Origin of the sequence: Pseudoroseomonas ludipueritiae, from assembly GCF_014490445.1 — a bacterium.
Classification (GTDB): Bacteria; Pseudomonadota; Alphaproteobacteria; order Acetobacterales; family Acetobacteraceae; genus Pseudoroseomonas; species Pseudoroseomonas ludipueritiae.
The window spans coordinates 1-56617 of the sequence record NZ_JACTUZ010000014.1 but is presented as its reverse complement, the minus strand read 5'-3'; the positions used below and the strand labels follow the sequence as shown (position 1 = coordinate 56617).

Genomic DNA, 56617 nt, shown 5'->3' with positions numbered 1-56617 from the left:
AGCTCTACCAGGGCCATGACTGCGTATCGTCCGCGTGTGGACAGCCGCATGGCTAAAATCTTCCTTGTGCCATCCGCCAACGATCCCATGAGACGAAACAATGGTTTCGAGCCCATTCACGCGGGCAGTGCGGTAATTCTGTTATGAAATCGGCCGCGCTTTGCCTATATTGGTTCTGTGTCCGGGCGGAGGAAGCCTGCCGCGGGCACCAAGACCGTCTCAAGAGTCTGACATCAGCGACCTCGGTCGTGTTGTTGGACGCTATTAATCCTGTGCCATGCCGTCAACCGCCCGGCCCAGCGCCGCCGTGTCGTTGAAGGGGCAGGATTGCGCTGAGTACTGGTCTGGTTGGCTAGGCCTCGCATGACGCGAGGTCGGGGCTCATGGCTTCCCAACCGGGCGCTGCCGCGCCCACCGTACTGGACGTAAGGGGACGATGCCTGAAGTCATGTTTGCCGGGCCAGATGGCCGGCTAGAGGGTCGTTACCACCACTCTAAGCAACCCAATGCGCCTGTCGCCTTGGTGCTTCATCCTCACCCGCTGCATGGCGGGACCATGAACAACCGGGTGGTCCACGCGCTCTACGGGCGCTTCCAGGACATGGGCTTTTCCGTCCTGCGCTTCAACTTCCGTGGGGTGGGCCGCAGCCAGGGCCGCTACGACGGCGGCATTGGCGAGATTTCGGATGCCGCCGCGGCGCTCGACTTCATCCAAGCGGTTAATCCGAATGCCTCCATGCTTTGGGTCGCCGGCTATTCCTTCGGCGCCTATGTTGGCATGCAGTTGCTGATGCGGCGGCCAGAAATGGGTGGCTTCGTCTCCATCTCCGCCCCGGCCAGCCACTATGACTTCGGCTTCCTGGCGCCTTGCCCCTGCTCCGGCCTAATCCTGCATGGGCAGGACGACGAGCTGGTGCCGGAGCCTTCCGTGCGCAAGCTGGTGGACAAGCTGAACACGCAGCGCGGCATCGCCATCGACTACCGCGTCATGGAAAGCGCCGGCCATGTCTTCACGCCGCAGCAGACCGAGAAGGTGGCCGATGCGACGGAAGAGCATGTTAAGACTATGCTGAACCGCACCCGGATGGCTATGGCGGCCGACTGACAGGCCGCCGCTTCTCCAGTTGAGGGGCCGGGCAGCATCGTGCCGCCCGGCTTTTTCTATGCCTCGATGGATACCAGCGGCTGGTTCACGCCAGTAAGCTGCCCGCCAGCCAGCGGTGCCGGCACCCCGGTGGTGCCAGGGAAGGTCAGCGGCAGGCCGTGCCAGACGCGCGCGGCGAGCACGCCGAAGGCCTGGGCTTCCAGCGCATCGCCATCCCAGCCGACCACCTCGGCTGGCCGCACCGGTTCCGGCAGCGCACCGGCCAAGGCGCGCATCAGTGCCGGATTACGCCGGCCACCGCCAGCGACCAGCCATTGCTTAGGCGGGACGGGAAAATGCCGCGCCGCCGCGGCGACAGCACAGGCGCAGAAGGTGACAAGGGTCGCGGCGCCATCGGTTGGCGGCAGATCGCAGGCGCCGGCTTCCCGCAGGGCGCGGTCGAAATCCAGGCGATCCAGCGACTTGGGGGGCGGCGCCGCCAGATAGGGATGCGCCAGCATCCGGCCCAGCACGGCACCATCCGGCAGGCCGGCCAACGCCAGTCGGCCGTCCCTGTCGTAATCCTCGCCCGTGGCGCGGCGGGCCCAGTCGTCCAGCGGGCCATTGGCGGGGCCGGTATCGAAGGCGATCAACTGGCCGTCCTCGCCGATCCAGGTGACATTGCCGACACCGCCCAGGTTCAGCACGGCCAGTGGGCGCGGCAGGTCCTGCACCAGCGCCGCGTGGAAAACCGGCACCAGGGGCGCCCCCTGCCCGCCCGCCGCGACGTCGGCGCTGCGGAAGTCATGCGCCACTGGCACGCGGAGGCGCCGCGCCAGGGCAGCGGCATCGCCGATCTGCCAGGTGCGGCCCTCGCCCGGCTTGCCGGCTACCGGTCGGTGCAGGATGGTCTGGCCATGGAAGCCGATCAGGTCAGCCTCCAGCGCCAGCTTCTCCACCGCCTCCGCGTGGCGCTCCGTCAGGCGCTGCTCGCAGTCCAGCAGGAAGGGATCATCGGCCGGCAGTTCCCCGGCCATGTCCAGCAGCCGCCGCAGGTCGCGTCTTAACGCCGGGTCATAGGGTAGCGTCAGGCTCGGGCCGAAGCGCCCAATCCTCTCCCCATCCGTCTCTACCCACGCGGCATCCACGCCATCCAGCGAGGTACCACTCATCAGCCCGATAGTTCGCAGCATGGCCACACTGTGCTAGGGCGGCGGCTCCGGTGGAAGTCCCCCGGGTATAAAGAATAGGTCAGGCCGTGATGAACGACTTCCTGCAAACCGTGCGCGAGCGCGGCTTCATCCACCAGGTGACGGACGAGGCGGCCTTGTACGCCCGCATGCAGCAAGGTCCTCTTCCCGGCTATATTGGCTTCGACGCCACGGCGGACAGCCTGCATGTCGGCAGCCTGATGCAGATCATGCTGCTGCGCTGGATGCAGAAATGCGGCCACAAGCCCGTCGTGCTGATGGGCGGCGGCACCACCCGCATTGGCGATCCCTCCTTCCGCGACGATGCCCGCCCGCTGCTGACGGACGAGAAGATCGAGGAAAACAAGGCCGGCATCCGCAAGGTTTTCACGCCCTTCCTGACGTTCGGCGACGGCCCCACAGACGCGGTGATGCTGGACAACGCCGCCTGGCTGGACGAGCTGAAATACATCCCCTTCCTGCGCGACTTCGGCCGCCACTTCAGCGTCAACCGCATGCTGACGCTGGACAGCGTGCGCATCCGGCTGGAGCGCGAGCAGTCGCTCAGCTTCCTGGAATTCAACTACATGCTGCTGCAGTCCTACGATTTCGTGGAGCTGCGGCGCCGCCATGGCGTAGGGCTGCAGATGGGCGGCTCCGACCAATGGGGCAACATCATCATGGGCGTGGAGCTGAACCGCCGCGTCGATAGCGCCGAGGTCTTCGGCATCACCACGCCGCTGCTGACCACGGCCTCCGGCGCCAAGATGGGCAAGACGGCCTCGGGCGCCGTCTGGCTGAACGCGGAGCGGCTTTCGCCCTACGACTACTGGCAGTTCTGGCGCAACACCGAGGACGCGGATGTCGGCCGCTTCCTGGCGCTCTTCACCGAATTGCCGATGGACGAGGTGAAGCGCCTCGCCGCCCTGGGCGGTGCCGAGATCAACGAGGCGAAGAAGGTGCTGGCCACCGAGGCCACCGCCCTGCTGCACGGCGCCGAGGCCGCCGCGCAATCGGCCGAGACCGCCCGCCGCGCCTTCGAGGAAGGCCAGGCGGCGGAGAGCCTGCCCTCGATCGAGGCGGCACTGCCGGCGGCGGTGATCGACCTGGCGGTGCAGGCTGGTTTCGCCGCCAGCAAGGGCGAGGCCCGGCGGCTGATCCGGCAGAACGGGCTGCGGCTGAACGACGAGCCGATCACCGATGAGGCGCTTTCCGTGACGCAGGCGGATCTGCGGGATGGTGCCGCGAAACTCTCGGCTGGCCGGAAGCGCCACGTGCTGGTGCGGCCGCTGGCCTGACCGGCCAACCAGCCAGCGGTACCCGCCTCAGGGTGTCGCTGACTGCCCGCCGCCGAAGAGGCCGCGGAGAAAGCCCGGCGTCAGCATGGACAAAGGGTTCACCGAGACATTCGGGTTCTCCACCGGCCCGGTGACCTTGAAGGCGGCGGCGAACAGCCCGCCGCCTTTTTCGGGGCTGAAGAGCCGCCCCACCAGCGGCAGGCGCCCCAACGCGGTGTTCAGCGCATAAGCCGGCACGATGGTGCCATCGAAGGCCAGGCTACGCGCCGCCCGATTCATCTCGCCCTTCACCGTCACGCCCAGCGACGGCGAGAAGGCATGCGCATCCCGCACCGTCAGGCGTTGGGGAGAGAGCGAGAAAGGCGCATTGAGGTGGGAGAAGGCCAGCCCCGGCCCCTGCACCGCATCGAACACGCCATACACCGTGAGGGCCTGGAGCAGCTTGCCCACCGCCGGTGCATCCAGCACCGAGAAATCCTGCAACTCCGCGGTGCCGGAGAGCACCGCGTCCGGCCGGTTATTGGCCCAATGGGCGTTTACTGACAGCTTGCCGCCGCGCACCTGCTGCAACACGTCGAAGGCCGCCAGCAGTGCCCCGCCGTCCTCCGAGGTCAGGCGAAGGTCACGCCCGGCGCCGCGCGGCGTCACCGCCACGTCGAAAGGCGCGTTGTTCTGCACCCGTCCGGAGACGCGGCCTTGCCGCAATGTGCCGGCCCCATCGGCGCGGATTTGCCCCTGCACGCCTGTCAGGAAGCGATTCTGGTCCAACAGCACGCGGTCGAAGCGTCCTTCCACCACAATATCGGCGGGGGGATCGGAGTCCTGGCCTGCCGGCGCCGCGGGCTCAGGCGGTTTCTCAGCGGTCAAGGCGGGCATCAGGTCCAGCACCGGGCCGCGCAGGCTGATCATCCAGGCCCCGCCCTGGCGCGCCGGTGGGCGTAGGACGCCGCCGAAGCGGCTGCGGCCCAGGGCCACGTCCTCAAGGTCCAGTTGCTGCAGCCGGTTATCCTGGGTGAAGCTGCCGCCGCCCCGGAGGCTGAGCTGCGGCGCCTCGACCCGCAGGTTCCGCAGGGAGCGCAGGTTCTCCCCTGCCGCGCGGAGCTCGGCCCGGGCGGTCGCCGGTTGTCCCGGCGCCTTCCGCCAGGCCAGGGGCGTCAGCGTCATGGTGGCATCCTGCAGGTCACCCCGCAGGTCCACGCGCGTCTCGCCGCTGCGCGGCTTCTCCATCACCGCTTCCACGGAGACAGGGCCTGCGGCGAGCCCATCCAGGTCCAGGCCGAACCGCTCCAGGGAGGCGATGTCCGTGCGCCCGCTGGCCTGCACGCGCTCGACCACCTGGCTCGGCGGGCCGGGGCGGAAATCCATCTCCACGCTCAACTTGGCCGGGATGCCGCCCACCTGCGCGTCGCCTGTGGCGCGCAGCCGGCCATTATCCACCGTCAGGTCGGCGGTGCCACGTTGCAGGTCCTGCCCCGCCACCACATCCGCCAGCCGCAGCGCCGTCAGATGCGCCTGGACACTGACACGAATGGCATCGGCCGGCAGATCCACCAGCAACGGCGTCGCGAGCCGCAGCGTGGCATCCAGCTGGCCGCCAGGCTGCTTCAGGTCCAGCGGCCGCTTTTCGAAGAGCTTCAGGCGCGGATGGCGGATCAGGTTCACGGCGTCCGGCACCGGCCCGCGCAGCCGGCCCGTGATCTCCATCTGCTCAGCGTCCGTGTCGAGGGCGAAGAGCCGCACGGTGACGCCGGAAGCGTTGAGGGCCGTGCCCGCCTGCCGGCCGCTATTGGCCTGGACCACAACTTCCTTGAGGCCCAGTTGCACCGTGCCGGTGACATTCTCAACCGGTGGCACGGGCCGCAGCCAATGCACCGTCGCCTGCTCCACCTGCAGGGTACCGGAAGCCTCCGTCAGCCGGAGGCCGGAAAGGTCCTCCGCCGATTCCGCGGCCAGCTTGAAGCTGCCGCCCGTGGCCACGCCGGCGGTGACATTCTCCACCAGCCAGCGCCGTGCATTTGTGGCAAGATCCTCAGGCCAGTAGGCGCCCAGGGCACTCACTTCCATCCGGTTCAGCGCCAGCGTCAGACCGCCACGCCAGCGCCCCTGGCGCAGCGCGGCCTGCCCGGTGGCATTGATCACCGGCGGCACGGCATCCGGTCGGCTCGCGGTGGGCGGCAGGGTCAGGGCCAGGCGCTCCAGCCGCAGATCCTCGGGTGAGCCACTGGCGCGGAGTTCCATGCCCTTGAAAGGCATTCTGAGACCCGGGCGCAAGGCAAGGCTGCCCTCGCCCACTCGTAGTCCCAGGCTGAGCTGCGGCGAGCCACGGTTGGCGCCATCCAGCAGGCCATGGACATCCATCGAGACCGAGGCATTGACCAGCCCAAGCGGGGCCAGCGCCGGCATCAACCCGGCCAGCCGCGCCGGTTCCAAGGCTGGCACTTCCAGCGTGCCTTCCACGCGCGGGCCCTTGCTGCTGGCCTTGGCCGTCAGGCGCACCGGCACCGTGCCGCCACCACCGGGCAGCACCAGTTGCGCGACGCCCTCGCCTTCCGCGCCGTCGCGGCCGACGCGGCGCAGCGCCAGGCCAACCCCCTGCAGCTTCCAGGTCAGATGGAGCTGCCGGTCCAGGATGGTCAGGCTGCCATTGGTGATGAGGATATTGCGCAGGGCGCTGAAGAGGCCGGAGCCATTCTCCGAGCCCAGCAGTTCCGCCAGCAGGTCGGTGCTGTCCGGGCTCGCATCGGCCCCGCCAGCCAGATGACCCATGGCAAGGGATACGCCGCCTTCCTCGTCACGCTCCAGGACGATGGCGGGGTCCCGCAGCGTCACCTCGGTCAGGGAAACATTGCCGAGCAGCAGCCGCGCCAGGGAAAAGGAAACGGCGATATCCGGCAGTTCCTGCCGCAGCGCCCCGGCTTCGTCCAGCACCCGCACACCGGAGACACGCACAGCCAAGGGCGATGCCTGTCCACCGCGGAACCCGCCCCAGGCCAGCACGATGTCGGAAACCTCGACATTCCGTTGCAGGCCCGCGCGGGCGATCATCTGTTCCACCACACGCGTCAGGATCGGAACATGCATCGGCCCTTCGGCCAGCCGCCAGGAGAGCGCGGCCAGGCCGAGCCCCGCCAGCAGCAGCAGGCCCATGGCGGCGCGGAGCAGCGCACTGCAAATGCGCCCGCCCGCACGAAAGGCTTGACCGGTCAGCCCCGGCATGGATTGGCTCCACCATCATGCCGGACGACGCATCCGAATTTTCCCGCCTGCCGCCGCCTTTCGACCGCGAGGCCGCCGCGCGCTGCATCGAAAGCTTCGCCGCGCGAGGGCCGGCGGAACGGCACTTCGCGGAAACAGCCCGGGGGGTGGCGCTGCTGGGTGCCCTGGCCGGTCACAGCCCGTACCTCGCCGGGCTGGCGGAGCGCGAAAGCGCCACGTTGCTGCGCTTCGCCGAACGCGGCGCCGACGCGGCGCTGGAACTGGCGCTGGACCCGCTGAGCCGCGCCGACCCCGATGCCGCGCGGCCAGCCGTGGCTGCCCTCTTGCGGCAGGCCAAGCGGCAGGCCGCCCTGATCATCGCACTGGCTGATCTGAGCGGCCAATGGCCGCTGGACCGCGTCACCGGCGCGCTCTCCACTCTGGCAGAAGCCACGATCGACTATGCCTGCGCCCATTTGCTGCGCGAAGCCGCCAACCGGGGCGAGTTGCGCCTGCCCCGCGCCGCGACACGAGACCCCCGCCTTGTCAGCAAGGGCTCGGGCTTGATCGTGCTTGGCATGGGCAAACTGGGGGCACGCGAACTCAACTATTCCTCCGACATCGACCTAATGGTCCTCTACGACCCGGAGGCCGCAGCCTACCACACTGAACGCGCGGGCGCTGTCTACGTTCGCATCGCGCGGGACCTGGTGCGGTTGATGGAGGAACGGACGGCGGATGGCTATGTCTTCCGCACCGATTTGCGCCTGCGGCCGGACCCGGCCGCGACGCCGCTGGCCGTCTCGATCCACACAGCCATCCTCTACTACGAATCCATGGGGCAGAACTGGGAACGGGCGGCCATGATCAAGGCGCGGCCCGTGGGCGGGGACCGGGCCGCCGGGGATAGCTTCCTGGCCGAGATCCGTCCCTTTGTCTGGCGCCGCCACCTGGATTTCGCGATGATGGCAGATATCCACGCCATCAAGCGGCAGATCCATGCCGCGCATGGCGGACGCGGCGCGCATAGCGAAGTGCGCGTGGCCGGGCACAACGTGAAGCTCGGCCGCGGTGGCATCCGTGAGGTCGAGTTCACTGTCCAGGCCCTGCAACTCATCTGGGCCGGCCGCGACCCGGCGCTGCGCGACCCGACAACCCTGGGTGCCCTGGCGGCCCTCGCCGCCGCCGGGCGGATCGAGCGCCGCGCGGCGGCGGATCTGGCCGATGCCTATGTCTTCCTGCGCGACGTCGAACACCGCCTGCAGATGGTCGATGACCGGCAGACCCAGCAGTTGCCGGAGGATGAGGAAGCGCTGGCCCGCATCGCCAGCTTCATGGGCTTCGCCGATACCGCCGGCTTCTCCGCCGCCCTGACACGCCATCTTTCCCGCGTCGAGAGGCATTACTCGGATCTGTTCGAACGCAGGGCCCAGATGCCGGACATGCCGCCGCAAGAGGCATCCGATCACCGCCTGCATTTCGACGAGGAGCACGATGACCCCGAGACCCTGAGCGCCCTTGGCGCCATGGGCTTCGCCAATCCCGCCAAGGTATCCGCCCGCTTCAGAAGCTGGCTGCACGGCCAGACCCGCGCCACCCGCAGCGAGCGGGCGCGGGCACTGCTGCGCGGACTGACGCCACCGATCCTCGCCGCCTTCGCCACCCAGCGGGAGCCCGATGTGGCGCTGGCCCGCTTCGACACCGTGCTCAGCCGGCTACAAGCTGGCGTGCAGATGCTGTCCCTGTTTCAGCGCAACCCGGCGCTTCTGTCGCGCGTGGCGGGCATCCTGGGAGCGGCACCGGCTCTGGCGGACCACCTGGCGCTTAACCCCGCCTCGCTGGAAGGGCTGCTGGCGGGCCAGATGCTGGATGGCGCCAGCACCAGCCTCCCCGCGCTGGTCAAGGACGCCCGCCATGTCGAGGAAGCGCTGGAGGACGCGCGCCGGCTGGTGACCGAGGGAAAGTTCGAGATCGATGCCGCGGCGCTGGAAGGACGGATCGACGCCGACGATGCTGGCATCGCGCGCAGCGACCTGGCAGACGCCGCCATTGGTGCCCTGCTGCCGCATGTGGCCGGGGACTTCGCCCGCCGCTTCGGCAAGCTGCGTGGCGGCGCGCTGACGGTGATGGCGCTCGGGAAGCTGGGTGGGCGGGAGATGCTGCCGGGCTCCGACCTCGACCTCGTCCTGGTCTATGACCACCCGGAGGACGTCCCGGAAAGCACCGGCGGGCCGCGCTCCCTGCCCGCCAGCACCTATTTCGCCCGGCTGGCGCAGCAGATGGTGGCGGCCATCACCGCGCCGGGGGCGGAAGGTAAGCTCTACGAGGTGGATATGCGGCTGCGGCCCAGCGGCAGCAAAGGGCCGGTGGCGACTTCCCTTTCCGCCTTCGAGCGCTACCACGCCGAGAGTGCCTGGACCTGGGAGCGGATGGCGCTAACGCGGGCGCGCTGCGTCGCGGGCCCCCCCGGGCTGCGCCGGCGCATCGGCGCGGCGGTGAAGGCCACGTTGATCGAGCATGCCGGGCCGGATGCCGTGGCGGATGCTGTGGCCATGCGTGCCCGCATGCTGCGCGAGCTGCCGCCGGAGGGGCCGCTGGACATCAAGGCCATGCCAGGCGGGCTGGTGGAGGTGGAGTTCATCGCCCAGGCGCTGCAACTGGCGCATGCCCGCCGGAAGCCCACCATCCTGGCGCCCACCACGCGGGTGGCCCTGCAGAACCTCGGGCGGGCCAAGATCCTGCCGCCCGAGGATGCCGAAACCCTGATCGCCGCCGACCGGCTCTGGCGCACGACCCTGGGCCTGCTGCGGCTGACGGTGGGCCGCTGGAAGGGCGACACCCTCCCCGCCGCCACCGCCGTCGCGCTGCAACGCGCCACCGCCCCCTTGCTGGATCGCCCGGCGGTTGACCTCGCGGATTTCCAGGCACAGATGCAGGCGCGAGCGCAGCAGGTGCGCGCCTTGTTCGAGCGGCATCTCGGCCGCCTCGATTCCGGAGGAACAGTATGAGCATCGAGGAAGGTCTGCCGGCGCCGGCATTCGAGTTGCCGGCGAGCGGCGGCCGCACCGTGTCGCTGGCCGCCATGAAGGGTCGGCCCTTCGTGCTGTATTTCTACCCGAAGGCGGATACCTCCGGCTGCACCAAGGAAGCTTGCGACTTCCAGGAAGCGCTGCCCGCGCTGGGAGGGCTGGGGCTGGATGTCATCGGCATTTCCCCCGACCCGATGAAGCCGATCGAGAAGTTCGCCGAGAAGTACAACCTCACCTTCCCGCTCGCTTCCGATTCGGAGAAGACAACCGCCGAGGCCTATGGCACCTGGGTCGAGAAGTCGATGTACGGCCGCAAGTACATGGGCATGGAGCGTGCCACCTTCCTGATCGACGCGGAAGGCAAGGTGGCGCGGGTCTGGCGCAAGGTGAAGGTGCCGGGCCATGCCGGCGAGGTGCTGAAGGCCGCGAAGGCGCTGGGCTAGAGAAAGCGCAGCGCCGCGAAGCCACCCACGATCGCCACCGCCACGACGGTGGTGATCAGGGTCAGGCGCTCCTCGATGAAGCCGCGCACCGGCTCCCCGAAGCGGCGGAGCATGGCCGCCACCAGGAAGAAGCGCGCACCGCGCGTGATGATGCTGGTGAGCAGGAAGATCCAGGGGTCAAAGGCCGCCGCACCGGCGCCGATGGTGACGATCTTGAAGGGGATCGGCGTCAGGCCCTTGATCAGGATGACCGCCGCGCCCCAGCGGGCGAACCAGCCACGGAAGCTCTCCAGCGCCTCGGCGTGGCCATAGGCGGCCAGAATCGGCTGGGCGATGGCCTCGAACAAGAAGTAGCCGATCAGGTAGCCTAGGAGACCACCAAGAACGGAGGCGATGGTGCAGAGCGCCGCATAGCGCCAGGCGCGCTCCGGCCGTGCCAGGCACATTGGCACCAGCATGGCGTCCGGCGGAATTGGAAAGAAGCTGCTTTCGGCGAAGGAAACGGCCGAAAGCCAGGCTCCCGCATGGCGGTGCCCGGCCAGCCGGAGCACGAAGTCGTAAAGGGCGCGCAACATCCAGCCGGCATCTCACGCACGGGGTAGCCCTGCAAGAGCCACCCCGGGGCGATTCGGTATAGGTGGCGGATTATTCAGGATCGCCGGTATCCGCCACGAGCCCGGCGGCCTCGATCCCGGCCACGGCACAGACCTCATCCTTGTCCGAGGCATCGCCGGAGACGCCGACGGCACCCAGGATGGTGCCATTGGCATCGCGCACCAGCACGCCCCCCGGCACCGGCACGGCACGCCCGCCGCAGAGGTCGGAGAAGGCATTCATGAAGCCCGGCATCTTGGCCGAGCGCCGCGCCAGCTCCCGTCCGCCGAAGCCCAGGGCCATGGCGCCGAAGGCCTTGCCCATCGCGATTTCGGGCCGCAGCAGGCTGGCGCCGTCCTCCCGCAGCAGGGCCTTGGGCTGGGCAGCCTGGTCCAGCACCACCACGGTCAGGGGCGCCAGCCCCAGCTCGCGCCCCTTAGCCAGGGTCACCTCCGCGATGCGGCTGGCGGCGGAAAGCGTCAGGCCATGGGCGAAGCCGATGGGCGGGTTGGGCATAAGCGTATTCTCCTTCAGGCAGCCTGCTGGTGGATGGCGCGCCAGATCACCTCTGGCGTCGCCGGCATGTCGAGATGCGTCACGCCATAGTCGCGCAGCGCATCCACCAGCGCGTTCATCACGGCTGGCAGGGAACCGGCGCAGCCGGCCTCGCCACAGCCCTTGACGCCTAGCGGATTGGTCTTGGCCGGCACGGCGTGGGAGATGAACTCGAAGCTCGGCACGTCCACCGCGCGGGGCACCGCGTAGTCGGAATAAGAGCCGGAGAGGAACTGGCCGTCCTCACTGTAGTTGGTGCGCTCCATCAAGGCCTGGCCGATGCCCTGCACGATGCCGCCATGCGCCTGGCCCTCGACCAGCAGCGGATTCACGATCACGCCGAAGTCGTTGACGCTGACATAGCGGTCGATGTGCACGACCCCGGTCTCGGGGTCGACTTCCAGCTCGACCACGTGGCAGCCATTGGGGAAGGCCGAGGGCGCCTGGTCGAAGACATGGTCGACGTCCAGCGTATCCGGCACCTCCGGCGGCAGGTCCTTCGCTTCCCGCAGGCGGGCTGCGATGGTCATGATGTCCAGGCCGCGGTCGGTGCCGGCGATGGAGAAGCGGCCGCCGCCCTCGGCATGCGGGTCGAACTCGATATCCGCCTCAGCCGCTTCCAGCATATGGGCGGCGGCGATGCGAGCCTTATCCACCACCTTGGCAGAAGCCTCGACGATCGCGGCACCTGAGGCCATCAGGGACTTGGAGCCGCCGGTGCCGCCGCCCGCGATCAGCTTGTCCGAGTCACCCTGGATCAGCTTGATGCGGTCGAAGGGAATGCCGAGCGTCTGGTGCAGCACCTGGGCGAAGGGCGTCCAATGCCCCTGCCCGTAATCCAGCGTGCCGGTGATGATGGTGACGCTGCCGTCCTCACCGAAGCGCAGCCCACCCATCTCCTTGGAAGGCGGCGCGGTGGCTTCCAGGAAGTTGCCGATGCCGCGTCCGCGCAGCTTGCCGCGCGCCTTGCTCTCGGCCTTGCGGGCCTCGAAGCCATCCCAGTCGGCGGCGGCCAGTGCCTTATCCAGCACGGCGTTGAACTCGCCGCCGTCATACTTGCTGCCAGAAGCGGCGGCATAGGGGAACTGGTCCGGCTTGATGTGGTTCCGCCGGCGCATCTCGATGGCGCTGATGCCCATCTCCAGGGCGGCGGCCTCGATCAGCCGCTCCATGAAGTAGTTGCCCTCAGGCCGGCCGGCACCACGATAGGCCGTCACCGGCGGCGTATTGGTGACGAGGCTCTTGGTGGAGATCTCGATCAGCGGTGTCGTGTAGTTGCTCTGCACGTTGCGGCCGAAGCCGGCCGTGCCCATCAGCGGGCCGACGCTGCTGAGATAGGCGCCCATATTGGCGAAAGAGCTCAGCCTCACCGCCAGGAACTTGCCCTCGGCATCCAGGGCCAGTTCCGCCGTCACTTCATGGTCGCGGCCGTGATAGTCCGAGAGGAAGGAGCCGGTGCGCTCATCCGTCCATTTCACCGGGCGGCCAAGCACCTTCGCCGCGTGTAGCAGGCAGATGTATTCCGGATAGGCGCCGGCCTTCATGCCGAAGGAGCCGCCGACATTGCCCGTCAGGACGCGCAGCTTGTCGTTCGGGACCTTCAGCAGTTCCTTCGCGATGGCATTGCGCATGCCAAAGACGCCCTGGCTGCCGACGTGCAGCGTGTAGCGCCCGCTGGCCGCATCGTATTCACCCACCGCGCTGCGCGGCTCCATGGCGCTGACGACGATGCGGTTGTTGCGCAGGTTCAGCCGGGTGACATGCGCGGCGCCCGCGAAGGCTTCCGCCACCTTGGCGGCATCGCCGGAATGGAAGTCCTGCACCAGGTTGCCGGGGATGTCGTCATAGAGCTGCGGCGCATCCGGGGCGGAGGCGGCCGAGGCCTCGGTCACGGCGGGCAGCGGATCGATATCGGGGAAGACAGCCTCGGCGCCGTCCTTGGCCGCTTCCTTGGTCTCCGCCACCACGAAGGCGATCGGGTCGCCGACGAAGCGCACCTTGTCGGAAGCCAGCACCGGACGCTGGATGTCGTGCAGGCCCGGCGAGGGCATCATGCAGTGCAGGGTGCCGTATTCGCCCATGTCGGCGGCGGTGAAGACGCCCACGACGCCGGGCACCTCCTTCGCCGCGGCCGTGTCGATGCCCCGCAGGATGCCATGGGCGTAGGGGCTGCGAACGATCACGCACCAGAGCTGGCCGGGGAACTGCAGGTCATCGGTGTAGCGGCCCCGGCCCTGCAGCAGGACAGGGTCCTCGCTGCGCGGGACCGGCTGGCCGATGCCAAACTTGAGGCGGCTCGGGTCGGGAAGCAGAGAATCCGGCATGAAGGGGCCTCTCCGTTGGCAGGCGGGAAACAGGGGTCGCGTGAATCTAGGCGCAACGGGACGGGGTGGCGACCCCCCTCCTGCTGCAACCTGGCGAGGACCGGCCCCTTCGACGGCCACGATCACGGCACCTGATACGCCCCTGGAAAGGTGCCGCCCCTTCCGGCGCCTTTGCGCCAAATCAAAGACGCGCAGGCACCGGGGCGGCAGAAGGGACGCGGCGCCGGCAAGGCGCCAAACCCGCGCAGAGCTGAACAAGACCCCTCCGGCCCCGTGACATGACCGCGACTGCCCCAAGGCTGGAAGCCCGCTTCCCCAGAGAGATGTCCCGCATCCGCCGCGCCGGCCTGCTCCAGGCGGGCTCCGGCCTGCTCTGGATCGCCCAGGCAGCACTGCTGGCGCGGGTGGTTGGCGGCATCGCCTCCGGTGCCCCGGCTTCGGATGCGGTCTGGCCCGCCGCCGCCATCGGTGCCCTGGCGCTGCTCCGGGCAGCACTGGACGCCCTGGCCGCGCGTGGCGCCTTCCGGGCGGCGCGGGCGATCCTGACCGGGCTGCGACGGGCGGCGGCGGAAGCCCTGCCCGGCCTTTCGCCATTCGACCTCTCTCGCCCCACGTCCGGCAGCATCGCCAGCGGCATGGCCGAACAGGCCGAAGCCCTGCTGCCCTGGCTGACCCGCTGGCACCCGGCGCGGCTGCGCATGTCCATCGTGCCGCCGGTCATCCTTCTGGTGATCGGCTGGACGAGTTGGGTAGCGGCCCTGGCGCTGCTGCTGGCGGCGCCGCTGATTCCGATTTTCATGGCCTTGATCGGGATCAAGGCGCGCGATGCCGCCGACCGGCAGATGTCGGCCATGAGCGGCATGAACGGCTTCCTGCTGGACCGGCTGCGTGGCCTGACCACGCTGCGGGCCTTTGACGCGGTCGATGGCACGGCAGTGCGCCTGCGCGGCGTCGCGGCACAGTTGCGCCGCCGCACCATGGCCGTACTGCGCATCGCTTTCCTGTCCTCTGCCGTGCTGGAACTCTTCGCCGCCCTGGGCGTGGCGATGGTAGCTACCTTCATCGGCTTCCATCTGCTTGGCCAACTGCCCTTCGGCGCCTGGGGCGTGAGGCTGGATCTGGCGGCCGGCCTTTTCCTGCTGCTGCTGGCGCCGGAGTTCTTCCAGCCACTGCGCGACTTCGCAGCCGCTTATCATGACCGCGCCTCGGGCGAAGCCGCCCTGGCCGGGCTGGCCCCCCTGCTCTCCGCGCCCTCCGGCGCCGTGCTGCTGCCTGCCGAGGCCGCTGCCCCGGCCCTTCACACCGGTGCCGCGGCCCTGGCCTTCCGCGGCGTCAGCTTCCGGCATGCGGGCGCCACTACCCCGGTCGTGGAGAACTTCAGCCTGGAGATCGCGCCGGGCGAGAAGGTGGCGCTGCTCGGCCCCAGCGGCTCCGGCAAGTCCACGCTGCTGGCCCTGGCTGCTGGCCTGCTGCGGCCAGAGCAGGGCGATGTCTTCTTCGACAATGCCTTCCTGGACGAGCAGAGCATTGCCGCTGCCCGCAGGCGCACGGCCTGGCTTGGCGCCGCGCCGTATTTCTTCGCGGGCTCCCTGGAGGCCAACCTGCTGCTGGGGCGTGAACGCCCGGCTGCCGAAGCCATGGAAGCCGCGCTGCGGCTGGCGTCGGTCGAGGAGGTCGTTGCCCGCCGCCCCGGTGGGTTGCGCGACCTGATGGCGGAAGGCGGCCTCGGCCTTTCCGGTGGCGAGGCCCGGCGGGTCGCCCTGGCACGCGCCGCGCTGAACCCCGCCGCCGGCCTGGTGCTGGCGGATGAGCCCACGGCGCATCTGGACCAGAACAGCGCCGCCGCCGTGGCCGAAGGCCTGCTGCGGCTGGCACAGGGCCGCACCCTGCTGGTGGCCACCCATGACCCTGCCCTGGCGGCCCGCATGGACCGGGTGGTGACGCTGTGATGAAGCCCCTCTCCCCGATCATGGCGCTCTTCTGGCAGGAGCGGCGTTCCGCCCTGCTCGGCGGCGCGGCCATGATGGCAATGACGCTGCTGGCGGGTATCGCCCTGCTTGGCCTCTCTGGCTGGTTCATCACCGCCACCGCCTTGGCTGGCCTGACCAGCGCCGCCCTGGCCTTCGATGTCTTCATCCCCGGTGCGAGCATCCGTTTGCTGGCGCTGGTTCGCACCGGCGCCCGCTACAGCGAGCGGCTGGTGACGCATGACGCCACACTGCGCGTGCTGGCCGGCCTGCGGGAACGCCTGTTCCGCGGCCACGCCACCGCCGAAGGTGCCGAGGCGCTGCAACGCCGCCCTGCCCGCCTGCTGTTCCGCCTCACCTCCGAGGTCGATGCGCTGGACAGCCTGTATCTTCGTGTCCTGGCGCCGCTGGCCGCTGCTCTGCTGGTCTCGCTGGCGGTTCTGGTCGGGCTGTGGCTGGCCGCGCCCGCGTTGACCTGGCCGCTGCTGGTGCTGCTGCCGCTGGCCGGGGGCCTGCTGCCCTGGTGGATCGCCCGCGCCGCGCTGCGCCCCGGCCGCCGCCGCGCCGCCGCCATTGAGGCCCTGCGTTCGCGCGCCATCGATGCCGCCCAGGGACAGGTAGACCTGCTGATGGCCGGTCGCGCCGAGGCCCAGAGCGCATCCATCATGGCCGCCGATGCCCGCCTCGCCTCCGCCGAGGATACGCTGAACCGGCTGGAGACGCGCGGGGCGGCGCTGCTCTTCCTGGCCGGGCAGGCGGCGCTGGTGGGAACCCTTCTGGTCACCGCGATCCTCGCGGAGCAGGGCACCGTCTCGGCCCCGATTGCCGCCCTGGCCGTGCTGGCAGCCATGGCGGTGCTGGAAGCCTTCGCCCCGCTGCGGCGTGGAGCACTGGAACTCGGCCGCGCTCTGCTGGCTGCCCGGCGTTTGGCGCCTCGCCTGAAGGAAGAAGCGGCGCCCGCCGCGCCGCTCCCGGTGGCACCCGCCGGCCTGGCACTGCACCTGCGCGACCTGCGGCTGCGCTATCCCGGCGCCCGTCGTGCGGTGCTGGATGGCTGCAGCCTTGATGTCGGCGCCAATGAATGTGTCGCCCTCGTGGGCGAGAGCGGCGCGGGCAAGTCCACCCTGCTGTCCCTGCTCTCCGGCGAGATCGAAGCCGGTGGCGGCCATGTGTCCCTGGCCGCCGGGCAGCCCCGCACGGTCTGGATGAGCCAGCGCACCGAGCTCTTCCAGGACAGCCTGCGCGGCAACCTCCTGCTGGCCGCCCCGCGCGCCAGGGATGCCGAACTGATGGAGGCTTTGGACGCCGCGGGCCTCGGCCCCGTGCTGGCCTCGCTGCCTGACGGGCTGGACACGCGGCTCGGCGAGGGCGGCTTCGGCCTCTCCTCCGGCCAGGCGCGGCGCCTGATGCTGGCCCGGGCCCTGCTCCGCCCCGCGCCGCTCTGGCTGCTGGACGAGCCCACCGAGGGCCTGGACCGTGAAACCGCCCTCGCCTTGCTGGACCGGCTGCGGCCGCGCCTCGCCGGTCACGGCACCCTGATCGTCACGCATCTGCGGCGGGAAGCGGAGCTGGCCGACCGGCTGGTGCTGCTGCGCGATGGGCGCGTGGTGGCCGAGGCCCGCCGCGGCACCCCCGATCACCTCGCCCTGCTGGACCAGCTCCGGCCGGATTGAGGCTCTACCCCCGGCGCCGTCTTCCGGCGGCGCCACAACACCGAAAGGACGCCGTAGCACGGCGCGGATCGGATGGAACTCGACGTCGTCTCACTCTCGCGATTCCAATTCGCGATGACAGCCCTCTACCACTTCCTCTTCGTGCCACTGACGCTGGGGCTTTCCATTGTCCTGGCCATCATGGAGACAGTCTACGTCGCCACCGGCCGCGCCATCTGGCGGCAGATGACGCAGTTCTGGGGCACGCTCTTCGGCATCAACTTCGTGCTCGGCGTCGCCACCGGCCTGACCATGGAATTCCAGTTCGGCATGAACTGGAGCTACTACAGCCACTATGTCGGCGACATCTTCGGCGCCCCGCTGGCGCTTGAAGGGCTGATGGCCTTCTTCCTGGAAGCCACCTTCGTCGGCCTGTTCTTCTTCGGCTGGGACAAGCTCTCGAAGCTGGGGCATCTGGCGGCGACCTGGGCGGTCGCGGCGGGGTCCAACTTTTCCGCGCTCTGGATCCTGATCGCCAATGGCTGGATGCAGAACCCGGTGGGCGCCGCTTTCAACCCGCAGACCATGCGGATGGAGATGACGGACTTCTGGGAAGTCATCTTCAACCCCGTGGCGCAGGCGAAGTTCGTCCATACCGTCTCCGCCGGCTATGTCTGCGCCGCCTTCTTCGTGCTCGGCGTTTCCGCCTGGTACCTGCTGAAGGGCCGCCACGTCGCGCTGGCCAAGCGCTCCATGACCGTGGCCGCCGCCTTCGGCCTCGCCGCCTCGCTCTCCGCCGTCGTGCTGGGCGACGAGAGCGGCTACCTGGCCACCGAGCACCAGCAGATGAAGCTGGCCGCCATCGAGGGCATGTGGGAGACCGAGCCCGCGCCGGCGCCCTTCACCGCCTTCGGCTTCCCGGACCAGGAAGCGCGCGAGACGCACTACGCCATCCACATCCCCTTCGTGACCGGCCTGATCGCGACCCGTTCGCTGAACACCGAGGTCCCGGGCATCGTGGATCTCGTGAAGCTGGCGGAAGAGCGCATCCGCGAAGGCGTCGTTGCCTTCGACGCGCTGCAGACCATCCGTGCCGCCGGCGGCGGCGAGGTGCCGCAGCAGGTGCGCGAGAACTTCGAGGCCAATGCCCGCCAGCTCGGCTATGCCTATCTGCTGCGCCGCTATGTGGATGACCCGCGCCAGGCGACTCCGGAGCAGATCAGCCAGGCCGCCTGGGATACCGTGCCGCAGGTCGGGCCGCTGTTCTGGACCTTCCGCATCATGGTCGGTCTCGGCGTCTTCTTTATCCTGCTCACCGGCGCCTTCTTCTATCTCTCTGCCCGGCGCCGGCTGGATGCCCATCCCTGGCTGCTGTGGGTGGCCGTCTTCGCCATCCCGCTGCCCTGGGTCGCCAGCGAATGCGGCTGGTTCGTCGCCGAATTCGGCCGTCAGCCCTGGATCATCGAGGGCGTTCTGCCCACCGCCGCCGCCGTCTCCGACCTCGGCATCACCCAGGTGCTGCTGACCATCATGGGCTTCGTGGTGATCTACACCGCGCTGGCCATCATCGAGACGGGCTTGATGCTCAAGGCCATCCGCAAGGGGCCGGCCTTCGACCCCGCGCATCCCCGCCCCAGCAGCAACGTGCCGCATCCGGGCGCCGGCATCCCCGAGCCCCTTCCGGCGGAGTGACCTGTCATGATCCTGCACGAACTCCTCGACTACACCACGCTGCGCATCCTCTGGTGGGGGCTGCTGGGCGTGCTGCTGATCGGCTTCGCCGTGACCGATGGCTTCGACCTCGGCGTCGGCGCCCTGCTGCCCTTCGCCGCGCGCAACGACATGGAGCGGCGCGTGGCCATCAACACCATCGGCCCGGTCTGGGAAGGCAACCAGGTCTGGCTGATCCTCGGCGGCGGCGCCATCTTCGCCGCCTGGCCGCCGCTGTACGCCGTGTCCTTCTCCGGCTTCTACCTGGCGATGTTCGTGGTGCTGGCGGCGCTGATCCTGCGGCCCGTGGGCTTCAAGTACCGCAGCAAGCGGCCTGAGGCGCGCTGGCGCAATGGCTGGGACTGGGCGCTCTTCATCGGCGGCTTCGTGCCGGCGCTGATCTTCGGCGTCGCGGTCGGCAATGCCCTGCAGGGCGTTCCCTTCCGCTTCGAGGACACGATGTTCGCCCGTTATGAAGGTTCCTTCTTCGGGCTGCTGAACCCCTTCGCCCTGCTCTGCGGCCTGCTGTCGCTCAGCATGATGGTGATGCACGGCGGCGCCTGGCTCTCACTGAAGAGCAGCGGCCCGGTGGCGGCACGTGGCCGCGCCTATGGCAGCATCGCGGCGCTGGCGGTGGTGGCGCTCTTCGCCCTGGGCGGCGTGGCGCTGTGGCTCTTCGTGGACGGCTACCGCATCACCAGCCCGGTGGTCACCGATGGCCCCTCCAACCCGCTGCTGAAGACCGTGGTGCGTGAAGGTGGCGCCTGGTTCGCCAATTACGCGGCGCATCCCTGGATGCTGGTGGCGCCGGTCTGCGGTTTCCTGGGCGCGCTGGGTGCCTTCCTGGGCATGCGCGGCCAGCGCGAGGTGCTGACCCTGCTGAGCAGCAAGCTCTCGGTCTTCGGGATCATCTCGACCGTCGGCCTGTCGATGTTTCCCTTCATCCTGCCGTCCTCGATCGACCCGCGCTCCAGCCTCACGGTCTGGGACAGCTCCTCCTCCCATCTGACGCTGTTCATCATGCTGGTGGGCGCCGTTGTCTTCATGCCGATCATCCTGGCCTACACCACCTGGGTCTACCGGGTGCTCTGGGGCAAGGTCGATGAAGCGATGGTCCACAGCAACAGCGAAACCGTCTACTGAGAAAGGATCAAAGCGATGTGGTACTTTGCCTGGCTACTGGGCCTTCCCCTCGCCTGCGCCTTCGCTGTCCTGAACGCGATGTGGTTCGAGTTGATGGAGAACGGCGAGCTGCGCCCCGAGGAATGAGGCCATGGTCCCGGCTCTGCGGGGCAGCAGAAACAAAGACGGCTCCGGAATACCGGAGCCGTTTTTGGCACAAAGGCTGGCCAGCAGCACAGCCGGAAGTTGTAGAAGTGAATCCCGCCGGATCAGACGGCGCGGCGCGTCGCCGTCTCGGTGTTGGCGGGCACGGAGGGCGCCACGGTGCGGGCAGTGGCATCGGCCTCCACCATCACGGTGCGGATGTCCCGCAGGAAGGCAGAACCCTTGGTGGTACGCTGCACCAGCACGCTGCGGCGGTCCTGAGGGTCCGTCTTGCGCTTGGCCAGGTCGAGTTCGCCCAGGCGGTCCAGGGCACGGGTAATGGCTGGCTTCGACACATTCAGCGCTGCCGCGAGGCCGCGCACGGTGTGCGGCCCTTCACCCAGGTAGACGGTCAGGAACACCCCGAGCTGGCGGGCCGAAAGGTCATGCCCGTCCCTGCGCACCAGCGCCACCACTGTGTCACGCAGGATCCCGACCAGCTGGTCCGGGCTGTTTTGAACGGCCATTGCATATCATCCTTGTTGAAGGAGGTCGGCAGCGACTGCCGGCATAGAAATGAAAAAAATGAACTGCCGGAACATCCGGCAGAACGTGGCATCTTTTTTTTGAACCAAAGCGCAGTCTTAGAGCAAAATTCCGCCCAGCGACGCACTTGAAGCGGCTCTAGATGACGTTGACTTGACGGGTCTTACCAACGAAATCGGCCTTCCTCAGCACGTTAGGCGCAGAATGTCCTGCGCTATGTAAGCCGTTGCGTAGCTATTGCAACGCCACACGAACCGGCTTGTTCCGGGCAGATTGCATGGACTTCCTGCGGATTTTGTCCAGCCTCAAATCGTAACAAACACAAATCATGACACCAACTGTCGCAGAGCGGCGTTTCCATTTCGATGACGCACTTTAAATAAAATGCCACAGAAACAGTCGCTTGCTGCTGACATTTAACGATAATCGGCTGAACCGGCCGGTGTATTTCCAGCAGTGACTTGCGTAACACCGAGGCTTGTTTGCGCCCTTGTATAGAGTGTCAGGAAAACATCCCGAAGCCCTCCGAATCGCAGATTTGACGGCTTAAACGCGGCAATTCGGCGTTTGGATGCGCGTCGCGAACATATCAATCATGCCTGCTTTGCCGATATCGCGGCGGCAGTTCGTGCCGCCGTCATCCAAGGCATGGCAGCATCCGGTCAGTGGAACAAAGCTGGCCTATTTTGCGCGTGGGCGTGGCCCCGCCGCCGCGCTAAAAGCCCTCTGCATGAGTGAATACGGCGAACCGCTCGACGTTCTGCATCGTGTCTTTGGCTATACCGGCTTCCGGGGGCTGCAGGAGGAGGTGGTTCGCCATGCCGTGGCCGGTGGCTCCGGCCTTGTGCTGATGCCAACCGGCGGCGGCAAGAGCCTCTGCTTCCAGATCCCCGCCCTCTGCCGGCCCGGCCTTGGTGTCGTGGTCTCGCCGTTGATCGCGCTGATGGAAGATCAGGTGGCGGCGCTGCGGCAGCAGGACATCAAGGCCGCCGCCCTGCATTCCGAATTGCCACCGGACGAGGCGCGCGCTGTGTGGCGGGACCTCGATAGCGGCGACCTGAAGCTGCTCTATGTCTCGCCCGAGCGCCTGACGCTCGACGGCACCCTGGCGCGGCTCGACGAGATGCGCATCGCCCTCTTCGCCATCGATGAGGCACATTGCGTCAGCCAGTGGGGGCACCACTTCCGGCCGGAATACCGTGCGCTGCCGGTCCTGGCGCAGCGCTTCCCGCGCGTGCCGCGCCTGGCGCTGACCGCCACCGCCGACCCGCGCACCGTGACGGATATCCAGCGGCAGCTCGGGCTGGAGGACAGCCCGCTGTTCCGCGCCAGCTTCGACCGGCCGAATATCGCCATCTCCGCCCAGCCCCGGGATCATGAGCGGGGGCAGCTGCGCCGCTTCATCAAGACGGCCTCGGACGGCACGGGCGCCGGCCTGATCTATTGCGGCACGCGGCGCAAGGCAGAACAGACCGCCGACTGGCTGAAGCAGGATGGCTATGACAGCCTCGTCTTCCACGCCGGCCTGGACCCCTCCTCCAAGCGGGAAGCCCACCGGCGCTTCGCGCGTGGCGATGCCGTAGTGATGGCCGCGACCATCGCCTTCGGCATGGGCATCGACCGCCCCGACGTTCGCTACGTCGCCCATACCGATCTGCCCCGCAGTCCGGAGAGCTGGTACCAGGAGATTGGCCGCGCCGGGCGCGACGGCCTGCCGGCGCAGGCACAGCTCCTCTACGGCGCCGGGGACATTGCCCTCGCCCGCCACCGCATCATGGAAAGCGGTGCCAGCGACGAACAGAAGCGCGTGGAGCGGCAGCGCCTGGAAGCCATGGTTGGCATCGCCGAGGCTTCCACCTGCCGGCGCCAGATCCTGCTGCGCTGCTTTGGGGAGGATGCGCCTGAGCCCTGTGGGGCCTGCGATATCTGCCTGACACCGCCCAGGCTTTTCGACGGCACGGTCGCGGCCCAGAAGCTGCTCTCGGCCGTGTTGCGGACCGGACGGCGCTTCGGGCTCGGGCATGTGGTGGATGTGCTGCAGGGCAAGCTGACCCAGAAGGTCACGCAGTTCGGCCATGACCAGCTACCCACCTTCGGCGTCGGGCGCGACCTGACCGAAGCCGCCTGGCGCGGCGTGGCACGGCAACTGGTGGCCCAGGGGGCGCTGGACGTGGCGGTGGAGAACCATGGCGAGCTGGTGCCGACCGATGCGGCCCGCCCTATCCTGAAGGGCGAGCAACCGGTCATGCTGCGGGAGGAACTGGTGACACAGCCAGCCCGCGGCAGCCTGCGCACGCGCGGCAGTGTCGAGGCGCCGTCCGACCCGCGCTTCGCCGCCCTGCGGGAATGGCGCAAGCGCACTGCCCTGGCGCAGGGCGTACCGGCCTATGTGATCTTCCAGGACCGCACCCTAGTGGAAATCGCGGCCGAGCAACCGGAAACGCTGGACCAGCTCGGTACCATCCCGGGAGTCGGCAACACAAAGCTGGAGCGCTACGGCAAGGATGTGCTGCGTGTGCTGCGCGAGCATGCCACCGCCTGAAGCAACCAAGTTTTATTGAGAGTGAGTTGCATCTCGCATTGCGAGCGGCTATCAGTCGCAGCAGTTCAGCGAGCGGCTCACGACATGTATGTCTGCATCTGCAATGCCCTGACCGACACCCAGATCCGGGACGCGATCGCCGGCGGGGCACAGCGGCCAAAGGAAGTCTATGCTGCCTGCAACTGCGCGGCGCAGTGTGGCTGTTGCACTGGCACCATGCTCTCCATCATCCGTGAGCAACCGCCTGGAGCCGATCAGGCCGGCGCCGGCGACTGAAAGCGTCTCTCAGTCGCATTTTCACGCAAAAACAATGGCTTGACGCGCAAAGTCTGTTTCCGCAAGGTCCGGTGCAGATTCCGCACGGAGAACAGGCGCCATGCTGCGCGACGCGAAGGTCATCGAGTACCTGAACACCCAGCTCACCAATGAGCTGACGGCCATCAACCAGTACTTCCTGCACGCCCGCATGCTGGACGATTGGGGCGTGACCAAGCTGGGCAAGCATGAATATGCCGAATCCATCGAAGAGATGAAGCACGCGGACGACCTGATCACCCGCATCCTCTTCCTTGGCGGCCTGCCCAATGTTCAGCGGCTGAACCAGATCCTCATTGGCCAGAATGTCGAGGAGGTGCTGCGCTGCGACCAGAAGATCGAGGAAAAAGCCATCCTCGACCTGCGCGACGGCATTGCCCATTGCGAGAGCGTGCGCGACTTCGTGTCCCGCGACCTGCTGATGCGCATCCTCGCGGATGAGGAGAAGCACGCCGACTTCCTCGATACGCAGTTCAAGCTGATCGAGCAGATCGGCATCTCCGACTATATCCGCCTCAACAGCGACGCGGCGCCGGACCAGCACAAGGGCTAGGCTCAGCCCTCGATCACCGGAGGGGCGGCGTCCAGAACAGGACTGTCGTCCTTCAGGTTCACGCCGGTCAGGCGGCGGTGGCGGGCTTCGGCCAGCAGCCAGGCCAGCTTCGTGGCCGCAGCCTCCGGCGAAAGGCCGCCGGAGGCGTGGATATTGGAGATGCAGTTGCGTTCCGAATCACGCCGCCCTGCCCTGGGCTGGTAGGTCAGGTAGACGCCGAGACTATCGGCCACACTCAGCCCAGGCCGCTCACCGATCAGCACCGCACAGAGTTCGGCACCCAATGCGCCGCCGATCTCATCGCCAAGGGCCACACGTCCCTGGGTGGCGATGACCACCGGCGCCACCTTCCAGCCCGGGAGCTTCGGCAGCACCGCCCGCAACAGTTTGGGCGCATGCTGCTGCACGGCCCTGGCGGAAAGCCCGTCAGCCAGCACGAAGGCAAGGTCCCAGGCGCCCGCCGGCAATTGCACCACGCAGTCCGAGTCCAGCCGGCGCCCAAGGTCCGGGCGGCGCAGGTAAGTGCTCCGGTCCGGCGCCAAGCTGCGGACGGAGACGTGTGGCAGGCCGTCCAGCGCCGCCGCCAGCGCCTGGATGTCCAGCGGCGTATGCACGGCATCCCGCGCACGGGCATGGGCCAATTGGAAATCCAGCATCGCGCCTACCGGCGGCGCATCGCCACTGCGGCCCAGGCCAATGCGCGCCGGCGTTGTCTGGCGAAGCCGTCCCCAGGGATCGTGAGCGGGAGGATCAGACGCCACCGCCGGCACCTCCTGCCAGCAGGCGGCGCATGGCCCCGTCCTGTGGCGCCAGTTCACGGATGCGGCCCTGACGGTCGACCATCTCCATCCGCTCCAGCCAGGCCTCGAATTCCGGCGCGGCGCGCAGGCCGAAGGTGGAACGCAGGTAGAGGGCGTCGTGGAAGGAGCCGCTCTGGTAGTTCAGCATCACGTCATCGGCACCCGGCACCGTGATGAGAAAGGACGTGCCAGCGGCGGCCAGCAGCGTCATCAGCGTGTCCATGTCGTCCTGATCGGCCTCGGCATGGTTGGTGTAGCAGACATCCACGCCCATCGGCACGCCGAGCAGTTTGGCGCAGCAGTGGTCCTCCAGCCCGGCGCGGATGATCTGCTTCCCGTTGTAAAGATATTCCGGCCCGATGAAGCCAACGACCGTATTCACCAGCAACGGAGAGAAGGCGCGGGCCACGGCGTATGCGCGGGTTTCCACGGTCTGCTGGTCCAGCCCGTGGTGCGCATCGGCGGAGAGTGCCGCCCCCTGCCCTGTCTCGAAATACATGACGTTGTTGCCGACAGTGCCGCGCTTCAGCGCCAACGCGGCCTCCTGCGCCTCCCGCAGCATGGAGAGGCTGACGCCGAAGCCGGCATTGGCGGCCTCCGTGCCGCCAATAGACTGGAAAACCAGATCCACCGGCGCGCCACGCTCGATGATTCGGATGGCATTGGTGACATGGGTCAGCACGCAGGTCTGGGTCGGGATCTCGTGGCGCTCGCGCATTCCGTCCAGCATCTCCAGCAATGCGATGCAGTTCGGCACGCTGTCGGTCGCGGGGTTGATGCCGATCACGGCATCCCCGCAGCCATAGAGCAGCCCATCCAGCGTGGCGGCGGCGATGCCGCGCAGGTCATCCGCCGGATGGTTCGGTTGCAAGCGGGTTCCAAGCCGGCCTTCCAGCCCAATGGTGTTCCGGAAGGCAGTGACGACCCGGCACCGGCGCGCTACCGAGATCAGATCCTGGTTCCGCATCAGCTTGGACACGGCGGCCGCCATCTCCGGTGTCAGCCCAGGCGCCAGGTCTGCCAAGGCCTGCGGTTCCGCGTCATAGGAGAGCAGCCAGTCCCGCAGCCCGCCCACGGTCAGGTGGCGGACAGGGGCGAAGGCGGTGGCGTCATGGCTGTCCATGATCAGTCGCGTCACCTCATCCGCCTCATAGGGGATCAGCGGTTCCTCCAGGAAGCGGGTCAGTGGCAGATCGGCCAGGACAGAGCGTGCCGCGACACGCTGGGCATCGCTTTCCGCCGCCAGCCCCGCCAGCTCGTCGCCGGAGCGTGCCGGCGAGGCCTTGGCGAGCAGATCGGCCAGGTCGCGAAACACATGGCGCTCGCCGCGGAAGTTGCTGGCATACCGGCTCATCGGCTTCCTTTCCGCCACAGCGCCCGAAGGCGTATGGCAGCAGCATCGTCACCGGCTGGCAACAAGAAAGCCTTGTTGAGAAAGGTGGGCGGCGGAACGGATACGGTACTAACTGATCAACAGCATTGGCTGTTGCCCACCGCCCGCACCGACAAGATGAAGCTGTTTGTAAGCGCCATGGCAGCTTCCACTTGTTCGGCAATTTGCTTCCGATTTTACAGAAGCCTTGCGTGGCCCGGGCATCCGGATGGGCGCTGAACAGAATGGGCCAGTTGAGTTGAAAGCACGATGGCTGCTCTTTTGCCCAACATGCAGTGCGCGACCTCAGCGCCCCTGAGCACCACGATCAGCAGGGGACGGCAGCAACGTCGATCCCTGGGTGCCGAGGTAGGCGATGAGATCCGCGCGCTCCCAAGGGTCGGTCACTCCGGGGAAGAACATGCGGTTGCCTGGTATGACGCGTTGAGGGTCCTCCAGCCACGCGTTCATCCGCTCGGCATCCCAACGGCCTCCTGCAGAACGCAGCGCATGCGTGTAGCCGAAGCGGGGGCTGCTGCTCGCGACAGGCGCGCCGAGGACCCCGTAGAGGTTTGGGCCATTGCGGTCTGGCGCGCCCTTGCTGATGTTGTGGCAGGCGGCGCACTGCCGGAACAAGCGGGCTCCGTTGCCAGCATCGGCCCGGGAGAGCAGTTCCATCACCGTCGCATTGGGCATGAGTGGCCTCTCGGACCTTCCCTGACCTGACCAGAGGTACAAGGCAGCGATGGCCCCAGCCACGAGGCAACCGATGGCTGCCGTTGAGCGCGCCGGCCGCATCAACGGCACACCGGCTTCCGCTTCCACAGCCACACGCCTTCCAGCATCGGCAGATACCCGGCCAGCCCGATGGTGATGGCGGGGTAGAGGATGCGGAGCGAGACGGTGGCGCCGAACTGAAGCCGGGCCGGTGTCAACGCATTCAAGCTAGTCATGACAGCCTTCAGAGCTTGGCGGCAGTCAGTCCGAACGCCGATCGGCACCGTTCGCCGGAGCGGCGGGCTTCCGTGCTGGCGCGGGCATGCCGAAGCGGGCTTCCTCAGCTTTGAAGAAGAACTGACTCGCCACCAGCCAGCCCTTCAGCGGCCGCAAGGGCGGGATGCAGGTTGCCAACATGAAGGGCAGCGTGATGACGAGGTGCACCCAATTGGGCGGTGCGAACTTTGCCTCAAGCCAGAGCGCCAGGATGACGCTGGGAACGCAGGCGAAGCAGATGACGAAGAAGGCCGGTCCATCAGCCGGGTCCGCGTAGGAGTAGTCCAGGCCACAGACCTCGCAGTGGGAACGCAGCTTCAGGAAACCATCGAACAAGTGGCCTTGGCCGCAGCGCGGGCAGCGGCCGCGAATCCCGGTGCTGATAGGGGGAAGAGGCGGCCACTCCTGGGCGGATGACATCGCGTGGTCCTTTGGAAGGCGATGCTGAGCAATGCCTGCATGCAATGCTTTAGCGCATGGGATTTTGAAGGCTACAATACCACTGCGAATGTATGCAATGCGGCAAAATGTCTCATACAATCATCGAGGACATGGCGGGTGCCTCGGACAGGAGATCCGCCATCCGCCGCAGTGCCGCGCGCAGGCTCTGCCGGTCCTCGGCGGCACCCAAGCCGATTCGGACGGCTTCCGGTGGATTCGACACGGCGAAGCCATCGCTGGCAACGATGCCGATGCCCGCCGGGTGCAGGCGCGCGATGAACTCGCCACGGCTCCATTCCCCCGGCATCCGGAGCCAGAGGTGAAAGGCCCTGGGATCGGCGGCCACGTGGTCCGCCGGCAATGTCTCCGTAGCGATCGCGTGCCGTGCCGCCGTTTCCCGCCGGATGCCCTCGACAACACCTGCGGCCGTGCCGTTGCCGATCCAGCGTGTCGCCAGCGCGGTAGTCAGCGGCGAGGCCATGCCCGTTGTGGCCCTGATTGCCGCGGCGAGCCGGGGGACATGACATGGCTCGGGCACCGCGAGATACGCGATGCGGAGCGCCGGTGAAACGGATTTGGCAAGACCGGAGACGTGAAAGACGGCCTCCGGTGCCAGGGCCGCGAGCGGTGGTGGCGCGTCGGGCGCCAGCGCACCATAGGCGTCGTCCTCGATAATGGGCACGCCATGCTGGCGGGCGATGGCCAGCAGCGCCCGGCGCCGCTCCAATGGCATCGTCGCTGTGGTGGGGTTGTGCAGGGTTGGCGTGCAATACAGCGCCTTGGGGCGTTGCGCCCGGCAAGCCTCCTCGAATGCATCGGGCAGCAAGCCGTGGCCATCCACGGCAACCGGCGACAGCCGCAGCCGCAGGTGCGCTGCCAGGCTGCGGAAGCCCGGATAGGTCAGCGCCTCGCAGCACACCACGTCACCCGGCTCGCACAAGACGCTCAACAGGGAAAGCAGCGCGCCTTGGGCGCCCGCACAGACCAGCACCCGTTCGGGCGGCACATCGACGCGCCCGGTCAGCCATAAGGCGCCAGCTTCGCGATCCGCTGGGCCACCACCGACCTGCTGGTAGCGGAGCAACAGATCGAGGTCCAACTCCGCGGCGAAGCCGCCGATGTCCTGCCGCAGGTCGTCCTGTAGGCTCTGCCCGCAGGGCAGTGGAGGCGCATTCATGCGGAGGTCTGCCGACCGGTTCCGCCGTGGCCCCGATGTCGCCGGTGCAGGGGCGTGGCCCCCGCGCACATAAGTGCCCTGCCCGACGCGTCCCTCCACCAGGCCACGGCGGGCCGCCTCGGCGTAGGCGCGGGTGACGGTGGTGAAATCGACGCCAAGCTTCTCGGCCAGCAGGCGCTGCGGCGGCAGGCGTGCGCCATTCGCGAAGAGGCCAGTCCGGATGTCCTGCTCCAACATGTCTGCAATGACCCGGTACAGCGGGCCTGCGGATCTATCGAGGACCGGCACCCAGGTCAGATCTTCAGCGGAGCGCGGCACGGCTCAACCTCATCGACGCACAATGTGAAATTGTAGCGTCCAGTTGTATGCAGTCAAAGAAGATACACTGGGTTGGCAGCCGTTCCACCAACAGCGCCGCGGGGGAATTGAACGACACGCCGCTGCTGCCGGAACAGGCGATCCATCCAGATGCCGCAGCCCGGCTACCGCAGGTGCGCTCTGCCTTTCCCTGCAACGCGGTATGTCGCTTGGACTAGCCACGCGTGCGCTGGAGAAGGCCCAGGCCAAGATGGCGCGGATCGTGACATGCTGCGCCACCCTTTGATCACGCTTACCGAACGTCAGGCGATGAAAGACAGGGCGCTGCATGCAGGATGCGGAAGAACGCATTTCGGGCCTAACCCACAGCACCGCTCGGCCTCGCCGCCATTGTCGTGGAAGCGGTGGGCCTGGAACTTCAGGCCCTGGTTGTCGCACCTACTTGGAGAAGGCAGCCGGTTACAGCGGCGCTAGCGGCAAGCTGTCATTATTCCCGCTCACGTTGCCGCGCCTCTTCCCTGGGGAGGTGACGCTAGAGGCTGGCTGCGGCCTCAGGCATGACACGAAGGCTATGGCCTGCCAGGGTGACCTGGCGGCAAGCCGTCCGTGTCGACCTCAGTAGGGAGTTGATTGGCTGGGCAGCGGCGCGAGCAGCGCCGCCTCACTCGCCACTGCGGCATCATCGAGACCGGCAACGAGAGCTGGCGATTCAAGAATCGCGCCTGAATGCCTCCTCAGCATGCCTCACAAAGGGGGGGACCCTTTTACACGCCGATCCGCGATGCCGTCTGACATCCTGAACTACCCTCGCCTTTGCCCGACTGAAGGTAGATCGCGAGATCTGCACAAACCGTTTAGAATCAAGAGAGGGTGGCGGAGGGGATGGGATTCGAACCCACGAAAGGGATTATCTCCCTTTAACGGTTTAGCAAACCGCCGCCTTCGGCCACTCGGCCACCCCTCCGCAGGGTGTTGAAGTTACACGGCGTATGCAGGCGTGCTTCTAGCGGCGGCCGAAGGCTTCGTCAAATGGCAAAGGGCCGTGTTTAAGCCAGTTTTACCTCGAAACCGCGTGCCACCCCCGGCCGGGCCATCATCCGGTCGTACCAAGCGCGCACATTGGGGTACTCCGCCAGGTCGATCTGGTGCCGCTCATGCCGCCAAGCCCAGCCGATGACGGCGTAGTCAGCGATGCTCGGCTCGCCTTCCGTGGCCAGGAAGTCCCTGCCCGCCAGATGCTTGTCCATGACGCCGTAGAGCCGGCGGGTCTCCTTGCCGTAGCGTTCCAGGCCAAAGTCGCGGGCAGGGCCTTCCGGCTGGCCCAGGAAGAAGTGCACCTGCCCCGGCATCGGCCCAAAGCCCGCCATCTGCCACATCAGCCACTCGTAAACCGCGGTACGGCCGCGCGGATCGGCGGGAAGGCCCTTGCCGGTCTTCTCGGCCAGGTAGAGCAGGATGGCGCCGGATTCGAAGACGCTGATCGGCTGCCCGTCTGGCCCCTCGGTATCGACGATGGCCGGGATCTTGTTGTTGGGCGCGATCTTCAGGAACTCAGGGTCGAACTGCTCGCCCTTGGTAATGTCGATGACCTTGACCTCGTAGGGCAGGCCCATCTCCTCCAGCGCCACGCTGATCTTGCGGCCGTTGGGGGTATTGTAGGTGTAGAGGGTGATCATGCCGTGGCGCTTCCGTCCCTGCGAGTCCCAGGGGCGGAAGCGTGGCACAGCATGGTCGGTCAGGCCAGCTTGCGCTTGAGGATGTCGTTCACCAGCGCCGGGTTACCCTTGCCCTGCATGGCCTTCATGGTCTGGCCGACAAAGAAGCCGAAGAGCTTGTCCTTGCCGCTGCGATACTCGGCCACCTTGTCGGCATTCTTGGCCATGACCTCGTCGATCATCGCCTCGATGGCGCCGGTATCGGTCACCTGCTTCAGGCCGCGCTCTTCGACGATGGCGGCGGGCGGCTTGCCCGTCTCGAACATCGCTTCCAGCACGTCCTTGGCCAGCTTGCCGGACAGCGTGCCATCCTTGATCAGGTCCAGCAGCCCGCCCAGGTTCTCGGCCGAGACGGGAGAATCGCCGATGCCATGGCCGGTGCGGTTCAGGCCCGCGAAGAAATCGCCGGTGACCCAGTTGGCCGCCATCTTCGGGTCGCGGCCAGCGGCCACAGTCTCGTAGAAGGCCGCCGTTTCCTTTTCCAGCGTCAGCACATGGGCGTCGTAGGGCGTCAGGCCGTAGTCGCCGACATACCGGGCGCGGCGCGCATCCGGCAGTTCCGGCAGGCCGGCCTTCAGCTGCTCCACCCAGCCCTGCTCCAGCACCAGCGGCGGAAGGTCGGGGTCCGGGAAGTAACGGTAGTCATGCGCATCCTCCTTGGAGCGCATCGACCGGGTCACGCCGCGGGAGGTATCGAACAGGCGGGTTTCCTGCACGACCTCCTCACCCGCTTCCCAGACGTCCACCTGCCGGCGTGCCTCGGCCTCCACCGCCTGCATCACGAAGCGGATGGAGTTGACGTTCTTCACCTCGCAGCGCGTGCGGAATTCCTCGCCCGCCTTGCGGACGGAGACGTTCACGTCCGCGCGCAGCGAGCCCTGCTCCATATTGCCGTCGCAGGTGCCGAGATAGCGCAGGATCTGCCGCAGCTTGGTCAGATAGGCGCCCGCTTCCTCGGGGGAACGCAGGTCGGGCTCCGACACGATCTCCATCAGCGCCACGCCGGACCGGTTGAGGTCGATGTAGCTCTTGGTCGCGTGCTGGTCGTGCAGCGACTTGCCGGCGTCCTGCTCCAGATGCAGGCGCGTGATGCCGATCTGCTTGGTGCTGCCATCCGCCAGCTCGATCTCGATCTCGCCCTTGCCGATGATCGGGAACTCGTACTGCGAGATCTGATAGCCCTGCGGCAGGTCCGCGTAGAAGTAGTTCTTGCGGTCGAAGCGCGACCACAGGTTCACCTGCGCGTTCAGGCCGAGGCCCGTACGCACGGCCTGCGCCACGCATTCGCCGTTGATCACCGGCAACATGCCGGGGAAGCCGGCATCGATGAAGCTGACCTGGCTGTTAGGCTCCGCGCCAAATTCGGTGGCGGCGCCGCTGAACAGCTTGGCCTTGGAGGTGACCTGGGCGTGCACTTCCAGCCCGATCACCACTTCCCAGGCGCCCGTGGCGCCTTCGATCGTGTAGCTCATGCCGCGGCCTTCAAGGCGGGGGTGGCGGTAAACTTGGCGGCCTGCTCGATGGCGCGGCCGACAGCGAAGACGGTTTCCTCGTCAAAGGACTTGCCGAGCACCTGCAGGCCCAGCGGCAGCCCCTGCGCGTCCAGCCCGGCGGGCACGGAAAGGCCCGGAATGCCGGCGAGGTTGGCCGTCACGGTGAAGACGTCGTTCAGGTACATCGCGACCGGGTCGTCCTGCTTCTCGTCGCGACCGAAGGCGGCGGAGGGGGTCGCCGGCGTCAGGATGGCGTCCACCTTGCCCCAGGCCTCGTCGAAGTCGCGCTTGATCAACGTGCGGATCTTCTGCGCCTTCAAGTAGTAGGCGTCATAGTAGCCGGCGCTCAGCACATAGGTGCCGATCATGATGCGGCGGCGCACTTCCTCGCCGAAGCCGGCGCGGCGGGTGCGCTCGTACAGATCCTTCAGGTCCACGCCGTCCTCGCGCAGGCCGAAGCGCACGCCGTCGTAGCGGGCGAGGTTGGAGGAAGCCTCGGCCGGGGCCACGATGTAGTAGGTCGGCAGCGCGTACTGGGTATGCGGGAGGCTGATATCCACCGTCTCGGCGCCCGCTTCCTTCAGCCAGGCGATGCCCTGCTGCCACAGCGCCTCGATCTCCGCCGGCATGCCCGGCAGGCGGTATTCCTTGGGGATGCCGATGCGCAGGCCCTTCACGCCACGCTTGCAGGCCGCCGCGAAGTCCGGCACCGGCATGTCGGCGCTGGTAGAATCCCTGGGGTCGAAGCCGGACATGGAGCCGAGCAGGATGGCGCAGTCCTCGACCGTGCGCGCCACCGGCCCCGCCTGATCGAGCGAGGAGGCGAAGGCCACGGTGCCGAAGCGGGAGACGCGGCCATAGGTCGGCTTGATGCCGGCGATACCGCAGAAGGCGGCGGGCTGGCGGATGGAGCCGCCCGTATCGGTCGCCGTGGCACCGAGCGCCAGCCGCGCCGCCACCGCCGCGGCGGAGCCGCCGGAGGAGCCGCCGGGCACCAGCGCGGCATCGCTGTTCTGGCGCTTCCACGGGTTCTCGACACCACCGAAGGCCGAGGTGGCGTTGGAGGAGCCCATGGCGAATTCGTCGAGATTCGCCTTGCCCAGGAACACGGCGCCATCCCGCAGCAGGTTGGCGGTCACGGTGCTCTCATAAGGCGGCACGAACTCGCCCAGGATCTTGCTGGCCGCCGTGGTGCGGATGCCGGTGGTGCAGAACAGATCCTTGATGGCCAGCGGGATGCCGGTCAGCGGCTTGGCCTCGCCCTTGGCCAGCGCGGCCTCGGCGGTCTTGGCCTGCTCCAGCGCGGCCTCGGCCGTCACGGTGATATAGGCGTTGATGCGCGGGTTCAGCGTCTCGACGGCGGAGAGATAGCTCCGCGTCAGCTCCACAGCGCTCAGGTCGCGCTTCACCAGCAGGTCGCGGGCCTCGGCCAGCGTCAGGTCGAAAATGCTGTCCATGGCGATCACTCCACCACCTTGGGAACCGCGAAGAAGGCATCGGCCCGGTCCGGCGCATTGGCCAGCACCTTGTCCTGGATACCGCCATCGGTGACCTCGTCGGCACGCATGCGCAGCGCCTGGGTACCGCCGCCCGCCATGGGCTCGACGCCATCGGTATTCACGGCTTGCAGTTGCTCGATCCAGCCCAGGATGCCGTTCAACTCGGATTGCAGGCGGGGCAGCTCGTCTTCCTCGACCCTGATGCGGGCAAGCGACGCGACGCGCCGAACGGTGGCGGTGTCGAGCGACATGTGTGGTCTATCTTTCAGTGTGTGTTGGCACGTGGTGTTGGCACGCCTGAGCGGCCGGACCATAACCACCGGCATGCCCTTGTTCAACCTGAGCGACCTTCGCGCCGGTCTCGCGCGCCACCAGCGGCTGATCGGCCTGGACCCCGGCAAGCGGGTAGTGGGGGTCGCGCTGTCCGATGTCACGCTCATGCTGGCGAGCCCCTATGGAGGACTGAAGCGGGGCAAGCTGGCTGCCAATGCCGCCGAGATCGGCGCCATTGCCCGCAAGGAGGGCGCCGGTGGGCTGGTGGTCGGCCTGCCTTTGGGGTTGGATGGCAGCTTCGGCCCTGCAGCGCAGGCGGCGAAGGACTGGGCCATGGCGCTTTCCGAGGCCACTGGCCTGCCGGCGGCGCTCTGGGATGAACGGCTCTCATCCTCGGCCGTCAATCGCATGTTGATTCAAGAAGCGGACATGACCCGCGCGAAGCGTGCTCAAATCGTGGACGCGGCCGCCGCTGCCTATATGTTACAAGCCGCATTGGACGCCACCGCCCCTCCGCCCTCCTGAGACGTCGCCAGCCAAGACGGCATGCCGGACAACTTAGCCGACCTGATCGCCGACCTTTATGACATGGCCACCGGCGGGTGCCCGGATGGCCTCGGCTGGCAGGCGGTACTGGATCGCATGGCGCGCCTCAGCGGTTCACAAAGCGGTATCCTGCATATCTCCACGCCAGCCGAGCAAAGCGAGATCCTGGGTGCGTATGGCTGCGACAGCGCCATGGCGGAAGCCTATGAGGCGCATTTCCATCGCCACGACATTTTTCGCATCCCCTTCCGCAGCTTTCAGGCTGGCAAGCTGCTGCTGAGCCAGACTTATGTGGCGGACGAGGACGTCGCGCGCTCGGAGTTCCATAACGACTTCCTCAGCCGCTTGGTCGGCAATGCCTTCTACAATGCCGGCGCCTACTGGGAGCTGCCCGGCAAGCAGTTGCTCTTTCTGGGCATGCAGCGGACGCGGGGGGCAGGCCCGCTGTCCCGGCAGGGGGCCGATCTACTGCAGCAGATCCTGCCACATCTGCCGCGCGCGATACGACTGGCCGAGCGGGCCGGCGCCACTCGGGAAGCGCGGGGTTTTGGCCTTGATGCCCTCGACCTGCTGCCCAGCGGCGTGCTGGTGCTGGAGGCGGACCGGCGCGTCGCCTTTGCCAACCGGGTGGCAGAACGGTTGATACAACGCGCTGGCATGGTCTCGCGCCCCGGCGGCCAGATCCGCCTGCGCCTGCCGGAAGAGGACAACAGGCTGGCTCAGCTGGTCCGGCAGGCCACACGGCGGGAAAGTGGCATCCCTCCGCTGCCCGGCACCATGCTCTGTGCCCGCGATGCCGGGCCGGGCCTGCAGCTCGCCCTGCTCGTGGTGCCCTTTCAACCCCGGCAGCACCAGCGCACCGAGGGCAGCCGCCCGCTGGCCCTGGTGCTGATCACCGACCCGCCTGGCCAGCCGGGTGACCTGGTGGGGCAGATTGTCCAGCTCTTCGGCCTCAGCCCCTCGGAAGCCGAAGTGGCGGTAGCGCTGGCCAGCGGCCTGAGCCCCGAGGACATCGCGCGGGAGCGGGCGGTGCAGGTCAATACCATCCGCGGCCAGATCAAGTCGGCCATGCTCAAGACCGGCACCCGGCGGCAGGGGGAGTTGATCCGCCTGCTGCTTTCCCTGCCCCGGCTGGCTCCGGGAGCCTGAGCGGAGCTGAGTTGTCGGAGGGGCCTTCCGGCCGGGCGGCAGCGCCGTTATGGTCGCGCGCCTCTAGCCGGACTGATCCTTGCCATGGTCGCTTATCCGCACCGGCATCTCCTTGCCCTCCAGGGGCTGGAGCCGCCTTACATCGCCGATCTGCTGGATCTGGCTGAATCCTACGCCCTGTTGAACCGCAGCGGAAAGACGCAGCGGGACCAGCTGAAGGGCCGGACGCTGATCAACCTGTTCTTCGAGGACAGCACCCGCACCCGCACCTCCTTCGAACTGGCGGGCAAGCGGCTGGGTGCCGACGTGATCAACATGTCCGTCTCCCAGTCCAGCGTGAACAAGGGGGAGACGCTGCTCGACACGGCCTCCACCCTCAATGCCATGCATTGCGACCTGCTGGTGGTGCGCCACGCGCAGTCCGGCGCCCCCGCCCTGCTGAGCCAGAAGGTGGACGCGGCGGTGATCAATGCCGGCGACGGCACGCATGAGCATCCGACCCAGGCGCTGCTGGACGCTCTGACCATCCGCCGCCGCAAGGGTGCGCTGGAGAACCTCACGGTCGCCATCTGCGGCGACGTGCTGCACAGCCGGGTGGCGCGCTCGAACATCCACCTGCTCTCTGCCATGAACTGCCGCGTGCGCGTGGTGGGACCGCCGACCCTGCTGCCCGCCGAGGTGGAGCGCATGGGCGTGGAGGTCTTCCACGACATGAGATCCGGCCTGCGGGATGCCGACGTGGTCATGATGCTGCGCCTGCAGAAGGAGCGCATGGCCGGCGGCCTGGTACCTTCCGCCCGCGAGTATTTCCGCTTCTTCGGCCTGGATGCCGCCAAGCTGGCCGTGGCCAAGCCGGACGCCATCGTCATGCATCCCGGCCCGATGAACCGCGGCGTCGAGATCGACAGCGCCGTGGCGGACGACCCTGTGCGCAGCGTCATCGGCGAACAGGTGGAAATGGGCGTCGCCGTGCGCATGGCGGTGCTCGATGTGCTTTCGCGTAACCTGCGGCGGAACGCCCGGCCATGATCCCCTCCCCGGACATCCTCTTCACCAATGCCCGGCTGGTGGACCCTGCCTCCGGCCTGGACGCGGTGGGTAGCCTGCTGGTCAGCCGTGGCGTCATCACCGACCATGGCGGTTCGCTGGGCGTGCCCGATGGCGCCACGGTGGTGGATTGCGGCGGTGCCGTACTGGCCCCCGGCCTGATCGACCTGCGCGCCAGCCTGGGCGAGCCGGGCAGCGAGTATCGCGAGACCATCGACAGCGCGGCCGAGGCGGCTGCGGCAGGCGGCATCACCACCCTCTGCGCCCTGCCCGATACGGTGACGCCGCTGGATGACCCGGCGCTGCTGCAATTCGTCTGGCGGCGCGGCGAAGCTGGCGGCAGCCTCTCCATCCTGCCCTACGGCGCCGCCACCAAGGGTTGCGCCGGCAAGGACCTGTCGGAATTCGGCCTGCTGCGGGAGGCCGGCGCCGTGGCCTTCACCGATGGCTCCCGCGCCATCGCCAATGCCCGGACCATGCGGCTGGCGCTTTCTTATTCCCGTGCCTTCGGCACCTTCGTGGTGCAGCACCCGGAGGAGCCCGACCTGGCCCGTGGCGGCGTCGCCACCGAGGGCGAAATGGCCAGCCGGATGGGCCTGCCCGGCATCCCCGCCGCCGCCGAGGCGATGATGGTGGCGCGCGATATCGCGCTGGCCCGCATCACCAAGGGCCACGTGCATTTCGCCCATGTCTCCACCGGCGCGGCACTGGATCTGATCCGGCAGGCGAAGGATGAGGGCCTGCGCGTCACCTGCGACACGGCGCCCCCTTATTTCGACCTGAACGAAACCGCCATCGGCGACTTCCGCACCTATGCCAAGCTCTCGCCCCCGCTGCGGCGGGAGGAGGACCGGCTGGCGGTGGTGGCGGCGCTGAAGGATGGCACGATCGACGCCATCGCTTCCGACCACCAGCCACGCGACGCGGACGACAAGCGCCTGCCCTTCGCCCAGGCCGAGCCCGGCGGTGCCGGGCTGGCCACCCTGCTGGGCGTGACGCTCTCCCGTGTGCATGGCGGCGACCTGACGCTGCCGCAGGCGCTGGCCTATATGACGCAGAAGCCCGCCGAGCTGCTGGGCCTGGAGACCGGCCGCCTGACCCGCGGCGCTCCCGCCGACCTCGTGCTCTTCGACCTGGAGCGCGGCTGGAAGGTCGAGGACGGCAAGCTGCCCGGCAAGGCGCAGAACACGCCCTTCGACGGCCGGCCGTTGGAAGGCCGGGTGCTGGGCACCTGGAAGGCCGGGCGGCGCGTCTTCGGATGAACACCCCGCTCATCGCGGCCGCCGTTATTGGCTATCTCTCCGGCTCCGTGCCCTACGGGCTGCTGCTGACGCGCGCGGCGGGGCTGGGCGATATCCGCTCCATCGGCAGCGGCAATATCGGCGCCACCAATGTGCTGCGCACCGGCAACAAGAAGGTGGCTGTCGGCACGCTGCTGCTGGATGCACTGAAGGGCGCCGTTCCGGTGCTGGCCTTCACCGCCCTCTGGGGCCGGGATGCCGGGCTGCTGGCGGGTATCGCCGCCTTGCTGGGCCACGTCTTTCCGGTCTGGCTGCGCTTCAAGGGCGGCAAGGGCGTGGCCACCGGCGCCGGCATCCTGCTGGCGGCCTCCTGGTGGATCGGGCTGCTTTGCGCGTTGATCTGGGTGGCCATGGCCAAGATCACCCGCATCTCCTCCGCCTCGGCTCTGACGGCCTGCGTGGCGGCACCGGTGATCGCGCTGCTGGCCGGTGACAGGCTGCTGGCGGGCTTCGCCCTGGTGGTGGCTCTCATCATCCTCTGGCGCCACGCCGACAATATCCGCCGCCTGCTGGCGGGTACCGAACCGAGGATCGGCAAGGGCAAGTGAACCGGGCCGAAACCCTCGCCCTGCTGCGGCTGACGCGCACCGAGGGTATCGGCCCCCTCACCTGGCGCCGGCTGTTGGGGCAGTACACCACCGCCAGCGCGGCGCTGGAGGCACTGCCGCGCCATGCCGCCCGCCGCGCTTCCCCCTTCAAGCCTTATCCTGCCGCCGAGGCGGAGCGGGAGCTGGACCGGCTGGAAGATCTCGGCGGCCGCTTCCTGGTCTGGGGCGGGGAGGATTACCCACCCCTCCTGGCCCTGCTGGAGGACGCGCCGCCGCTGCTGGCGGTGGTCGGCGATGCCGCCTGCCTGCATGCCCGCCAGGTCGCCATCGTGGGTGCCCGGAACGCTTCCGCCCTGGGCCGCCGCATGGCCGGGGAACTGGCCGAGGCACTGGCGGAGCAAGGCATCGTCGTGACATCCGGCCTGGCACGCGGCATCGACGGCGCGGCGCATACCGGCGCCCTGCGGAGCGGGCGGAGCGTCGGGGTGGTGCCGGGCGGCCTTGATGTCGCCTATCCGCCGGAACACGCGGAATTGCAGTCGGCACTGGCGGAGGGCGGCGCGGTGGTCGCCGAGGCACCGCTCGGCACTGCCCCAATCGCCCGGCACTTCCCGCGCCGCAACCGCATCATCGCCGGCCTGAGCCTGGGCGTTGTGGTGGTGGAAGCCGCCTACCGCTCTGGCACCTTGATGACGGCGCGGCTGGCGCTGGAGGCCGGGCGCGAGGTCTTCGCCGTGCCGGGCAGCCCGCTGGACCCGCGCTGCGCCGGCTCCAACGACCTGATTCGCCAGGGCGCCCACCTGACCGGTACGGCGGCGGATGTGCTGGAGCACCTGCCGGATGCGCCGCACCCTATGCCCTTGTTCCGCCCCGCTTCCCCCCGCGCCCAGGCACCTTCGCCGCAACCGGCGGTGGCGGCGGAAGGAGGGGCTTCCCAACTCCTTGATTTGATAGGGAACAGCCCGGTCGCAGTTGACGAGTTGCTTCGGCGCTGCCACCTCTCGGTTGCTGCGGTGCAAAGCATCCTGCTGGATCTGGAGCTGGAGGGGCGTATCGAGACCCTTCCCGGCAACCGGGTTGTCCGCAGCGCCTGATGACTGAATCCGCCTGGGTCCGGCCCGCCCCCTTCGTGGCCAGAGAGAGCACGCGACACCTGCCATGACCGACGTCGTCGTCGTCGAATCGCCGGCCAAGGCGAAGACCATCAACAAGTACCTGGGTCAGGACTTCACCGTCCTGGCCAGCTTCGGCCATGTGCGCGACCTGCCCGCCAAGGACGGCAGCGTGCGCCCGGAGGAAGACTTCGCCATGGACTGGTCCTCCGAGGACCGGGGCGAGAAGCAGGTCTCGGCCATCGCCAAGGCCGTGAAGGGCGCCAAGCGCCTCTTCCTGGCCACCGACCCCGATCGCGAAGGCGAGGCCATTTCCTGGCATGTGCAGGAGATGCTGCGGCAGAAGGGCGCCCTAAAGGGCGTCGAGGTTCACCGCATCACCTTCAACGAGATCACCAAGCGCGCTGTGCAGCACGCGCTGGCGCATCCGCGCGACCTCGATACGCCGTTGATCGAGGCTTATCTCGCCCGCCGCGCGCTCGATTACCTGGTGGGCTTCACGCTCTCCCCGGTGCTGTGGCGCAAGCTGCCCGGCAGCCGCTCGGCGGGCCGCGTGCAGTCCGTGGCGCTGCGCCTGATCTGCGAGCGTGAGGCCGAGATCGAGGCCTTCAAGGCGCGGGAATACTGGACCGTCGAGGGCAAGTTCCTCACCGTCAATGGCGCGCCCTTCACCGCCCGGCTGACGCATCTGGAGGGCAAAAAGCTCGACCAGTTCGACCTGCCGGACGAGGCGAGCGCCATGCGCGCCCGCGCCGCCGTGGAAGCCGGCAGCTTCACGGTCGTCAATGTCGAAACGAAGCGCGTCCGCCGCAACCCGCCGCCGCCCTTCACCACCTCGACCCTGCAGCAGGAATCCTCGCGCAAGCTGGGCTTCGGCGCGCAGCAGACCATGCGGCTGGCCCAGCAGCTCTACGAAGGCGTGGACATGCAGGGCGAGACGGTCGGCCTGATCACCTACATGCGTACGGACGGCGTGCAGATGGCGCGGGAGGCGATGTTCGCCATCCGCGACCATGTGAAGGACGCCTTCGGCCCCGACTACATCCCGGCCGCGCCGCGCGAATATTCCTCCAAGGCCAAGAACGCGCAGGAAGCGCACGAGGCCGTCCGCCCCACCGACGTGCGCCGCACGCCGGAACAGGTCGCCCGCTTCCTGAGCCCCGAGCAGCGCCGGCTTTACGAGCTGGTCTGGAAGCGTGCCGTGGCCAGCCAGATGCAGTCCGCCGAGCTGGACCAGACGGCGGTGGACATCGCCTCCGGCGGCACCAAGCTCCGCGCCACCGGCAGCGTCATCGCCTTCGACGGCTTCCTGAAGCTGTACCGAGAGGACGTGGACGACGCCGTGGGCGACGACGAGGAAGGCCGCACCCTGCCGCCGATGCGGCAGGATGACCCCTCCAAGCTGACCGCCGCCCAGGCCGACCAGCACTTCACCCAGCCGCCGCCGCGCTATTCCGAAGCCTCGCTGGTGAAGAAGATGGAGGAGCTCGGTATCGGCCGCCCCTCCACCTACGCCTCCATCCTGCAGACACTGCAGGACCGCGACTACGTGAAGCTGGACAAGCGCCGCTTCATGCCGGAGGACCGTGGGCGGCTGGTGACCACCTTCCTGGTCTCCTTCTTCGAACGCTACGTGGACCCGCATTTCACCGCCGGGCTGGAAGAGCAGCTCGACGACATCTCCGGCGGCCGTGCCGACTGGCGCGCGGTGATGCGCGCCTTCTGGGACGAGTTCAACGCCGCCGTCGCCGCCACCAAGGACCTCACCATCACCGAGGTCATCGACGCGCTGGACGAGGAACTAGGCCGCCACTTCTTCCCCACCCCGGCGGATGGCGGCGACCCTCGTGAATGCCCGAATTGCCATAGCGGCCGACTGGGCCTGCGGCTGGGGCGGAATGGCGCCTTCATCGGCTGCTCCAACTATCCGGAATGCCGCTACACCCGCCCGCTGGCGGTGCCGGGCGGCGAGGCGGAGGGCGAAGGCGGCGGCCTCGCCGGTGGGCACAAGGTGTTGGGCGTGGACCCGGTCTCTGGCCAGGAGGTCACGCTCCGGCGCGGCCCCTATGGCGTCTATGTGCAGCTCGGCGAGGGCGGCACAGATGCCAAGGGCAAGCCCACCAAGCCACGCCGCACCAGCCTGGCGCGCGGCATGGACCCGGAGACGCTGACGCTGGAGCGGGCCCTGGCGCTGCTCTCCCTGCCCCGCGTCATTGGCCTGCATCCGGAAACCGGCGACGAGATCACCGCCGCCATCGGCCGCTTCGGGCCCTATGTGAAGATGGGCAGCATCTTCAAGTCGATCGACAAGGACGATGATGTCCTCTCCATCGGCATCAACCGTGCTGTCTCTTTGCTGGCGGATGCCGCCGCGCGGGTGCGTGGGCTGGGGCCTCACCCCAAGGACGGGGAGCCGGTGGAGGTCAAGAAGGGCCGCTTCGGTCCATTCGCGCAGCATGCTGGCTTCGTCGCCAGCCTGCCGCGCGACATGACCATGGAAGAGATCACGCTGGACCAGGCGGTGGCGCTGCTGGCCGAGAAAGGCAAGAAGCTGCCGCCCAAGGGCAAGAAGGGCGCGGCCACCAAGAAGGCCCCGGCGAAGAAGGCGGCTGCCACGGCCAGCGAGGCGGCACCGAAGCCGAAGAAGGCTGCGGCCGCGAAGAAGCCTGCTGCGGCCAAGAAGCCGGCGGCCGAAAAGGCTGCCGCAAAGCCCGCAAAGGTGAAGGCCTGAGCGGCCCCTCCGATAACGGTGGCGGCACCCTGCCGCCACTGCCGACGCGCGAGCAGCTTCGCCGCTTCCTGCGTGATGCGCCGGGCGATGTTGGCAAGAGCGACATCGTCCGCCACTTCGGCCTGACGGTGGACCAGCGCCCTGCCCTGCGTGCCCTGCTGCGGGAGCTGGAGGCGGAAGGCACGGTTGTCCGCTCGGGCCGCCGCCGCGCCCGCGACAGCCAGAAGCTGCCGGAAATCGCGGTGGTGGAGGTCTTCGGCACCGACCCCGATGGCGACCCCCTCGCCCGCCCCGTGGAATGGGAGGGGGAAGGCCGTCCGCCGCTGGTCTATATGCGGCCCGAGCGCCCTGGCCAGCCCGCCCTGGCGCCCGGCGAGCGGGTGCTGGCGCGGCTGCGTTCCATGGGCGGCGGCAAGTATGACGGCCGCACCTTCAAGCGCCTGGGCAGCGCCGGCACCGCCCGCGTGCTGGGCATCTTCAGCAATGGCCGCGTGGTGCCGGTGGACAAGCGCCAGAAGGCGGAATGGTCCGTGCCGGCCGGCGAGGATGGCGGCGCCGAGCCCGACGAGCTGGTGCTGGCCGAGCCCATCACGCATGTCGGTGCCGGCCTGCGCCCGGTCCGCATTGTCGAGCGCCTGGGGCGGATGGATTCGCCACGCGCTGTCTCCTTGATCTGCATCCACCAGCACGGCATCCCGGAAGCCTTCTCGCCCGAGGCCCTGGCCGAGGCGGAGGCCGCCGGCCCGGTGGAGCTGCAAGGGCGCGAGGACCTGCGCGATATCCCCCTCGTCACCATCGACGGAGAGGATGCACGGGACTTCGACGACGCCGTCTGGGCCGAGGCGGAAGGCACCGGCTGGCGCGTCATCGTCGCCATCGCGGATGTGGCGCATTACGTCCGCAGCGGCAGCGCGCTGGACGACGATGCGCGCACGCGCGGCAACAGCGTCTATTTCCCCGACCGCGTCGTGCCGATGCTGCCGGAGGCGCTCTCCAACGGCTGGTGCAGCCTGAAGCCTGGCGAGAACCGCGGCTGCCTTTTCGTTGAGATGCATTTCGATGCCGCCGGCATCAAGACCGGGCATCGCTTCGGCCGCGGCCTGATGCGCTCCGCCGCCAGGCTGACCTACGAGCAGGTGCAGGAAGCGCATCTGCGCGGCGAGATGACCGAGACCCTCGCCCCGCTCTTCGGCGCCTATGCCGCCCTGCTGGCGGCGCGGGAGAAGCGCGGCACGCTGGACCTCGACCTGCCTGAGCGCCGCGTGCTGCTCGACGAGAATGGCCAGGTGCGTGACGTGGTGCCGCGCCAGCGCCTCGATGCCCACCGGCTGATCGAGGAATTCATGGTCGCCGCCAATGTCCGCGCGGCCGAGACGCTGGAGAAGACCCGCCAGCCCTGCATGTACCGTGTGCACGACCGGCCCTCAGACGAGAAGCTGGAAGGGCTGCGGCAGTTCCTGGACAGTTTCGACCTCGACCTGCCGGCGGCGGGCGAGCTGCGGCCCCGCCACTTCGCCGACCTGCTGGAAAAAACCAAGGACATGCCGGAAGCCCGGCTGATCCATGAGGCTGTGCTGCGCGGCCAATCCCAGGCCGAATACAGCCCGGAGAACATCGGCCATTTCGGACTGGCGCTGCCGCGATACGCGCATTTCACCAGCCCGATCCGCCGCTACGCCGATCTGCTGGTGCATCGCGCGCTGATCGCTGGCCTGAAGCTGGGGCCGGAGGGCATTCCTCCTGCCGATGCCGAGGAATTCGCCGCCATCGGAGAGGCCATTACCCGCACAGAACGCCGTGCCGCCGCCGCGGAGCGGGATGCGGTGGACCGCTTCCTGACTGGCTTCATGGCAACACGCACCGGCAGCATATTCGCCGCGCGTATTTCGGGGGTGACACGCTTTGGCCTCTTCGTCACCGTAGAGGAGAATGGCGCGAGCGGAATCGTGCCATTGTCATCCCTGCCGGACGACCGATGGATTCACGAGGAGGCCGAGCGTCGGCTCTCCGGCCGCCACACGCGGCTGGCTTTCAGCCTGGGACAGGCCGTGGAGGTCCGTCTGGCCGAAGCGGCGCCCCTGACGGGCGGGCTGGTCTTCCACATCCTGCAGGGCGTGCCGCCACGCGGCGCGAGGAAGCGGTAGCGGGCGCCGCGCTCCTGCTCCGGCGCCCCGGCCTGGTCCTGGTGCTGCTGGCCCTGCTGCTCGCGGCGCCCGCCCGCGCGCAGGAGGCGCCCTTCCCGCGCTCCGTGGTCCTGCCGGCGTTGCAGCAGGCCTTCACCGCCATCATTGAGCGCCACCTGGAATCCGCCGCGCCCGCCGACATGGCGCTGTGGTCGCTGCGGGGCCTTGGCGCCGTGGACACCCGCCTGGGAACGGAGGTCTCCAATGGCCGGATGCGGCTGAGCATCGACGACCGGCTGCTGCTCGAACAGCCGGTGCCGCTTTCCGTGCCCGTGCCGCCGCCACCAGGCCGCCCCGGACCCCGCCAGTCCTCCGCCGAGGAGCCTGCCGCCGAGGCGCTGGCCGGGCTTCTGACACGCTTCTACGGCGCCGCCTGGGCCGCCTCGCCCCTGCTGCAGCGTGCCGGCACCGAGCGGATGCTGCAGGCCGGCTTCGATGAGCTGTTCAACCACCTCGACCCCTACAGCCGCTATGTCACCGCCGATGAGGCGCTGCAGGCGCGTGAACGGCGGGTCGGGCAGTCTTCCCTGGGCCTGCGGCTGGCCGCCGGGCGACGGGGCACGGTGGTCATCGCCTCGCTGGTACCCAACGGTCCTGCCGCCGAGGCCGGGCTGCGGGAGGGCGACCAGCTGGTCTCCATCGACGGCTACCCCGTCTCCGCGCGCTACATCACCGATGCGGCGGAGCTTCTGGAGGGGCTTGCGGGCACTGAGGTCACGCTGGTGCTGCGCCGGGGCAACCAGCGCCACACGGTGACCCTTCTGCGCAGCGCGGCACCGGCCAGGGCGCTGAGGGTAGAGCGGCAGGAAGGCATCCTGTGGCTGCGCCTCACCGCCTTTTCTTCTCATACCACCGAGACCCTCTCCGCGGTGCTGAACGAGGCTTTCGCGGAGCCGCAGCCGCCGCGTGGCGTGGTGCTGGACCTGCGCGGCAACCGCGGCGGCGTGCTCTCCCAGGCCATGTCGGTGGCCGATGCCTTCCTGACCGGCGGGCCCATTGCCAGCAGCCTGGGGCGGCATCCGGATTCGGTGCGCGCCTGGACGGCGGCCGGCACTGACCTCTCCCACTCCCGGCCGCTGGTGATCCTGGTGGATGGCCGCACCGCCTCCTCGGCCGAGATCGTGGCGGCGGCATTGTCGGACCGTGGGCGTGCCGCCGTGGTGGGCAGTTCCACTCTCGGCAAAGGTCTGATCCAGATCGTCATCCCCCTTTCCAATGGCGCGGAGGTGCTGATCTCCTGGTCCCGCGTGCTGGCGCCGCAGGGCTGGCCGGTGCAGGGCCTGGGCGTACAGCCGACCATCTGCACCAGCCTTGGCCTGGAATCGGTGCGGATGGAGATGGCACAGCTCAGCAATGGCCATGCGCCCCGCGCGGCGGTGCTGGCCCGGCTGCGCGCCGCCCGCCCCCCTGTGCCGGCCAGCGAGGTCGCCGCCCTGCGCGCCACCTGCCCCCCTGCCGAGGAGCGGGAACTGGATTCGGAGGTCGCGAAGGCTTTGATCGACCATCCAAGGCTGCTGGCGACGGCCCTTTCCCCTTGATTCAGCGCCAAATGCAAGGATCCGCTTGACTGTAGCGGGTGGCGCGCTAGGTTCCGCCCCCTGATCAGACCCCCGGGAATGCGGCTCCGTATCGCCCGGCTCAGCCCGCACCCCGCCCGGTTGACCACTGGGGCGACCACGGAAGAATTGTCATGGCCAAGTCCAACACGATCCTCATCAAGCTCATCAGCACCGCCGATACCGGCCACTTCTACGTGACGAAGAAGAACACGCGCTCCACGACCAACAAGCTGGAGTTCAAGAAGTACGACCCCGTCGCGCGCAAGCACGTCGTGTACCGCGAAGGCAAGATCAAGTAAGCAGCGCCGCCCGCCATCTGGCGGGCGCAGCGATGCTGCTTCGAAGGGCTCTTCCCTGCCGGGAAGGGCCCTTTTTCGTGAGCGGATGCTGCCCTCAGGCCACGCCGGCGCTGCGGCGGCGCCAATCCTCCGGCACGGCCAGTTCCACCCGGTTGCGGCCATTGGCCTTGGCCCGGTAGAGCGCGGCATCGGCGGCCGAGGTCAGGTCGTCCAAGGTATCGCCTGGCCGGCTGATGGCCACGCCAATGCTGGCGGTGATGGCCAGCGGCTTGTGCTGCTCCAGCGCCACCGGCGAATCGAGCAGCGATTCGCGCAGCCGCTCGGCCACCTGCACAGCTTCCTCCTGCCCGGCGCCGGCCAAGGCGACGACGAACTCCTCGCCGCCGAAGCGCGCCACGACATCCACGGCCCGCAGATGCTGCCGCATCCGCAGCGCGACATCCTGTAGCACCTGATCCCCGGCGGCATGGCCATAGGTGTCGTTGACTGTCTTGAAGCGGTCCACGTCCAGCATCAGCAGCGCCACGCCCCCGACCCTTAGCAGCCCTTCCAGGTGCCGGGTGATGTAGCGGCGGTTGCGCAGCCCCGTGAGGCCATCCGTGATCGCCATTTCCAGCGAGCGGTTCAGTTCCGCCTGCAGCCGCTCCTGATAGCGCTTGCGGCGGATCTGGTTGCGCGCACGGGCCCGTAATTCGTTGGGGTCCACCGGCCGCAGCACATGGTCGTTCGCGCCAAGGTCGAAGCCGCGCAGGATCAGGTTCTTCTGGTCCGCATCGCCGATCAGCAGCACCGGCAGATCCCGTGTCGGGGCCTGGGCGCGCAGGCGGGAGGCAAAGCGCAAGCCACCGCCCTCCATCGATAGGCTCAACAGCGCCAGGTCGTATTGCTCATCCTGCAGCATGGACCAAGCCGTGCCCGGGTCCGAGGCCAGCCGGATCTGGATGCCATCGCCGGAGAGCACACAGGACAGCAGCTCCGCCTCGTTCACATCCTCCGTCACCAGCAGCGCATCGGCGCCGGCCAGGCTGGTGGAAGGCTGTGGCTCCGGCGTGAAGCCGAGCTCCTGCGCCGTCTCGGCACGCAGGCGGAAGGCATCCAGCACCTGCTTCATGCGCAGCAGCGCCCGCAGCCGGGCGAAGAGCGTCGGGTGATCGACCGGCTTGGAGAGGAAATCATCCGCCCCTGCCTCCAGCCCCCGCACACGCTCCGCCGGGTCCACCAGCGCGGTGATCATGACAACGGGAATATGCGCGATGTCGGGATTGGCCTTGAGGCGGCGGCAGACCTCGTAGCCATCCATGCCGGGCATCATCACATCGAGCAGGATGACGTCCGGCATCCATTCCGCCGCGCGCACCAGCGCCTCGGGGCCTGAGGAGGCCAGCGCGACCTCGTAATACTCGGCGTTCAGCCTCGCTTCCAGGAGACGCAGATTGGCGGCGATATCATCCACCACCAGGATACGCGCACTCATGCCGCCGGCTCCTCCGCCGCAGGAAGACGGCAAGGGACCACCGGGGCCCCCCACCGAGTTGTAACAGCGCCGCCGCACCACCTCTGACTGGCATCATAGGAGTGACAGAGGCGGTCTTGCCAGCCAGAGCCGCGGCGTCGCCACACGCTACCTGGCAAGATCCGAATACGGTGCCTAGCGCGGTTCCCGCTCAATCAGCATCATCCAAGACTGGTGAACATTTTCTTACCAATCCGGCCACGCAACAGATCAGCGTGCCTGGAACTGCGTCTTACCAAAAAGCTGCTCACGCTCCGCATCGCTTATCGGGCCCTTCCGCTGATTTTCCGCGAGCACGGCCACGCCACGCTGCACAGCCGGCCGCGCGGCAATGGCATCGTGCCACCGCTTCACACCCGGATACTCGGAGAGGTCGATGCCACGGCGGTCGGGGTTACGAACCCAGGGAAAGGTCGCGATATCGGCGATGGAATACTCGTCGCCGGCCAGATAGGCGCTGGCGCTGAGGCGCTTCTCCAGCACGCGATGCAGGCGCTTCACCTCATTCTCGTAGCGCTCGATGGCATAGGGCAGCTTCTCGGGCGCATAGGCAGCGAAATGGTTGTACTGGCCGAACATCGGCCCCACGCCGCCCATCTGGAACATCAGCCACTGCAGGCAGGTGTAGCGCGCCGCCGCACCCGCCGGGATCAGCCGCCCCGCCTTCTCCGCCAGATAGATCAGGATCGCACCGCTTTCGAAAAGCTGGATGCGCTGCCCATCCGGCCCCTCCGTGTCCACGATGGCGGGAATGCGGTGATTGGGGGTGATGGCCAGGAATTCCGGGCTGAACTGTTCACCCTTGCCGATGTTCACCGGCACCAGGCGGTAAGGAAGCTCCAGCTCCTCGAGTGCGATATGGACCTTATGTCCGTTCGGGGTTGGCCAGCTCCAGACATCAATGGTCATGCTCTACCTCGATCCTTGCCCCGGGCAGATAGGAGTTCCAGCCCCACCAAAAAGCCTAGCCGCCGGAAAGATCGGAGACGAAGCCTGACAGCACCATGCCGAATATCAGGTCCAGCAGCACGAAACCCACTGCCCTGCCGCCACCGACCTGCAAGGCCAGCCCGGTGCCGAACCATTGCAGCCACAATGCATATCCCAGCCCCGCCAGTTCCACCGTCTGCCCCAGCCAGCCCGGCAGCCCCGTGCCGGAGACCAGCCCCACCAGCAGGATTAGGCCGTACTGCATCACGCTGATCCAGTTCCAGGTGGCCAGGAAACGCGGCCAGAGCGGCGCGCGGCCAGCCGCGATCGCCATGGGCAGCGTGGCCAGAGCATAGCCCGCCCAGCCCACCGCGAAGCCGCACAATTCCGCCAGCAGGGCGCGGCCGGTCAACGGCTGGTCGCTCAGCACCAGGCGCAGGATCAGAAAGACCGGCAGGCAAAGCGCCGCGGCCCAGAAGGACCGGGCGGCGCCCTCGGCCGAGATCGGCATCAGCATGATGCCTTCCACGCGCCCCCGAGCGAGCAGCAGCGCGCCGCGCAGGCCAGCGCGCATCTCCGTCAATCCGGCAGCGCTCGGCGGGCGCGGGCTCAGGCGACGATCCGTGCCGGCAGCAGCGCGGCGATCACGGCGGCATAGAGACGGGACAAGGACCGCAATTCCTCCACGGGCGTAGATTCATCGGCCTTGTGCATGGTGGTGCCCACCGCGCCCAGTTCCGCCACAGGGCAGTAGCGCGCAATGAAGCGGGCATCCGAGGTGCCGCCACCGGTATCTAGCGCCGGCTCCACTCCCGCCGCCTTCCTGGTCGCGGTTTGTAGCGCGGCGACAAAATCGCCCGGCTGGGTCAGGAAGGATTCGCCGGAGCAGGAGACATCCAGCTCATAGCGCGCGCCCTCGGCCTCCAGCACATCGCGGATGCGGGCGGTCAGCTTGGCGCTGCTGTGCAGGTCGTTGAAGCGGATGTTCATCCGCGCCCGCGCCACCGGCGGGATGACATTGGTGGCCGGGTTGCCGACATCGAAGCTGGTGACCTGCAGGGTCGAAGGCTCGAACCACTCGCTGCCGGCATCAAGCGGCTCGGCTGTCAGCCTGTGCAGCACACGCACCAGCCGGTGGATGGGATTGTCGGCGCGCTGCGGATATGCGCTGTGCCCCTGCACGCCATGCAGCGCGATGGAGACATTCATGCTGCCCCGACGGCCGATCTTGATGGTGTCGCCCAGCACCGCCTTGCTGGTCGGCTCCCCCACGATGCACATGTCGGGGATCTGGCCATTGGCTTCCATCCACTCCAGCACGCGCACGGTGCCGTCGGTGGCCGGCCCTTCCTCATCGCCCGTGATCAGCAGCGAAAGGCTGCCTGGCAGGTCCGGCGGCAGGGAGGCCACGGCGGCGACCCAGGCGGCGATGCCGCCCTTCATGTCCACCGCGCCACGGCCATAGACAGTGCCCTCCCGCACCTCCGCCGCGAAGGGATCGGTGCTCCAGCCGCTGGCATCGCCGGGCGGCACCACGTCGGTATGGCCGGCGAAGCAGAGATGCGGCGCCCCGGTGCCACGGCGCGCGAAGAGATTCTCGACCTCGCCGAAGCGCAGGCGGGTGCAGGTGAAGCCCAGGGGCGCCAATGCCGCCTCCAGCACCGCCATCGCACCCGCATCGGCGGGCGTCACGCTCGGGCAGCGGATCAGGTCCTGGAGAAGCGGCAAAGGGTCCATGAGAGATACTTAGTCCCGCAGCAGCTCGTTGATGGAGGTCTTGCTCCGCGTCTGGGCATCCACCCGCTTCACGATCACGGCACAGTAGAGGCTCGGGCCCGGCGTACCATCCGGCAGCGGCTTGCCCGGCAGCGAGCCCGGCACCACCACGGAATAGGGCGGCACATGGCCGACAAAGACCTCGCCCGTCGCACGGTCGATGATCTTGGTGGAGGCGCCGAGGAAAACGCCCATGGAGAGCACGCTGCCCTCACCCACGATCACGCCCTCGGCCACTTCGGAGCGCGCGCCCACGAAGCAGTTGTCGCCGATGACCACCGGGTTGGCCTGCAGCGGCTCCAGCACGCCGCCGATGCCGGCGCCGCCGGAGATATGGCAGTTCTTGCCGATCTGGGCACAGGAACCGATGGTGGCCCAGGTATCGACCATCGTGTTCTCATCGACATAGGCGCCGAGATTCACGAAGGAGGGCATCAGCACCACGCCCTTGCCGATGAAGGCGGAACGGCGCACCACGGCGCCCGGCACGGCGCGGAAGCCAGCTTCCTTGAAGCGGTTCTCGCCCCAGTCCTTGAACTTCAGCGGAACCTTGTCGTAGGCGCCAAGGCCGACATCCATCGGCGCGCTGTCTTCCAGGCGGAAGGAGAGCAGCACCGCCTGCTTCAGCCACTGGTTGACCTGCCAGCCGCCCTTCCCATCCGGCTGCGCCACGCGGGCCTTGCCGGAATCCAGCAGCTCAAGCGCCGCCTCGATCGCCTGGCGGTCAGCACCCTGCGTGGCGGGCGAGATCTCGGCGCGGCGGGCCCACAGGCCCTCGATGGTGGAGGAAAGGCTGGCGAGGTCCATGGAATTTTCCCGATCGGCGCGAACTGAAAAAGAATGTCCGCGCCGGTATCGGGTGGGTCCGGGCTGCTGTCAACAATGGCCCGGCAAGCGAGGTCAGGGGCGGATCAGTGTGCCCGCGCCACCTTCGGTGAAGAGTTCGATCAGCACCGCATGCGGCACCCGGCCATCGACGATAACGGCGGCCTTCACGCCCTTCTCGATCGCGTAGATGCAGGTCTCGATCTTCGGGATCATGCCGCCCGAGATCCAGCCGGCCGCGATGCCGGCCCGCGCCTCGGCCACCGTCATCTCCGGGATCAGCTTCTTGTTCTCGTCCAGCACGCCGGCGACATCCGTCAGCATCAGCAGGCGCGAGGCATTCAGCGCGCCGGCGATGGCGCCCGCCGCCGTGTCGGCATTGATGTTGTAGGTCTGGCCATCGGCGCCCACGCCGACCGGCGCCACCACCGGCACGATCTGCGCGCCGATCAGCAGCTCCAGCACATGCGGGTCCACATGCTCCGGCTCACCGACGAAGCCGAGGTCCAGCACCTTCTCGATATTGCTCTCGGGGTCGAGGTAGGTGCGGGCCAGCTTCTTGGCGCGGATCAGGCCGCCATCCTTGCCCGAGATGCCGACGGCGATGGCGCCGGCGCGGGTGATGCAATCGGCCACCTGCTTATTGACGGTGCCGGAGAGCACCATCTCGACCACGTCCACCACATTGGCATCGGTCACGCGCAGGCCGTTGACGAACTGGGACTGCACGTTCAGCCGCTTCAGCATGGCGTTGATCTGCGGGCCGCCGCCATGCACCACCACGGGGTTCACGCCGACCTGCTCCAGCAGAGCGATGTCACGGCCGAAGCGATCCGCGGCCTCGGTCTCGCCCATGGCGTGGCCGCCGTACTTCACCACGATGGTCTGGTCGTCGTATCGCTTCAGCAGCGGCAGCGCCTCGGCGAGGAGTTCCATCTGGTTGCGCGCGTCTTGGTCCATGACGGTCCCTGTCCTGGCGAGGCTGCCTTCGCGCCGCCTCTAAAGTGCCAGGGCCAAGGGGTCAAGTTCGCGCCCATGACGGGCGCGAGGCGCTCAGGCGGCGTCGGGAAGTGGCGCCGCCAGGGCGGCCAGCTCCGCGCGCAGCTCCGGGATGCCGAGCCCGGTCTCGCTGCTGGTGGTGATCACCAGCGGGTGCGCGGCGGTGTATTTCTTCACCAGCGCCTGCGCTTCCTCCTGCCGCTTGGCCAGCGGCCCGGGCTTCACGTCATCGGCCTTGGTCAGCACGATCTGGAAAGTGACGGCGGCATCCGTCAGCAGCTTCATGGCCGCGTGGTCGGAAGCCTTGGTCTCGATCCGGCTGTCCAGCAGCAGCACCACGCGCCGCAGCGTCGGGCGGCCGCGGAGGAAGTTGAACATCAACCCCTGCCAGTCCTCCTTCACGCTCTTGGCGGCCTGGGCATAGCCGTAGCCAGGCATGTCGACCAGCACCAGCCGGTCGCCCAGGTTGAAGAAGTTCAGCTGCTTGGTGCGGCCCGGCGTGTGGGACACACGCGCCAGGCTGTTCTGCCCCGTCAGCGCGTTGGTGATGGAGGACTTGCCCACATTGGAGCGGCCGCAGAAGGCCACTTCGGGCAGGCCCGGCTCAGGCAGCTGATCGAGGGACTGGGCGGCGTAGAAGAAGTTGCAGGGGCGGCAGAACAGCAGCCGCCCCTCCTCCAGCGCCGCCGCGCGCTCGTCCTCGTCGCGCGCGTCGGCGAGGCTGGTCATCGCTTGACCTTCGCCAGCTTCTTGGCCTGGGCCCGCTCGGCACGCTCATGCCGGCTGATCCAGCCCTGCTGCGCCACGGAGAGCAGGTTGTTCCAGGACCAGTAGATCACGAGGCCCGCCGGGAAGCTCGCCAGCATGAAGGTGAAGATCACCGGCATCCAGGTGAAGATCTTGGCCTGGATCGGGTCCGGCGGCTGCGGGTTCATCTTCTGCTGCAGGAACATCGTGCAGCCCATGATGATGGCCCAGATCGGCATATGCAGCAGCTGCGGCGGGTCCCAGGGGATCAGGCCGAAGAGCGTGAAGAGGTTGGTCGGGTCCGGCGCCGAGAGGTCATGGATCCAGCCGAAGAAGGGCGCGTGCCGCATCTCGATGGTGACGAAGAGCACCTTATAGAGCGCGAAGAACACCGGGATCTGGATCAGGATGGGCAGGCAGCCGGAGGCGGGATTCACCTTCTCCGTCTTGTACAGCGCCATCATCTCGGCCTGGGCCTTGGCCGGGTCGTCCTTATACCGCTCGCGGATCTCGGTCATCTTGGGCGCGAGCAGCTTCATCCGCGCCATGGACTTGTAGGCCTTGTTGGCCAGCGGGAAGAACAGCGCCTTCAGCACAACCGTGAAGACCAGGATGGCGATGCCGAAGTTCCCGAACTGCTTGAACAGCCAGTCCAGCGCATAGAAGAACGGCTTGGTCAGGAAGTAGAACATGCCGAAATCGATCGCCTTGTCGAAATCGGTGATGTTCAGGCTGTCCCGGTAGCGGTCCAGCAGATGCACTTCCTTGGCGCCGGCGAAAACGCGGGTGCCCAGGCTGCCCGTGGCACCAGCGGCCACCTGCTGCGCGGCCGGCGGCGCGAAGTCCACCTGCCAGCGGTCCTGCCCACCCTCGGCCACATGGCGCCAGGCGGCCTTCATCGGCTGCGCGGTGTCCACGGGGTTGATGGCGGTCAGCCAGTACTTGTCGGTGAAGCCGGCCCAGCCACCGCTGGTCTCCTGCTCCAGCGCCACGCCCCGCTTCTCGGGGCCCACTTCCTTGGCGCTCTTGTAGGTCGTCTCGTGCAGGCGGCCGTCGAGCACGCCGACGAAGCCTTCATGCAGGATGTAGAAGCCAGCGACCTGCGGCGTCGCCTCACGGCGCACGCGCGCCCAGGGCAGCACGGAAACAGCCTCGGCGCCGTTGTTCACCACGCGCTGGTCGGCCTGGAACATGAAGTTCTCGTCCAGGCTCAGCACGATCTGGAAGGTCTGGCCCTGGCCGTTGTCCCAGGACAGCGTCACCGGCTTGCCCGGCGCCAGCGGCCCGCCCTGCGCCGTCCAGTCCGTCTCATTGTCCGGCACGCGGGTGCGGCCGTCGGCGGCGGACCAGCCCCACTGGGCGTAATAAGGCTGCACCTCGTCCCGCGGCGCGAAGAGGCGCACGTTGGGCGAGAGCTTGTCAGTGGTTTCGCGGTAGTCCCTCAGGACCAGGTCGTCGAGCCGTGCGCCGCGCAGGTTGAGGCTGCCAGCCAGGCGGGGGCTCTCGATCTTCAGGCGCTCAGGCGCCGGGCGGTTGGTGGCGGCAGCCTGGGCGGCATCGGCCGAGCCCGGGCTGGCCGGCGTCACCGCCGGCGCGCTGGTGCCCGGCGTGGTCTGCTGGCTGGCGACAGCCGGCGCGGGTTCAGGGGCCGGGGTCGTCTCGCGCTTCCACAGCTCGAAGCCCAGGACGATGAGGATCGAGAGCGCGATCGCCGCAAAAAGTCGCTTCTGGTCCATCGGAGCGGTGCCATCAGGCCTTCTGGTGGGCCGCCGTCGAAGCCGGCGGGCAATTCGATTCCACTTCCGCCTTCCCCGGTTCGGGGGGCGGGAGTGGCACGGGGTCGTATCCCCCAGGATGCCAGGGATGGCAACGGAGCAAGCGCCGCGCGGCGAGCCAGGAGCCCTGCGCGGCACCATGCGTGTCCAGCGCCTCGATCGCATAGGCACTGCAATGGGGGTAGAAGCGGCAATGGCTGCCGATTACGCCCCGCAGCGTCAGCTGGTAGGTGCGGACCGCGCCCTTCAGCAGCATCGCCGCCGGGGCACGCCCCTTCAGGCGGTTCACGGCGTGACGCCCAGCTGCTTCAGCAGACCACGAAGGTCGCCCAGCAGCTGGCGGAAGTTCCGCTCGCCGGTGGCCTCACGGCCGATCATCACCAGATCCCAGCCCTCGGGCGCACCCTCGGCCAGCATCAGGCGCGCGGCCTCGCGCAGCCGCCGCTTGGCGCGGTTGCGTGCCACGGCATTGCCCAGCTTCTTCGTGCAGGTAAAGCCCACGCGAAGCGGCCCCGCCGTTCCCGGCAGGGCCTGCAAAACCAGACCCGGCCGGGCGGCGCGGTTCCCCTTGCCGGCGACGCGCAGAAACTCGCGTCGCCGCTTCAGACGAGGCGGTGAGGCCAATGGCTGCTCCCCGCGTCCCGAAGCCTTAGGCGGAGAGCTTCTTCCGGCCCTTGGAGCGGCGGTTGCTCAGAACCTTGCGGCCACCGACGGTCTCCATGCGGGCACGGAAACCATGCCGGCGCTTCCGGACGAGCTTCGAGGGCTGATACGTACGCTTCACGAGCGTTACTCCGTCAAAAAATCCAGATCCAGGACCGTGCCGACCCGGATCGTGCCGGCGCGCCACAGCAAAACCGGACCGCCCGTGGAAAGGCCGCCCGGTGAAGGAGGGGACGTATAGGAAGTGGGGTGGTGGCGCGTCAACCGCCGTAACCTCCCGACACTCTTTTGCGGCACCATTTTGCCCCTCGGGGGTATGGAATTGGCCCCTGGTGGCGCCATAACGCCCTCCCTTGCCCTGGAAGGAGCGCAGACTCGATGGCCGAATCCAAAGCAACCAGGTCCGATGCCACCTGGGACGTGGCGATCATCGGGGGTGGCGCCGCCGGCCTGGCGGTGGCCGCCCGCTGCCTGGAGGCCGGCCGGCGGGCGGTGCTGTTCGAGCGTGAGGCTTCCGGCACCAGCCTGAAGCAGTCCGGCGCCGCCGATGCGCAGCGGCAGGCCGCGCAC

The 56617-nt window shown here is 68.1% G+C and carries 51 protein-coding genes and 1 tRNA gene (1 of these 52 cut by a window edge); 23 read left to right on the top strand and 29 right to left on the bottom strand.

Annotation, left to right across the window (positions count from 1 at the left end):
- Positions 1–50: the 5' end (the start) of an Rrf2 family transcriptional regulator gene (locus IBL25_RS06275; RefSeq protein ID WP_187777696.1), read on the bottom strand. 457 nt of this gene lie to the left of the window's left edge; the window shows 50 of its 507 coding nt (coding positions 1–50); the start codon lies at positions 48–50; its stop codon lies off the left edge, out of view.
- A gap of 386 nt (positions 51–436) precedes the next feature.
- Here IBL25_RS06275 and IBL25_RS06270 point away from each other — a divergent pair, with 386 nt between their 5' ends.
- Entirely contained in the window at positions 437–1105 is a 669-nt protein-coding gene (locus tag IBL25_RS06270; RefSeq protein WP_187777695.1) for an alpha/beta hydrolase, read from the top strand.
- A gap of 56 nt (positions 1106–1161) precedes the next feature.
- Here IBL25_RS06270 and IBL25_RS06265 read toward each other — a convergent pair whose 3' ends face one another.
- The gene (locus IBL25_RS06265) at positions 1162–2274 is read right to left on the bottom strand and encodes an anhydro-N-acetylmuramic acid kinase (RefSeq protein ID WP_187777704.1); all 1113 of its coding nucleotides are present in this window, start codon (positions 2272–2274) and stop codon (positions 1162–1164) included.
- 71 nt (positions 2275–2345) lie between these two features.
- Here IBL25_RS06265 and tyrS point away from each other — a divergent pair, with 71 nt between their 5' ends.
- Positions 2346–3572: a tyrosine--tRNA ligase gene (gene tyrS, locus IBL25_RS06260; protein WP_187777703.1), complete on the top strand. Its 1227-nt coding sequence runs from the start codon at positions 2346–2348 to the stop codon at positions 3570–3572.
- A 27-nt stretch (positions 3573–3599) separates the two neighbouring features.
- On the opposite strand, the gene IBL25_RS06255 is transcribed toward tyrS, so the two are convergent.
- Complete coding sequence (locus IBL25_RS06255) at positions 3600–6788, bottom strand: YhdP family protein (RefSeq protein WP_187777694.1); 3189 nt, start codon at positions 6786–6788, stop codon at positions 3600–3602.
- Between the two features lie 17 nt (positions 6789–6805).
- On the opposite strand from IBL25_RS06255, the gene IBL25_RS06250 reads away from it, so the two are divergent.
- Together IBL25_RS06250 and IBL25_RS06245 are read left to right on the top strand one after the other, a co-directional pair.
- The gene (locus IBL25_RS06250; protein WP_187777693.1) at positions 6806–9775 is read left to right on the top strand and encodes a bifunctional [glutamine synthetase] adenylyltransferase/[glutamine synthetase]-adenylyl-L-tyrosine phosphorylase; all 2970 of its coding nucleotides are present in this window, start codon (positions 6806–6808) and stop codon (positions 9773–9775) included.
- Positions 9772–10239, top strand: coding sequence for a peroxiredoxin (locus IBL25_RS06245; protein ID WP_187777692.1), 468 nt, complete (start codon positions 9772–9774; stop codon positions 10237–10239). The genes IBL25_RS06250 and IBL25_RS06245 overlap by 4 nt, the downstream gene beginning before the upstream one ends.
- On the opposite strand, the gene IBL25_RS06240 is transcribed toward IBL25_RS06245, so the two are convergent.
- From IBL25_RS06240 to IBL25_RS06230, 3 genes are all read right to left on the bottom strand, one after another.
- Positions 10236–10814 carry a YqaA family protein gene (locus IBL25_RS06240; RefSeq protein ID WP_187777691.1) on the bottom strand — a complete coding sequence of 193 codons (579 nt, stop codon included), beginning with the start codon at positions 10812–10814 and terminating at the stop codon, positions 10236–10238. The two genes, IBL25_RS06245 and IBL25_RS06240, sit on opposite strands and share 4 nt — an antisense overlap.
- Before the next feature lie 70 nt (positions 10815–10884).
- Positions 10885–11349: a GlcG/HbpS family heme-binding protein gene (locus IBL25_RS06235; RefSeq protein WP_187777690.1), complete on the bottom strand. Its 465-nt coding sequence runs from the start codon at positions 11347–11349 to the stop codon at positions 10885–10887.
- Between the two features lie 14 nt (positions 11350–11363).
- Positions 11364–13712, bottom strand: coding sequence for a xanthine dehydrogenase family protein molybdopterin-binding subunit (locus IBL25_RS06230; RefSeq protein ID WP_187777689.1), 2349 nt, complete (start codon positions 13710–13712; stop codon positions 11364–11366).
- Positions 13713–13990: 278 nt separating this feature from the next.
- On the opposite strand from IBL25_RS06230, the gene cydD reads away from it, so the two are divergent.
- The 5 genes from cydD to cydX all read left to right on the top strand — a co-directional run bounded on the left by cydD (position 13991) and on the right by cydX (position 20310).
- A complete protein-coding gene (gene cydD, locus IBL25_RS06225) occupies positions 13991–15661 on the top strand; it encodes a thiol reductant ABC exporter subunit CydD (RefSeq protein ID WP_187777688.1) in 1671 nt (556 codons plus the stop codon).
- Positions 15661–17352: a thiol reductant ABC exporter subunit CydC gene (cydC, locus tag IBL25_RS06220; protein WP_187777687.1), complete on the top strand. Its 1692-nt coding sequence runs from the start codon at positions 15661–15663 to the stop codon at positions 17350–17352. The genes cydD and cydC overlap by 1 nt, the downstream gene beginning before the upstream one ends.
- A gap of 72 nt (positions 17353–17424) precedes the next feature.
- The gene (locus IBL25_RS06215) at positions 17425–19023 is read left to right on the top strand and encodes a cytochrome ubiquinol oxidase subunit I (RefSeq protein ID WP_187777686.1); all 1599 of its coding nucleotides are present in this window, start codon (positions 17425–17427) and stop codon (positions 19021–19023) included.
- A gap of 6 nt (positions 19024–19029) precedes the next feature.
- Positions 19030–20184, top strand: coding sequence for a cytochrome d ubiquinol oxidase subunit II (gene cydB / locus IBL25_RS06210; RefSeq protein WP_187777685.1), 1155 nt, complete (start codon positions 19030–19032; stop codon positions 20182–20184).
- Between the two features lie 15 nt (positions 20185–20199).
- Complete coding sequence (gene cydX, locus IBL25_RS06205; protein WP_187777684.1) at positions 20200–20310, top strand: cytochrome bd-I oxidase subunit CydX; 111 nt, start codon at positions 20200–20202, stop codon at positions 20308–20310.
- A gap of 122 nt (positions 20311–20432) precedes the next feature.
- Here the strand turns inward: cydX and IBL25_RS06200 are convergent, their stop codons facing one another.
- The gene (locus IBL25_RS06200; RefSeq protein WP_187777683.1) at positions 20433–20834 is read right to left on the bottom strand and encodes a MarR family transcriptional regulator; all 402 of its coding nucleotides are present in this window, start codon (positions 20832–20834) and stop codon (positions 20433–20435) included.
- Between the two features lie 749 nt (positions 20835–21583).
- On the opposite strand from IBL25_RS06200, the gene recQ reads away from it, so the two are divergent.
- The 3 genes from recQ (at position 21584) to bfr (ending at position 24263) form a co-directional block, all read left to right on the top strand.
- Positions 21584–23395: a DNA helicase RecQ gene (recQ, locus tag IBL25_RS06195; RefSeq protein ID WP_187777682.1), complete on the top strand. Its 1812-nt coding sequence runs from the start codon at positions 21584–21586 to the stop codon at positions 23393–23395.
- 84 nt (positions 23396–23479) lie between these two features.
- Entirely contained in the window at positions 23480–23671 is a 192-nt protein-coding gene (locus IBL25_RS06190) for a (2Fe-2S)-binding protein (RefSeq protein WP_187777681.1), read from the top strand.
- 100 nt (positions 23672–23771) lie between these two features.
- Positions 23772–24263, top strand: coding sequence for a bacterioferritin (bfr, locus tag IBL25_RS06185; protein ID WP_187777680.1), 492 nt, complete (start codon positions 23772–23774; stop codon positions 24261–24263).
- Between the two features lie 2 nt (positions 24264–24265).
- Here the strand turns inward: bfr and eutC are convergent, their stop codons facing one another.
- The 11 genes from eutC to gatC form a co-directional block, all read right to left on the bottom strand.
- Positions 24266–25033: an ethanolamine ammonia-lyase subunit EutC gene (gene eutC / locus IBL25_RS06180; protein WP_379656087.1), complete on the bottom strand. Its 768-nt coding sequence runs from the start codon at positions 25031–25033 to the stop codon at positions 24266–24268.
- Positions 25014–26417, bottom strand: a complete 1404-nt coding sequence (locus IBL25_RS06175) for an ethanolamine ammonia-lyase subunit EutB (RefSeq protein ID WP_187777678.1) — start codon at positions 26415–26417, stop codon at positions 25014–25016. The genes eutC and IBL25_RS06175 overlap by 20 nt, the downstream gene beginning before the upstream one ends.
- A 324-nt stretch (positions 26418–26741) precedes the next feature.
- Positions 26742–27131, bottom strand: coding sequence for a c-type cytochrome (locus IBL25_RS06170; RefSeq protein WP_202986692.1), 390 nt, complete (start codon positions 27129–27131; stop codon positions 26742–26744).
- Positions 27132–27232: 101 nt separating this feature from the next.
- On the bottom strand, positions 27233–27388 hold the full coding sequence (locus IBL25_RS06165) for a cytochrome ubiquinol oxidase subunit I (protein WP_187777677.1): 156 nt from the start codon (positions 27386–27388) through the stop codon (positions 27233–27235).
- Between the two features lie 25 nt (positions 27389–27413).
- The gene (locus tag IBL25_RS06160; protein ID WP_238940248.1) at positions 27414–27968 is read right to left on the bottom strand and encodes a DUF983 domain-containing protein; all 555 of its coding nucleotides are present in this window, start codon (positions 27966–27968) and stop codon (positions 27414–27416) included.
- Positions 27961–29364 (bottom strand): aminotransferase-like domain-containing protein, encoded by a 1404-nt coding sequence (locus IBL25_RS06155; RefSeq protein ID WP_187777676.1) that lies wholly within the window; start codon positions 29362–29364, stop codon positions 27961–27963. Before IBL25_RS06155 ends, IBL25_RS06160 begins: the two co-directional genes overlap by 8 nt.
- A gap of 871 nt (positions 29365–30235) precedes the next feature.
- Positions 30236–30328, bottom strand: a tRNA-Ser gene (locus IBL25_RS06150).
- A gap of 82 nt (positions 30329–30410) precedes the next feature.
- Complete coding sequence (locus tag IBL25_RS06145; protein WP_187777675.1) at positions 30411–31040, bottom strand: glutathione S-transferase family protein; 630 nt, start codon at positions 31038–31040, stop codon at positions 30411–30413.
- Between the two features lie 59 nt (positions 31041–31099).
- On the bottom strand, positions 31100–32551 hold the full coding sequence (gatB, locus tag IBL25_RS06140) for an Asp-tRNA(Asn)/Glu-tRNA(Gln) amidotransferase subunit GatB (protein WP_187777674.1): 1452 nt from the start codon (positions 32549–32551) through the stop codon (positions 31100–31102).
- Positions 32548–34029: an Asp-tRNA(Asn)/Glu-tRNA(Gln) amidotransferase subunit GatA gene (gatA, locus tag IBL25_RS06135; RefSeq protein ID WP_187777673.1), complete on the bottom strand. Its 1482-nt coding sequence runs from the start codon at positions 34027–34029 to the stop codon at positions 32548–32550. The genes gatB and gatA overlap by 4 nt, the downstream gene beginning before the upstream one ends.
- Positions 34030–34034: 5 nt before the next feature.
- Positions 34035–34322 carry an Asp-tRNA(Asn)/Glu-tRNA(Gln) amidotransferase subunit GatC gene (gene gatC, locus IBL25_RS06130; protein WP_187777672.1) on the bottom strand — a complete coding sequence of 96 codons (288 nt, stop codon included), beginning with the start codon at positions 34320–34322 and terminating at the stop codon, positions 34035–34037.
- A gap of 73 nt (positions 34323–34395) precedes the next feature.
- Between gatC and ruvX the strand changes: the two genes are divergently transcribed.
- The 10 genes from ruvX to rpmG all read left to right on the top strand — a co-directional run bounded on the left by ruvX (position 34396) and on the right by rpmG (position 46819).
- A complete protein-coding gene (gene ruvX, locus IBL25_RS06125) occupies positions 34396–34869 on the top strand; it encodes a Holliday junction resolvase RuvX (RefSeq protein WP_187777700.1) in 474 nt (157 codons plus the stop codon).
- 21 nt (positions 34870–34890) lie between these two features.
- Positions 34891–36039 (top strand): helix-turn-helix transcriptional regulator, encoded by a 1149-nt coding sequence (locus IBL25_RS06120; RefSeq protein ID WP_187777671.1) that lies wholly within the window; start codon positions 34891–34893, stop codon positions 36037–36039.
- Positions 36040–36123: 84 nt separating this feature from the next.
- Positions 36124–37068, top strand: coding sequence for an aspartate carbamoyltransferase catalytic subunit (locus IBL25_RS06115; RefSeq protein WP_187777670.1), 945 nt, complete (start codon positions 36124–36126; stop codon positions 37066–37068).
- The gene (locus IBL25_RS06110) at positions 37065–38348 is read left to right on the top strand and encodes a dihydroorotase (protein ID WP_187777669.1); all 1284 of its coding nucleotides are present in this window, start codon (positions 37065–37067) and stop codon (positions 38346–38348) included. Before IBL25_RS06115 ends, IBL25_RS06110 begins: the two co-directional genes overlap by 4 nt.
- Positions 38345–38935, top strand: coding sequence for a glycerol-3-phosphate 1-O-acyltransferase PlsY (gene plsY / locus IBL25_RS06105; RefSeq protein ID WP_187777668.1), 591 nt, complete (start codon positions 38345–38347; stop codon positions 38933–38935). Before IBL25_RS06110 ends, plsY begins: the two co-directional genes overlap by 4 nt.
- Complete coding sequence (gene dprA / locus IBL25_RS06100) at positions 38932–40029, top strand: DNA-processing protein DprA (protein WP_187777667.1); 1098 nt, start codon at positions 38932–38934, stop codon at positions 40027–40029. Before plsY ends, dprA begins: the two co-directional genes overlap by 4 nt.
- Positions 40030–40093: 64 nt before the next feature.
- The gene (topA, locus tag IBL25_RS06095; RefSeq protein WP_187777666.1) at positions 40094–42778 is read left to right on the top strand and encodes a type I DNA topoisomerase; all 2685 of its coding nucleotides are present in this window, start codon (positions 40094–40096) and stop codon (positions 42776–42778) included.
- Positions 42775–44922 carry a ribonuclease R gene (gene rnr, locus IBL25_RS06090; RefSeq protein WP_187777699.1) on the top strand — a complete coding sequence of 716 codons (2148 nt, stop codon included), beginning with the start codon at positions 42775–42777 and terminating at the stop codon, positions 44920–44922. Before topA ends, rnr begins: the two co-directional genes overlap by 4 nt.
- A 41-nt stretch (positions 44923–44963) precedes the next feature.
- The gene (locus IBL25_RS06085) at positions 44964–46499 is read left to right on the top strand and encodes a S41 family peptidase (protein WP_187777665.1); all 1536 of its coding nucleotides are present in this window, start codon (positions 44964–44966) and stop codon (positions 46497–46499) included.
- 152 nt (positions 46500–46651) lie between these two features.
- On the top strand, positions 46652–46819 hold the full coding sequence (gene rpmG / locus IBL25_RS06080) for a 50S ribosomal protein L33 (RefSeq protein ID WP_187777664.1): 168 nt from the start codon (positions 46652–46654) through the stop codon (positions 46817–46819).
- A gap of 94 nt (positions 46820–46913) precedes the next feature.
- On the opposite strand, the gene IBL25_RS06075 is transcribed toward rpmG, so the two are convergent.
- The 11 genes from IBL25_RS06075 to rpmH all read right to left on the bottom strand — a co-directional run bounded on the left by IBL25_RS06075 (position 46914) and on the right by rpmH (position 56168).
- The gene (locus IBL25_RS06075) at positions 46914–48293 is read right to left on the bottom strand and encodes a PleD family two-component system response regulator (protein WP_187777663.1); all 1380 of its coding nucleotides are present in this window, start codon (positions 48291–48293) and stop codon (positions 46914–46916) included.
- 249 nt (positions 48294–48542) lie between these two features.
- Positions 48543–49241, bottom strand: coding sequence for a glutathione binding-like protein (locus tag IBL25_RS06070; RefSeq protein ID WP_187777662.1), 699 nt, complete (start codon positions 49239–49241; stop codon positions 48543–48545).
- Between the two features lie 55 nt (positions 49242–49296).
- Positions 49297–49836, bottom strand: coding sequence for a hypothetical protein (locus IBL25_RS06065; RefSeq protein ID WP_187777661.1), 540 nt, complete (start codon positions 49834–49836; stop codon positions 49297–49299).
- A gap of 35 nt (positions 49837–49871) precedes the next feature.
- Positions 49872–50999 (bottom strand): succinyl-diaminopimelate desuccinylase, encoded by a 1128-nt coding sequence (dapE, locus tag IBL25_RS06060; protein WP_187777660.1) that lies wholly within the window; start codon positions 50997–50999, stop codon positions 49872–49874.
- A 9-nt stretch (positions 51000–51008) separates the two neighbouring features.
- Positions 51009–51845, bottom strand: coding sequence for a 2,3,4,5-tetrahydropyridine-2,6-dicarboxylate N-succinyltransferase (dapD, locus tag IBL25_RS06055; RefSeq protein ID WP_187777659.1), 837 nt, complete (start codon positions 51843–51845; stop codon positions 51009–51011).
- 93 nt (positions 51846–51938) lie between these two features.
- On the bottom strand, positions 51939–52823 hold the full coding sequence (gene argB, locus IBL25_RS06050) for an acetylglutamate kinase (protein ID WP_187777658.1): 885 nt from the start codon (positions 52821–52823) through the stop codon (positions 51939–51941).
- Between the two features lie 93 nt (positions 52824–52916).
- Complete coding sequence (gene yihA, locus IBL25_RS06045; RefSeq protein ID WP_187777657.1) at positions 52917–53591, bottom strand: ribosome biogenesis GTP-binding protein YihA/YsxC; 675 nt, start codon at positions 53589–53591, stop codon at positions 52917–52919.
- Positions 53588–55345: a membrane protein insertase YidC gene (gene yidC, locus IBL25_RS06040; RefSeq protein WP_187777656.1), complete on the bottom strand. Its 1758-nt coding sequence runs from the start codon at positions 55343–55345 to the stop codon at positions 53588–53590. Before yidC ends, yihA begins: the two co-directional genes overlap by 4 nt.
- 13 nt (positions 55346–55358) lie before the next feature.
- Positions 55359–55640, bottom strand: a complete 282-nt coding sequence (gene yidD / locus IBL25_RS06035) for a membrane protein insertion efficiency factor YidD (protein WP_187777698.1) — start codon at positions 55638–55640, stop codon at positions 55359–55361.
- 29 nt (positions 55641–55669) lie between these two features.
- Positions 55670–56008 carry a ribonuclease P protein component gene (rnpA, locus tag IBL25_RS06030; RefSeq protein ID WP_187777655.1) on the bottom strand — a complete coding sequence of 113 codons (339 nt, stop codon included), beginning with the start codon at positions 56006–56008 and terminating at the stop codon, positions 55670–55672.
- 25 nt (positions 56009–56033) lie between these two features.
- Entirely contained in the window at positions 56034–56168 is a 135-nt protein-coding gene (gene rpmH, locus IBL25_RS06025; RefSeq protein ID WP_187777654.1) for a 50S ribosomal protein L34, read from the bottom strand.
- Between the two features lie 257 nt (positions 56169–56425).
- Between rpmH and IBL25_RS06020 the strand changes: the two genes are divergently transcribed.
- On the top strand, positions 56426–56617 hold a 192-nt coding region (locus IBL25_RS06020; protein ID WP_187777653.1), incomplete at its 3' end, for an FAD-dependent oxidoreductase.

Excerpts from the sequence above, each read along its gene's own strand:
- IBL25_RS06270 (WP_187777695.1), top strand. The coding sequence starts at position 437 with ATGCCTGAAGTCATGTTTGCCGGGCCAGATGGCCGGCTAGAGGGTCGT.
- tyrS (WP_187777703.1), top strand. The coding sequence starts at position 2,346 with ATGAACGACTTCCTGCAAACCGTGCGCGAGCGCGGCTTCATCCACCAG.
- IBL25_RS06255 (WP_187777694.1), bottom strand. The coding sequence starts at position 6,788 with ATGCCGGGGCTGACCGGTCAAGCCTTTCGTGCGGGCGGGCGCATTTGC.
- IBL25_RS06250 (WP_187777693.1), top strand. The coding sequence starts at position 6,806 with ATGCCGGACGACGCATCCGAATTTTCCCGCCTGCCGCCGCCTTTCGAC.
- IBL25_RS06245 (WP_187777692.1), top strand. The coding sequence starts at position 9,772 with ATGAGCATCGAGGAAGGTCTGCCGGCGCCGGCATTCGAGTTGCCGGCG.
- IBL25_RS06240 (WP_187777691.1), bottom strand. The coding sequence starts at position 10,814 with ATGTTGCGCGCCCTTTACGACTTCGTGCTCCGGCTGGCCGGGCACCGC.
- IBL25_RS06235 (WP_187777690.1), bottom strand. The coding sequence starts at position 11,349 with ATGCCCAACCCGCCCATCGGCTTCGCCCATGGCCTGACGCTTTCCGCC.
- IBL25_RS06230 (WP_187777689.1), bottom strand. The coding sequence starts at position 13,712 with ATGCCGGATTCTCTGCTTCCCGACCCGAGCCGCCTCAAGTTTGGCATC.
- cydD (WP_187777688.1), top strand. The coding sequence starts at position 13,991 with ATGACCGCGACTGCCCCAAGGCTGGAAGCCCGCTTCCCCAGAGAGATG.
- cydC (WP_187777687.1), top strand. The coding sequence starts at position 15,661 with ATGAAGCCCCTCTCCCCGATCATGGCGCTCTTCTGGCAGGAGCGGCGT.
- IBL25_RS06215 (WP_187777686.1), top strand. The coding sequence starts at position 17,425 with ATGGAACTCGACGTCGTCTCACTCTCGCGATTCCAATTCGCGATGACA.
- cydB (WP_187777685.1), top strand. The coding sequence starts at position 19,030 with ATGATCCTGCACGAACTCCTCGACTACACCACGCTGCGCATCCTCTGG.
- cydX (WP_187777684.1), top strand. The coding sequence starts at position 20,200 with ATGTGGTACTTTGCCTGGCTACTGGGCCTTCCCCTCGCCTGCGCCTTC.
- IBL25_RS06200 (WP_187777683.1), bottom strand. The coding sequence starts at position 20,834 with ATGGCCGTTCAAAACAGCCCGGACCAGCTGGTCGGGATCCTGCGTGAC.
- recQ (WP_187777682.1), top strand. The coding sequence starts at position 21,584 with ATGAGTGAATACGGCGAACCGCTCGACGTTCTGCATCGTGTCTTTGGC.
- IBL25_RS06190 (WP_187777681.1), top strand. The coding sequence starts at position 23,480 with ATGTATGTCTGCATCTGCAATGCCCTGACCGACACCCAGATCCGGGAC.
- bfr (WP_187777680.1), top strand. The coding sequence starts at position 23,772 with ATGCTGCGCGACGCGAAGGTCATCGAGTACCTGAACACCCAGCTCACC.
- IBL25_RS06175 (WP_187777678.1), bottom strand. The coding sequence starts at position 26,417 with ATGAGCCGGTATGCCAGCAACTTCCGCGGCGAGCGCCATGTGTTTCGC.
- IBL25_RS06170 (WP_202986692.1), bottom strand. The coding sequence starts at position 27,131 with ATGCCCAATGCGACGGTGATGGAACTGCTCTCCCGGGCCGATGCTGGC.
- IBL25_RS06165 (WP_187777677.1), bottom strand. The coding sequence starts at position 27,388 with ATGACTAGCTTGAATGCGTTGACACCGGCCCGGCTTCAGTTCGGCGCC.
- IBL25_RS06145 (WP_187777675.1), bottom strand. The coding sequence starts at position 31,040 with ATGATCACCCTCTACACCTACAATACCCCCAACGGCCGCAAGATCAGC.
- gatB (WP_187777674.1), bottom strand. The coding sequence starts at position 32,551 with ATGAGCTACACGATCGAAGGCGCCACGGGCGCCTGGGAAGTGGTGATC.
- gatA (WP_187777673.1), bottom strand. The coding sequence starts at position 34,029 with ATGGACAGCATTTTCGACCTGACGCTGGCCGAGGCCCGCGACCTGCTG.
- gatC (WP_187777672.1), bottom strand. The coding sequence starts at position 34,322 with ATGTCGCTCGACACCGCCACCGTTCGGCGCGTCGCGTCGCTTGCCCGC.
- ruvX (WP_187777700.1), top strand. The coding sequence starts at position 34,396 with ATGCCCTTGTTCAACCTGAGCGACCTTCGCGCCGGTCTCGCGCGCCAC.
- IBL25_RS06120 (WP_187777671.1), top strand. The coding sequence starts at position 34,891 with ATGCCGGACAACTTAGCCGACCTGATCGCCGACCTTTATGACATGGCC.
- IBL25_RS06115 (WP_187777670.1), top strand. The coding sequence starts at position 36,124 with ATGGTCGCTTATCCGCACCGGCATCTCCTTGCCCTCCAGGGGCTGGAG.
- IBL25_RS06110 (WP_187777669.1), top strand. The coding sequence starts at position 37,065 with ATGATCCCCTCCCCGGACATCCTCTTCACCAATGCCCGGCTGGTGGAC.
- plsY (WP_187777668.1), top strand. The coding sequence starts at position 38,345 with ATGAACACCCCGCTCATCGCGGCCGCCGTTATTGGCTATCTCTCCGGC.
- topA (WP_187777666.1), top strand. The coding sequence starts at position 40,094 with ATGACCGACGTCGTCGTCGTCGAATCGCCGGCCAAGGCGAAGACCATC.
- rpmG (WP_187777664.1), top strand. The coding sequence starts at position 46,652 with ATGGCCAAGTCCAACACGATCCTCATCAAGCTCATCAGCACCGCCGAT.
- IBL25_RS06075 (WP_187777663.1), bottom strand. The coding sequence starts at position 48,293 with ATGAGTGCGCGTATCCTGGTGGTGGATGATATCGCCGCCAATCTGCGT.
- IBL25_RS06070 (WP_187777662.1), bottom strand. The coding sequence starts at position 49,241 with ATGACCATTGATGTCTGGAGCTGGCCAACCCCGAACGGACATAAGGTC.
- IBL25_RS06065 (WP_187777661.1), bottom strand. The coding sequence starts at position 49,836 with ATGCGCGCTGGCCTGCGCGGCGCGCTGCTGCTCGCTCGGGGGCGCGTG.
- dapE (WP_187777660.1), bottom strand. The coding sequence starts at position 50,999 with ATGGACCCTTTGCCGCTTCTCCAGGACCTGATCCGCTGCCCGAGCGTG.
- dapD (WP_187777659.1), bottom strand. The coding sequence starts at position 51,845 with ATGGACCTCGCCAGCCTTTCCTCCACCATCGAGGGCCTGTGGGCCCGC.
- argB (WP_187777658.1), bottom strand. The coding sequence starts at position 52,823 with ATGGACCAAGACGCGCGCAACCAGATGGAACTCCTCGCCGAGGCGCTG.
- yihA (WP_187777657.1), bottom strand. The coding sequence starts at position 53,591 with ATGACCAGCCTCGCCGACGCGCGCGACGAGGACGAGCGCGCGGCGGCG.
- yidC (WP_187777656.1), bottom strand. The coding sequence starts at position 55,345 with ATGGACCAGAAGCGACTTTTTGCGGCGATCGCGCTCTCGATCCTCATC.
- yidD (WP_187777698.1), bottom strand. The coding sequence starts at position 55,640 with ATGCTGCTGAAGGGCGCGGTCCGCACCTACCAGCTGACGCTGCGGGGC.